Origin of the sequence: Virgibacillus byunsanensis, assembly GCF_042675965.1 — a bacterium.
In the GTDB taxonomy this organism is placed as follows: Bacteria; Bacillota; Bacilli; order Bacillales; family Amphibacillaceae; genus Virgibacillus_R; species Virgibacillus_R byunsanensis.
On sequence record NZ_JBHTKJ010000007.1, the window covers coordinates 230,685 to 288,355 of the forward strand.

The following is a 57,671-nucleotide window of genomic DNA, read 5'->3' on the forward strand; positions in this document are numbered from 1 at the left end:
CAATAGCTTTAATGCCGGCGATGGTACAAAGCTGACTGTCGAACCTCTTCCTCCACCAGATGAGCGTGTGTCTGGGGAATATATAACCATAACGTTAACATACCCCTATCAACCTCTAACACCACTTTTTACAGATCCAATTGAACTTAGTGTTGATTCAACTATTCGTGTAGAGTGAGGGGATTCGCATGAAAAAGTTAAAAGAAATTTTTTTAAAACAAAGTGGCAGTGTACTTGTCCTTGTGGCATTTGCATTTACGGGTCTAATGGGAATGACAGGTCTTGCTATTGATGGTGGCACCATTTATATGAATAAAGCAGAGTTGCAAAAGATAGCAAATGCAGCCGTCTTATCTGGGGCACAGGAGTTAACTTCTGAGGATGAACAAGATGTTAGAGACATCGTGGATGATATTACCATACAACACAATGAGCAAGACACACTTGGTCCAGTAGATATTACAATGAAAGATAGTGTAAAAGTTAACTTGAATAAAACAGTTCCTCTTTCATTTCTAAAGCTATTTGGTATTGATACATTAGATGTACGTGTTGATGCAACAGCTGGTCTTGGTGTCATGGGACGTGCTGTAGGTGCCGTCCCGTTAGGTGTTGAAGAAGATTATAATTTTGAATACGGTGAGACACATTTCTTAAAAGTTGGTTCAGGAGACTCTGACTATGGTGAGTTTGGTATTTTGGGATTAGATGGCCCAGGAGCGAAAACATATGAAGAGACATTTCGAAATGGATTCGATGAAGAATTGGCAATTGGTGACATTGTTAATACAGAATCAGGGAATATTTCAGGTAAAACTAGTGAGGTAGTAGAAGAAAAAATAAATCAATGTGATGACATGAATGATCGAAATTGTGCTAGAATTTTATTAGTTCCAGTATATAAACCATATAATGATGATGGCGGTAAGGTTAAGCAAGTTGAAATTACTGGCTTTGCTTATTTTTATCTTTTGGATCCGACTACTATTGAAGCGGACGATGATACGGTTCCAGGTATTTTTATCGAAAGAACAGGTACAGGCTTTACGGAAACGGGCGCAGTGAATCGTGGAGCTTATAGCATCAAATTAACGGAGTAGGTGACAGACATGCGTTCAAGAATAATATTCCTTTTAGCTTTAATCATGGGAATCATAACAACAATTCTATTTTTTAATTATACCAAACAGTATGAAACAGAAGAGGTTGTCCAACAGCAAGAGACCGTTCAAGTTGTCCAAACGAAAGAAAAGATAGCGGAAAACCAGGTTATTACCGCTGAAGTACTTAAAGTGGTTAATGTGATTAAGGAAAATATTCACCCACAATCGGTTTCGGAAATTTCTGAAGTTGAAGGTAAAATTTCAACTGCAGTAATGGAACAAGGTGAAATTGTCGTAGCACATCGAGTGAAAGATCAGCAAGATGAGAATTTGTTGCTGTCACTTAAAATACAGGATGGATATAGAGCGGTTTCCATCGGAGTTAATCATGTTCAATCCGTTACAAACATGATTGAACCTGAGGATCGTGTGGATGTTTTCTTAACTGAAACTAACGATGATGATGAAATCATTTCTGAGGAGATCTTTTCAGATATTCGTGTCCTTGCTGTAGGTAGGAAAATGAATCCACCACAAAATGAATCAACTTATTCAGAGTACAGTGCCGTAACGTTAGAACTAGAGCCTAATGATGCAAATATGTTAATCAATGCGTCCGCAACAGGGAACATTCACTTTACATTGCATCCCAGTACTATCTCCTCAGGTTCTCAGGATTAGGCGTTTGTCGTATCAAGGAGGAAAGCTTAATGGCAGAAATAAAACAACAAGTGGATAATGGTAAAACAATAGCGGTTTGTGGTGCAAAAGGAGGAATAGGCAGAACGCTAATTTCAGTTAATTTAGCTATTGCCTTAAGCAAAAAAAATCTAAATGTAAACCTGTTAGATGCTGATTTTCAATTTGGAGATGTAAGTGTAGCTATGGATCTGCAACCGTCTTTTACCATGAAAGATGTTGTGGGTGAATTGAAAAGCATAGACGAAAGCTCTATTAATAACTATTTAACTGCCCACTCATCAGGTGTCAGTGTTTTACCGTCCCCAGAAAGACCAGAATTTGCCGAACTCGTTACCACCGATGCATTGTTGCAAGTAGTTGATATGCTACGGAAACAATCTGATTATCTAGTTGTTGATACAGGTATGGGTATCCAGGAACAGACCTTGGATGTGCTGGAACAAGCTGACCAAATACTGGTCGTCACTAATTTGGAAATGACAGCTTTAAAAAGCACAAGGCTAATGCTGGAAACACTAGAGAAGCTAGGGATCCGTGAAAAGGTTATTCTAGTTGTTAATCGATATGATATGGACAGTCTAATTAAAGCAGAAGACGTCCCAGATATGCTAGGATCTAAAGACACGATATTTATCCCCAATGATTTTAAATCAGCCTCCCAATCCTTAAATCTAGGAATTCCTTTAGTTATTAGTCGGTCAAAATCAAATTTATCAAAAGCGTTCTTTAGAATAGCTGAGAAATTAATTTCTAATCATGGTGTTTCGAATGAAGTTAGAAAAAGTAAAAAACGGTCAAAATTATTTTCCAGAAAAAAGTAAAGGAGGGACTGGTGTATGAGTAGTCTTCTTAATCGAATTCAACAAAGAGGTAATGAGGGATCAACGGTTCCAACAAAAGTGAAAGCTACTGACAGTCCTGTTCAACAATCCTCCGTTAGTCAAGAGGTGACTAAAACAGAGAAGCCTCCAAAGAAGCAGGCCTCAAAGAAACCTGTTGAATCAAAACAAAGTGAAAAGCACAAACAGCTGAAAAGTTTATTACATAAGCAAATATTGCAAGAAATGAAGGACAAAGATGATATTGATGCCATCATTCCAAAAATTGACGAAATGGCAATTGAAATTATGAAGGAAGATGAATCATTCCGCGGATCGGTTGATCGAAAAAAGATCGTGGAAGAGCTTAGTAATGATTTAACTGGATTCGGACCGATCAATCCACTTCTTTTAGATGAAGAAGTCTCAGAAGTAATGGTTAATGGGCCAAACCAAGTCTATTGTGAAAGAAATGGAAAACTCGTTCACACAGATGTAACGTTTAGGGACAATGAACATGTCATGCATGTGATTGAACGAATTGTTGCCCCTTTAGGACGTCGTATTGATGAGAGCAGTCCTATGGTTGATGCTCGTTTGCCTGATGGCTCTCGTGTAAACGCGATTATTCCGCCTTTAGCATTAAATGGACCAACCATAACGATTCGGAAATTTTCTGAAGACCCATTTATCATTGATGACCTTGTACATTTTGGTACATTATCAAATGAAATGGCCACTTTTTTAGACGTTTGTGTAAAAGCTAGATTAAATATGTTTGTTAGTGGTGGGACTGGGTCAGGTAAAACAACTACGTTAAACGTTCTATCCAATTTCATCCCAAGTGATGAACGAATTGTAACCATTGAGGATGCAGCAGAGCTTCAGTTAGGCCAGGATCACGTTGTTTCCTTAGAATCCAGACCTCCCAATATTGAAGGAAAAGGTGCGATTATGATTCGCGACTTAGTACGGAACTCACTAAGAATGCGTCCAGATCGGGTTGTTATTGGTGAGGTACGTGGTGCTGAGGCATTAGATATGCTTCAGGCCATGAATACAGGTCATGACGGCTCACTTGCGACAGGTCACTCGAATAGCCCGCGGGACATGATTTCACGACTGGAAACCATGGTACTTATGGCGGGAGTAGATCTTCCCATTAAGGCAATCCGGGAACAAATAGCTGGTGCCATTGATGTGATTATTCAGCAATCTAGACTGAAAGATGGGTCACGGAAAATCACCAAAATAACGGAGGTTCAAGGAATGGAAGGCGATATTATTGTCTTACAGGATATTTTCTCCTTCGATCAAAAAGGCTTGGACGAGAACGGAAAAGTGATTGGGAAATTAGTGCCGACTGGAGTCCGTCCGAAATTTTATGAACGAATGGAGAATTCAGGTATGTTCATTTCGCCGGATGTCTTTATTGAAAAAGAGGAGACTATATGAAAGGCTTGATGCTCGTATTATTTTTTCTGTCCATTTTCTTGTTATTCCAGGCTATTTTGCAACGTTTAGTTCCAGCTAAACAAAACGTAATGGAAAAGAGAATTAATTATTATTTTACCGATCCAGAAAACGTGGAAAAGGAAGACAAAAAGCCTAAGAAAAAGTTGCGTCTTCAATTTAACTTGGATTTTACCAAGCAAAGTGTCCGTAAAAAGTTGTTGACGAAAGATAGAAACAAGAAATTAGAGCTATTATTATACCAAGCTGGAGTACCACTAAAGCCGGAGGAATACGTCATCTTTCAGTGGATCTCAGTTTGTTTAAGTACGGGTATTCTTTATATAATCGTTGACCACATCGTTATCGTACCTTTTGGCGTAATAATCGGTTACCTAATCCCTAAGATAATTATCAAAAGGAAAAAGCATAATCGTGCTAAGTCATTTAATGATGCCTTACCTGAAATGATCGCTTCTGTAGTCGGGGCCTTAAAAGCAGGTTTTAGTTTTCCACAAGCACTCAAATCAGTAGCAGCAGAAGCGCAATCTCCTATGAAAGAAGAAATAGAAACCGTTTTGCGGGAAATGCAATATGGCACAACCATGGATGAAGCGTTGAATAATCTGTATGAACGTATGCCTAGCGAGGATTTGTATTTAATGATTCAAGCCATTCTTATTCAACGACAAGTAGGTGGAAATCTCGCCACTGTTTTGGAAAAGATTGTACAAACGATTAGAGATCGAATTAAGATTCAAGGGCAAATCAGCACGTTAACGGCACAAGGAAAGTTGTCCGGAGCAGTTATTGGTCTGTTACCAGTAGGCATTGGTTTTCTCCTTTATCTGATGCAGCCAGAATATATTGGAAAATTATTCACCCATCCACTAGGAATTGGACTCATGATAGGTGCGGTAGTGTCCTGTTCTGTTGGTTTCTTCCTAATTCAAAAAATAACGACAATAGAGGTGTAATGTCATGCTGTATGTGACCTATTTACTAACACTTTTCTTACTTGTTTTTGGTATAGTTGCTTGGCGAAAAGAGAAGAAGCAGCGGATTAAAAGGAGAATTGCGTCCACATTTCAAACCGATGTAGAGGTGAAAACAAGCAAGCCAACCGATGAAATCAAAAAGCGGTCATTTTCAAGCAGAATAATATCTCCTATTTGGAAACAATTAAAACAGATTTTTAAACGAAATTTATCCAGTGAAAAAAGAGATAAAATTGATATCAAACTACTCAGAGCAGGTAATCCATTTGGCATGACACCAGTTGAGTTTCGCATCATTCAATTGGCAATGTTTGTTTTGCTTCCATTGATATTTGGATTGTATGGCTTTTTGTTGCAATTATCTTTTGGCGTTATCGTATTTTTTTGTATGTTTGGATTGTTTATTGCTACTTTTTTACCGTCGTTCTACTTGAAACAAAAAACACAAGCAAGGAACAAGTTAGCTCTTAGAGAACTGCCTGACTTTTTGGATTTGTTGACCGTTAGTATTGAAGCAGGTTTAGGTTTTGATTCTGCGTTAAGTAAAGTGGTTTCTAAAAAAGATGGCGTGCTATCAATGGAGTTCCAGCGGTGCTTAGAAGAAATGCGTTTAGGTAAAACAAGACGAGAAGCGCTCACGGGTGTGAGAGAACGTGTCACTATTGATGATGTAAAATCATTAATAGGTAGCATTATTCAAGCCGAGCAACTGGGGATTGGGATGGTACAAGTCCTAAATGTTCAGTCTCTAGAAATCAGGGAAAGTAGGAAGCAACGAGCAGAAGAACAAGCAATGAAAGCACCAATCAAAATGCTTTTCCCACTCGTGTTGTTTATCTTCCCTTGTATATTTATCGTTATATTAGGGCCAGTAGTGATTGATCTGATTGAGACATTGTTGTAGTTTTGGGGGGTGCCTGTCACTTCCTGGTTTATGTTGAAATATGTCGAAAGCAGATCATTAGTTTTATAGAAGGTGTAGGCGTTTGTGTGTGGGAGAAAGAAGTACAAGAAAATTCGGGACAAAGATATGTTATATTATTACTAATACATACGACGACATAAATGAAAGAAAAAGAGAATAACATGATTGTACCTGTACAACTATTATATGTGACCGCTTGTGAATCAGATCAACGACGTCATCCTGGAAGGGAATGAACAAGCTTTAGCCATGCAAGTATGCTAGTACGATATAAGGATATTGTTCCTGGTACTGATGCTATTTGAGTTCGCAAAACTGAGAAATATAATGCTAGTAAAACTAACGTTGACTGATTGAGTCATTTGAAATACTGTTAATCTGAGAGTAAAGGATTAACAGTATTTTTATATCATTATCTGCGCTATCAGTTGAGAGGTGGAAAAAGTGATTTGGTTTTTATTGTTTTTGTTAGGAATTATTGGGGGGACATTTGGTAGCCTTGTAGGACTTGGAGGAGGAATTATTATCGTTCCGACTCTCTTATTCCTGGATAATAGTTTTGATATACTTAATGAAATGGGTCCTCAAAAAATTGTAGGAACAACTATTTTAGTATTGTTGACTACTGGATTATCATCAACATTATCATATTTCAAACAAAAAAAAGTTGATTTCATGAGTGGTATGATATTTTTTATCGGTAGTGGTCCAGGTGCTTATGTTGGTGCTGTGGTAAACAAACATGTTGATGTTAGCCTATTTTCTCTATTATTTGGTGTTTTAATGATCATTATTTCGATTATAATGACGTTTAAGAAATCGATGAGACCAATTGGCATCATGAATCAAGGAATACCACACTATTATATAGAAGGTTCTGGTAACGTATTGATTTATAGATATTCTCCTATTGTGGCAATTATATGTTGTTTTTTCATAGGTATGTTATCTGGACTCTTCGGGATAGGTGGAGGAGCATTAATGGTGCCGTTAATGTTATTAGTATTTGGTTTCCCAGTTTCGATTGCAGTAGCAACTTCTATGTTTATGGTTTTCTTATCCGCAATTTCCGGTTCAATAGCACATATTACGTTAGGGAATGTGGAATGGTTTTATGCGATAGCATTAGTTCCCGGAGCATGGTTTGGTGGAAAATGCGGTGCATGGCTAAACAACAAGTTGAAAACCAGGACAGTTATGGTCGTGTTTCGGATCCTTGTCGTAGTAGCGGGTATTCGATTGATTTTAGGTTCAAATTGATAGGGGTGTCAAAAAGATTATTAACGCGTATGAGCAGGTAGATGCATAGAAAGGGAGGTAGGATTAACTGAATTTCTTACTAAGATTTAAAAGGAGTGAATACTAATGAAAGTGTCTTTATTTGTCACTTGCCTTGGGGAAATATTTTATCAGGATGTTGCTAAAGACGTGGTGGAAGTACTAGAGAGACTTGGTTGTGAAATTGATTTACCAGGAGGACAGATATGTTGTGGTCAACCTGCATATAACAGTGGTTATCGAAAAGACGCTCAAAAGGCGGCAAAACAGATGATTACCAGTTTTGAAGACTCTGAATACATTGTAGCCCCTTCTGGTTCCTGTGCAGCAATGGTCAAAGAGTATCCAAGTCTGTTTAAAGAGGACAGCGAATGGCAGGAAAGGGCTAGAGCTGTTGCAGAGAAAACCTATGAGTTTACGCAATTCATTGTACATGTTCTCGGCGTTGAGGATGTGGGAGCTGTTTATCGAGCACGTGCTACATATCATACTTCTTGTCACATGCTCAGATTGCTAAAGGAGACAGAGGCTCCATTTAAACTTTTGAAAAATATAAGAGGTCTTGAATTACTACCACTTAAAAACAGCTATGATTGCTGTGGTTTTGGGGGTACTTTTGCGGTGAAGATGGTACCTATTTCGGAACAAATGGTTGATGAAAAGGTTAGGCATGTTGAAGAATCTTCAGCAGATGTTCTGATTGCTGCTGATAGCGGTTGCCTTATGAACATAAAAGGACGGATTGATCGTAAAGGACTACCAATTGAAGTGAAGCACATTGCTCAACTATTAAATACACTTGCCTAAGGGAGGTAGTATATATGCCAATGAAAATTGGAGAAAAGTCATTTTTTGATCGGGTAGATGATGGGTTGCAGGATGATTTCATGCGTAATGCTATGGCATCTGCGCAGGACAGGTTACGTGATAAAAAACTTGATGCTACCGAAAGAGATGAACAAATTGGTGATTGGGAGCAATGGCGGAGTGCGGGTGAAGAAATTCGCAGTCATACGTTAGAAAACCTTGACTATTACCTGGATCAGTTAAGTGAAAATTTTGCTGAACTTGGTGGACATGTATATTTTGCTAAAACAGCAGAAGACGCTAACCACTATATTCAAGAAGTTGCAAAGAAAAAAAACGCCAAAAATGTGACCAAATCAAAATCAATGGTTACCGAAGAAATTGGTCTAAATGAAGCGTTGGAAGAAGTTGGATGTCGTGTACATGAAACCGATCTTGCTGAATATATTTTGCAGGTGGACGATAAAGATCGACCTTCTCATATTGTTGTTCCATCACTTCATAAAAATAAAGAGCAAATTCGCGACACCTTCCAAACAAAAGTAGGGTACACCGGTACGGAAGAACCCCGTGAACTAACAGCTTTCGCCCGAAGTCAGCTTCGCGAGGTATTTATGGAGGCCGATATTGGGGTTACCGGTTGCAACTTTGCTGTCGCGGAGTCTGGTTCTATCTCGCTTGCAACCAACGAGGGGAACGCTAATATGGTCACAACTTACCCGGATACGCAGATAACGGTAATGGGTATGGAACGGTTGGTACCAACATGGGAGGAACTGGATGTTTTAATAAATCTATTAAGCAGAAGTGCGGTGGGGCAAAAGATAACCACGTATGTGACGAATTTGACTCCTAGAGTGGAGGAAGAATGTGTTGACGCACCAAAGGAATTTCACCTTGTCATTTTGGATGCAGGACGTTCGAATGCGTTAGGTACAGAGTTTCAATCGGCTCTTCATTGTATACGATGCGCGGCCTGTGTAAATGTTTGTCCTGTTTACCGGCACATTGGTGGGCATGCATACGGTTCGATTTACCAAGGGCCAATCGGTGCAGTACTATCCCCAATTCTTGGCGGTTATGAGGAATATGGAGAACTTCCTTTTGCATCCAGTCTTTGTGCTGCATGTACGGAAGCTTGTCCTGTTAAAATCCCACTCCACGAACAATTAATCAAACATCGGGAAAATTATGTGAATCAATCGATGGCAAAAACAAGTGAAAAGGTAGCGATGAAAGCATTTGGAATTGGTGCAAGTACACCATCTCTATTTCAAATAGCTGTTAAAGGTGCACCAACATTCCTGAAGCCGTTCGTAAAAGATGGAAAAGTCACAAAAGGACCAGGGCCAATGAAACCGTGGACAGCTATTCGTGAATTTCCGGCACCAGGAAAAGATAATTTTAGAAGCTGGTTTAAGAAACACCAAAAAGGGAGGCGCTAGCCAATGGCCAAAGGTACCATTTACAATAAAGAACCTTTTTTAAATCAAGTTGCCGATAAGCTTGGTCGGGAGCGAAAAGACCATGTTTCCCTTCCGAAGTGGAAGCACCTACCACAATGGGAGGTTTACAAACATGATTCCACAGAGAAATTATTGGCTACTCTTCAAAAAAACAGTAAAGCCAAGAATGTTGATGTGGTGGAAACAGACCAATCGATGTTAGCTGAAACGATACAAAAGGTTATCAAGGATTATGGTGGGGGGTCTATTGTCACAACAAAGGATGCTCGATTTGCAGAATACGGGCTTACATCTGCATTTGATAATAGCCAAACGCATATATGGGACACGGCAGTAGGTAAAGAAAATATTGAAAAAGCTAAAGAAGCTAACTTGGGAATATTTTTTAGTGATATAAGCTTGGCCGAGTCAGGTACGATTGTTCAATTCAATGATAAAGATGTTGCTCGTTCCGTAAGTCTGTTGCCGACTACCTACATTGCTATTGTTCCAAAGTCTTCAATCGTACCACGAATGACCCAAGCTACTCATGAGATTCATAGACTTGTTAAGGCAGGCAAGGAAATTGCAACGTGTATCAATTTTATTTCTGGTCCCAGCAATAGTGCTGATATTGAGATGGACATTGTTGTTGGGGTGCATGGACCGGTTAAGGCAGTATATCTATTGGTGGAGGACCGGTAATTATCACTGTGTTTAAAGACTAAACGATTCGGACATCGCGATAAATTTACGTACAGCATGTGGCACGTATTTGTCCTTTTTCCAGATCATGCCTAATTCCAAATTTACAACAGGTCTGGTAAAAGGAATCGTTGTAATTGTATCATTGTTAATCTGGCCGCAAATTTTACTTGGTAATAAAGCAACACCTAATTTTGCTTCAACCATTTCAATCATGAAGTCTTTTTGTGAGCTCTCACAGACGATATTTGGATAAAATCCATGATTTTTACACGCTTCAATAATCCCATCATGGAGGGAGAAATCATGCCGGTACATAATAAAGGGTTCTTTTTCGATATGGGAGAAATCAATTGTTTTTCGTTCGGCTAAAGGATTGTCTTTTTGTACAATAAGCATTAATGGATCTTTTAATAGTTTAATTGTTTCAAAGTTTTCTTTTTGAATCGGCAGATTGCAAATTAAACCAATATCAAGTTCTCCCTCACGAACGCCATGTTTAATTTTTTTACTGCCAACCTCATTTAAGGTCATATCAATGGATGGATAGGCCTCTTTGTATTTGCTTATTAGTTTTGAGAAAAATGCAGTCCCAATAATTGGAGGTATCCCAATTTTGATTTCCCCCTTTTTTAAATCAATGACGTCGTTTAGTTCCGATGTTAAATTCTCAAAAGCGTCAAGAACATTTTTAGCGTTGACCAGGAACGCTTGTCCTGCATCCGTTAGATCCAATTGTTTAGCCCCTCGGTAAAAAAGTGCAGCACCAATCTCGGTCTCAAGGTTTTTAATGGTTTTACTTAATGAAGGTTGGGATATATGAAGATTGGAAGCTGCTCTTGTAAAGTTGAGCTGTTTCGCAACTTCTGCAAAGTATTCTACTTGCCTAATGTCCATGATAGCACCCTTTCCTAATTTATTAATTGTACCCTATTATACGGTAAGGTATAGCCAAAAGGAATGACGTTCATGCAAAACATATATTTTTGTTTCTGACCTGTACCGATTAGAATAGAATATAGAGTAAAAGGAATGGGAGGAATTATAATTGGCTAACTATATAAAAGTAGGTAACCTACAAGTTGCAAAGGAGCTTTATGATTTCGTGAATTTGGAAGCGCTTCCAGAAACAAATCTTGTTGTTGAGACGTTTTGGATGGATTTAGGTAACCTTGTTTCCGATTTGGCACCTAAAAATAAAGCGTTATTAGTTGAACGTAACGAATTTCAAAAACAAATCGATGCATGGCACAAAGAAAACAATGCATTTGATTCGGAAAAATATTTAGCATTTTTAGAAGAGATCGGTTACCTAGAGCCTCAGGTAGATGATTTTAATATTACGACTGAGAATATCGACGATGTCATTACCCTGCAAGTAGGACCGCAGCTTGTTGTTCCAATAGACAATTCACGCTATGCCATCAATGCCGCTAATGCTCGTTGGGGATCACTTTATGATGCATTATACGGAACAGATGCCATAAGTGAAGAAGACGGAGCCGAGAAAACTGTATCCTATAACCCTGTCCGAGGCGAAAAAGTAATTGCATTTGCTAAAAACTTCCTTGATGAAAATATACCACTTATGGACTCTTCACATCTAGATGCAACAAAATACGAAATCGTTAGCGGAAATTTAGTGGTAACACTTAAAAACGGTGGAACGACTGGACTTAAGGATGCATCTAAACTTACTGGTTACCAGGGGCACGCGCAAGACCCTAAAGCTGTTTTATTTAAAAACAACGGTTTGCATTTTGAAATTCAAATCGACCGCAATCACGCTATTGGTAAGACGGACGAAGCTGGCGTTAAAGACGTTTACTTAGAGTCCGCAACCTCAAGTATTATGGACTGTGAAGATTCTGTTGCAGCTGTAGATGCAGAAGACAAAACGCTCGTATACCGGAACTGGCTCGGGCTCAACAGAGGAGATTTAACGTCTGTATTCACTAAAGGTGGAGAAAAAATCACACGTACATTAAACCCTGATCGCACCTATACAGACCCAAACGGTGGGGAAGTCACACTATCTGGTCGTGTACTTATGTTTGTCCGTAACGTTGGTCACTTAATGACGAACAACGCGATTCTAGATGAAAACTCTCAAGAAATACCTGAAGGAATTATGGACGGAGTATTTACCAGCTTAATGGCTAAACATAGTCTCTTAGGCAATGGTCCATACCAAAATTCCCAAAAAGGATCCGTTTATATTGTGAAGCCGAAAATGCACGGTTCAAAAGAAGTCGCCTTTGCAAATGAATTATTTAACCGTGTAGAAGATATGCTTGATATGGAGCGCAATACGCTTAAAATTGGTGTCATGGATGAAGAGCGCCGCACAAGCTTGAACTTGAAAAATAGTATTAACGAAGTAAAAGAAAGAATTGTTTTCATTAACACAGGTTTCTTAGACCGTACAGGTGATGAGATTCATACATCCATGGAAGCGGGGCCAATGATCCGAAAAGGTGAAATGAAATCATCGACTTGGCTGAATGGCTATGAGAAAAATAATGTACAAATTGGCTTAAATACTGGTTTGAAAGGCAAAGCGCAAATTGGAAAAGGAATGTGGGCAATGCCAGATTTGATGGCTGATATGCTGGAGCAAAAAGTTGGCCATTTAAAAGCAGGTGGAAACACAGCTTGGGTTCCATCACCAACAGCGGCAACATTACACGCGCTTCATTACCATGAAATTGATGTACGAAGAATTCAAGAGGAAATTCAAAAAGAAGAAAAAGATTACCGAGAGGATATCTTAGAAATTCCCGTTGCAGAAAATAGTAACTGGTCGGCTGAAGAAATTCAAGAAGAACTTGATAACAGCGCGCAAACGTTGCTTGGCTACGTAGTCCGTTGGGTAGAGCAGGGTGTCGGTTGTTCAAAAGTTCCTGACATTAACAATGTAGCACTTATGGAAGACCGTGCAACATTACGTATTTCCAGCCAAATGTTGTCAAACTGGCTTCACCATGGTATTTGTACCCAAGAGCAAACATTGGATTCACTGAAGCGTATGGCAAAAATCGTTGACGAGCAAAATGCAGGAGATGCATCATATCGTCCAATGGCGCCTAAATTCGATGATTCCGTTGCTTTCCAAGCTGCATGCGATCTTGTTTTCAAAGGAAAAGAACAGCCAAGTGGCTATACAGAACCAATTCTTCACCGTCGTCGTCTCCAAGCAAAAGAAAAGTACCATGTAAATAGTGGAGATAGTGTGCGTTCATAAGAAATACGAAGAGGGTGACTAAGATCAAAAGTCCCCCTTTTCGTTCTGTTGTATTGTGAAAATGTAAATCCGTGACTTGGATTATTATAATCCTACATACCTGAATCAACTACATGTCGGTTTATCACGGATATAAATTATTTAGCAGTATAAGTATAATATAAATATTTTGATTATTTCAAAGATACAGAACAAACAAGCAATATTTTACTAACGCTTAGGAATTATCTAATTGTCATTTACTGGATTTTACTATAGATGAAAGGGGGACTACTACATGATTTATTCAGAGATAGAAGGTGTTTTACCACAAGAACAAATGAAAATGAACGATGAACAAGAGCATCCGCTTGGTAATGGCGGAATTCATATAATTAAAGCCTATTCCGAAGAAGACATTTCGAGCGTTCTCGCTTATGCGAATAAACACGGTAAAACGGTTAATGTTGTTTCGGGTGGAACGAAGCGGGGCTATGGGGGGCTAAGTGAACAAGCGGATATAGTATTATCGCTCGCCAACTACAAAGGTATTGTGGAACATTCAGTTGGTGACCTTACATTGACGGTGAGACCTGGAACGACGCTAAAAGAAATTTCAGACGAATTAGCTAAGAGTGGACAGTGTGTAGCACTGGACACTTCTTGGCCGGAACTAGCAACAATCGGTGGAATTGTCGCGGCGAATGATAGTGGGGCGAAAAGATTGCTTTACGGTTCTGCCAGAGATTTGGTTATCGGTACCAGAATCGTATATTCAGACGGAAGAGTTATCCGTACAGGCGGTAAAGTTGTCAAAAACGTTGCAGGATATGACATGAATAAGCTTTTCATCGGCTCTATGGGAACACTTGGTGTTATCAGTGAAATCACGATTAAATTACGCCCACTCCCGAAATATGAGGGGTTATCTCTACTGCATTTCCCTAAAGGCAATGAACAGGTGATTCGTGATTTTTCGGTATTAATTCTCGATTCCATGATGGAACCAGTCTCTCTGGAAATTTTAACCCCTACAATTGCTGAAAAAGTGACTGGAAAACGTCTCTATACACTTGCAATTGCATTTGAAGACAGGGAAAATGCCGTCCTTGAACAGGAAAAATGGGTAAAGATACATTTGCCGAATGGAGCCCGCCATACCGTTCTTCATGAGGAAAAAGCAAGACAATGGTGGAATAATTTCCGTCAATTCGGACCTAATGGCTACAATGATGATAAAAATGATGCAGACACACAAGCAGCATTGAAAATTGGAAGTAATAATTTAGATGTCCTAGTTAATCTGGAGATGGTTGATCAACTTGCTGAGGCGTCTACTGTTTCAGTTGAAGCGCATGGTGGCTTAGGTCATGGAATTTCGAGGGTATTTGTAAAAGGGTTTTCCGAAGATATCGTTTCTTACATTAAAGCACTACGGACAAAGGTTGAAGAAAGGCATGGGTATGTCGTTTGTACACATTTACCATTTAGATTAAGAGAGGCGATAGACGTTTGGGGAGAAAAACCGGGTTACTTTGCTTTATTGGAAGGTATTAAACGAACAAACGACCCTAAGAATATTCTAAACCGCCAACGTTTTGTAGGGGGTATATAAAATGAGTGCAGACGAGAAGGGTGCAGTTAATTTAGTGGACACTTTGAAAAACGGGGCGGCTTGCCAAACTAAGACATTGGGAAACTATCTTTGGGATGATCTTCCTGATGAAAATAAATGGGCAGATTGTGTCCACTGTGGCATGTGCCTGGAAGCTTGTCCAACTTATCAGGAAACTGGTGAAGAACAACATTCACCAAGAGGGCGAGTTTATTTAGTCAAAGCTGTTGCGGAAGGCAAAATTGACGTTAATGAAGCATTTTCCAAACCTGTCTTTGACTGTCTTGATTGTCGTGCTTGTGAAACAGCGTGTCCAGCAGACGTCCAAGTGGGTGGACTAATTGAAGAAGCTCGTGGACAAATTCGTCAAGCGATGCCTTTAACTGGTTTTTCAGGTGCGCTTAGCAGGACTGCTTTAAAAGGCTTTTTCCCATATCATAATCGCATGAATATGCTTGGTGGTTTCATGCGATTTTATCAAAAAAGTGGTATACAACGTGTTGTAAGAAAAACAGGCTTGCTTAATGTAATGCCAGCACACCTGAAAGATATGGAATCCGTTCTTCCAAAAGTTGGAAAACCCGTGCTTGGCAGATATCCGGAAATCGTTCCTGCTGAGGGCGAGACAAAACAACGGGTTGGAATATTAACAGGCTGTGTGATGGATGTCATGTTCAGTGATGTTAATGAGGCGACCATTCGTGTTCTGACGCACAACGGATTTGAGGTTGGTATGCCGAAAAACCAAGGATGCTGTGGGGCTCTTCATATTCACGCCGGTGAAAGAGATACAGGGAAAATGCTTGCAAAACAAAATATAGAGGCCTTCAAAGATTACGATAAAGTACTTGTAAATGCTGCAGGCTGCGGATGTGCGCTCCAGGAATACCATGAATTATTCAGAAATGATCCGGAGATGCTCCCGTTAGCAGAAGCATTTTCAGCAAAAATTGAAGATGTTTCGAAGTTCTTGTATGACACTAATTTTAAGCGGCCAAAAGCAGAAATTAAAACAAAAATCACGTACCACGACGCATGTCATCTAGCTCATGGCCAGGGCATACGCTTCGAACCTCGTCAACTTTTAAACGAAATTCCAGGCGTGGAAATGGTTGAATTACCGGATGCAGATAGATGTTGTGGGAGTGCAGGAATCTACAATATCACACATCCCGAGATGGCAGGGAAACTTCTTGAACGTAAGGTTGATGACGTTCCTGAGAACATTGAAATGATTTCGATGGGCAATCCTGGTTGTATGCTCCAAATCGCAATGGGGGTTAAAAAACATGGCAGAAGTGAAAAAGTTGTCCATACTGTCCAAGTGCTTGATTGGGCCTATCAAAAAGATAAAGAAGAAGCAAGCGAACTAGTAAAATCGTAATTTAAAAGGATGTGAAAGGTTTGTTCGGAAAAAAGCGTCAAAGACAAAAGCCGGATGCTGTTGTTCAAGAATTAATGCTTATTGTCGGCGAAAGTGATGTTCTTTATTTGAAAGAAGATCTCATTTCCTATGAGTGTGATGGTTATACGATGGCTAAAGGCATGCCAAAAGCGGTTGTTTTTGTGAAAAACACACAACAGGTTTCTGATGTTGTGAAATGTTTAAACAAAGAAGAAATCCCATACATCGCACGCGGTGCAGGTACGGGATTGAGCGGTGGAGCAACACCGTTGGGAGGAGAAGTGCTAATTAGTCTGGTTCGGATGAAAAGAATGCTTCATCTTGACTTGGAAAACAGAAAAGCAGTGGTTGAGCCAGGCTATATTAACCTAAAGCTGACACAATCCATTTCAGACAAAGGCTATTATTATGCACCAGACCCTTCAAGTCAATATGCATGTACAATTGGCGGTAATGTCGCTGAGAATTCGGGAGGCGCTCACTGTTTAAAATATGGTGTGACAACCAATCATATTTTAGGACTTGAGGTTGTTCTTCCTAATGGTGAAATCGTTGAAATTGGAGAAGAAGGGGTTCCAGATCGTCCTGGATACGATTTACTAGGACTCTTGACTGGTTCAGAAGGAACACTTGGTATTGTGACCAAAATTACAGTAAAAGTATTAAAAAATCCTGAAGGGAAGAAAACCGTTCTTGCCTATTACGATGATATTGATGATGCAAGCCAAGCCGTTTCAGAGATTATTGCTGCAGGGATCATTCCAGCAGCACTTGAAATGATGGATTCAATAGCCATTGAAGGTGTGGAATCAGCTGCTTATCCAGTTGGGCATCCAAGAGACATTGCAGCGTTTTTGCTTATTGAAGTTGATGGAATCGCCGCTGGAATTGAAGACCAAATCGATGAAATTCTTGCTGTTTGTAAACATAACAATGTCCGTGAAGTGAAAGTGGCAAAAGATGAGGCAGAGCGTGGCCTTTGGTGGGCAAACCGCAAAATGGGCTTTGGAGCAATGGGGGCAATTTCCCCTGACTACCTCGTTCAGGATGGTGTTATTCCTAGAACACGCTTGCCTGAAGTCCTTTCAAAAATTACCGAGATCAGTAAAAAGTATGAGCTTCGTATTGCGAATATTTTCCATGCAGGTGATGGCAATCTACATCCGCTTATATTGTTCGATGCAAGTATTCCCGGCCAAAGTGAGCGCGCTTCCAAAGCGGGTTCCGAATGCTTGAAGGCTTGTGCGGATGTTGGTGGTTCGATTACTGGTGAACATGGTGTAGGAATTGAAAAGTCGGCTGAAATGCGCTTTATTTTCAGTGATGAGGAAATGGCAGCGCAAACGGATATACGTGCTGTATTTAACCCAGAAGATTTATTAAACCCAGGGAAACTATTCCCGCAACCTGGCCGTTGTGCCGAGGTCAAACAGGAATTAAAAAAAGCAGAAGTACACTAGTTTACTAGTATTTAAAAGAGAGGGTGGGTCTTATAAACTCACCTCGACATTTGGAAATGAGGAGTGAAAACACAATGAAATTCACTAGATTTAAAAAACAAAATGAAGCATTAGTTTTGCAAGGAATCGTAACAGACGACGGAATCCAACAAATCGAGGGGGACATATTTTCCGATTGGGAACATACCAATCTAGTCCATAATGTAGAAGAGATTGAGCTTTTGGCGCCGATTTTACCAAGACATGTGATCGGGATCGGTGCAAACTATGTCGGTAAACCAGATGATTTACCATCTGAACTCCCTGATATTCCCGTGTTTTTTTATAAACCGATTTCCTCGGTTATTGGGAGCGGCAAGCCAATTATTATCCCAGCTAAAATAGAGGAAGTGAAATTCGAGTCTGAGCTAGCAGTTGTGATTGGAAAACGTACATGCAACATTTCTGAAGAAGAGGTAACAGACTCTATTTTCGGTTATACGATAGCGAATGATGTAACAGCTCCACAATTTTTCCATGAAGCTGGACATTGGATGATAGGAAAGTCATTTGACACGTTTACACCGCTTGGCCCATATATCGAAACAGAACTCAATCCTGACAAAATCAAGGTTGAAGCATATTTAAATGGCGATAAGAAGCAGGATAGTGAAACGGCGCTTATGATCTTTTCTATGAGAAAGATGATTGCCTACTTATCCAGTGTAATGACACTAGAAGCGGGCGACGTGATTCTTACGGGTAGTCCACTTGGGGCTGAAATGATGAAAGACGGGGATGAAATCATCTGTGAAATTGCTGGAATTGGTGAGCTTCGCAACTCGGTAAAACAAGGTTGATTTGAAATGCAATAAAGGATTGGAAAAGCCATTGGATTCATTCGTTATATAACAATATTAATTTTCTGTACTTGTCATGGAAAATATATGGAAGGGATATTGTTATTTAATATAATAAAACCTTTATAAGGGGGAATTGAAATGGGTAATGGAACATTAGCTGTACTGGCCTTACTTCCGATTATCGTTGTTGCAGTTTTTCTAGTCGGACTTAAATGGCCAGCAAGTAAAGCAATGCCGCTTTCCTACATCGTGGCTGTTCTACTAGCTCTATTCGTTTGGGACGTAGCATTTCCACAGGTTGCTGCTGCCTCTGTTCATGGTCTTATCGTAGCTGTTACGCTTTTATTCATTATTTTCGGAGCGATATTACTATTGAACACACTACAGGAAAGTGGGGGTCTTCACACCATTCGTCGAGGCTTTACAGATATTACACCAGACCGCCGTATTCAAGTAATTATTATCGCATGGCTTTTCGGTTCATTTATTGAAGGTTCAGCAGGGTTTGGTACGCCTGCAGCTGTTGCAGTACCATTATTGGTTGGACTTGGATTTCCTGCGATGGCCGCTGTTGTCTCGGGCATGGTTATTCAAAGTACACCAGTATCATTCGGGGCAGTCGGAACACCAATGATTGTGGGTGTAGGTACAGGTATTGAGCCGCTCGCACAAATCACGGATGTTTCAACATTTGTATTTGGTGTTGCCGGGAAAGTAGCCTTGCTTCACGCTATTGCAGGACTATTAATCCCATTATTTTTAGTCGCAATCTTAACACGATTTTTTGGGAAGAACAAATCATTCAGTGAAGGCCTAAAGGTTTGGAAGTTCGCAATTTTTGCGTCTCTAGCAATGACCATACCATATGTTATCGTCGCAAATTTATTAGGGCCTGAATTCCCTGCAATGATTGGTGGCTTAATTGGATTATCAATCGTCATTCCTGCTGCCAAAAGAGGCTTCCTTATGCCAAAAGAAGACGATATTTGGGACTTCGAAGCAAAAGACCGCTGGGATCCAACATGGACTGGGCGTGTTGAACTGAAAAATAGTGAGATTTATGCAGGTAAAATAAGTATGTGGCGCGCATGGGCTCCATACGTTCTAATTGCTGTTCTTTTACTAGTTTCAAGGCTGACAGTAGTTGGAGATTGGCTTAAGTCTGTCAAACTGTCGCTTCCAAACATTTTTGGAACGGAAATTTCCTCCAGCTGGGAGATCCTATTTTCGCCAGGTTTTATTTTCATTGTCGTTGCCGTATTTACCTACTATATGCATGGAATGAAAGGCAGTGATTTTGCTCGGGCTTGGAAAGACTCCGGTAAAACAATGATTCTCGCAGGTTCGGCACTTGTCTTTACTGTTCCAATGGTGCAAGTATTTCTTAATTCAGGTGGCGGGGCTGCTGGTTATCAGGAAATGCCACTCGCTCTAGCAGAAGGAGTTGCAGGTCTTGCGGGTACTGTGTATCCAATCTTTGCAACGTTCATTGGAGGACTCGGTGCATTTGTAGCTGGTAGTAATACCGTGAGTAATATGATGTTCTCACTCTTTCAGTTTGGAGTAGGTGATCGCATCGGTGGTGACGCGACTTGGATGGTTGCACTCCAAGCAGTTGGTGGCGCAGCTGGAAACATGATCTGTGTGCATAACGTTGTCGCAGCATCAGCAGTTGTTGGACTCGTAGGAAAGGAAGGGCATGTTATTCGTAAGACGCTTATTCCATTCTTCTATTACGCACTGTTGATCGGTTCCATCGGTTATTCGATTATGTGGACAGCTGATAAGGGAATCTTTAACATCGGATCAATTATCGCGGTTCTTATTTGGGGGACTGTCATTTACATTATTGCAACGAACAACAAACGTTTAGATGCGATTCAGCGTAAAAGTAAAGTTGCATAGGAAATTTGTTCTCCATTCTCAATTCTTATGTAAATTTATTAAAAACACATGAGCTATTTTGCTCATGTGTTTTAGTATGCATATATTCATTAGCTTCTTAACATAATGTCATGCCATATTAGCAGTTTTTTTGGAAAATAACTCGTTAGTCTATCCAAGACGATTTTCTTGTCTTACACCTAAATAATCTCTCAACAATTCAACTGCTTTATCAACAGTACTAGCTTTAATGGTGATTTTTTTATCTTCAGGAATTTGTTCGATCGAATGATCATATAAGGGATCATAGTAGTGTTCGAGTAAAAGTCTTACAGCAGAATCATAGTTTCCGGCTTTCAAGTCTGCATCAATTTGATTGGAGATTGGTGTATGAATTCTTCTTCTAATTCGTCTAAATGCTTCGAAACACGCTTGCTCGTGATTCCATGGCTGGTATTCATCGAGGATTTGGGTAACTCTTTCTTCAATTGGTATATCAATGAATAGTTGAGTCCCATTTTCTTTTTTATCCAGAATAAAATCAGGAATGATTACTTTTCCTATCCGCCGACTTTCTCCTTCCATCAGCACGTATGGTGAATGCTTTAGGTGTTGCATGTTTTCGATGAGCAATGCATCAAACGTTTTTTGATTATGAGGTTCGAGCCCAATTTGACCAAAAATCGATCCTCTATGATTGGCCATTCCTTCAAAGTCTAGAACTGGATAGTTCTCTTCACGAAGGCGGTGCAGGATTGCTGTTTTCCCTGATCCTGTATAGCCGTTTAATACAAAAGCATCTGGTTTTAGTTCAGTTGTTTCCAGTGTGTCCACTACCCAATTTCGGTAGCTTCGAAAACCTCCATCCAAACGAAAAACTTTTATCCCCATTAACGCAAGCACGGTAGCCGAAGTTCTGCTGCGCATGCCTCCTCGCCAACAGAAGACAGCCTTTTTTCCGTCTAAATTGGCAAACTCTCTCACGAAGTTAGGTAGTTTTGCTGACACAATTTCAAGCCCACGGTCTTTTGCTGCCTGCTTGCTTACTTGCTTATAAATGGTTCCGACTTCCGCTCTTTCCTCGTCACTAAAAAACGGGATATTTATACTACCAGGAATGGTGGAATTTTTAAACTCAGAAGGGGAACGTACATCAACTACGGTAAGTTCACCTGTATCTTTTAACGAGCGTAATTCATCTATAGTGATATCCTCGAACACGATGTTAACCCCTTTCTGCTACGATACGTCAATATGATCTGGATTATCTTCGGTTACTTCACCAATTACTGCTGCTTCGACACCTGCTTTTTGCAGGTTGGATAGCAGATCTTCCGCCTCATCATCTGCAATTGAAATTAAAAGACCGCCAGATGTAACCGCGTCACACAAAATGTATTGATCAATTTGGTCTATCGCATTATGGAACGTTACATCACCTTGAAGGTGGGCGAAGTTATTTTTTGTTCCACCAGGAATGGCACCTGCTTCAGCTAGTTCTCTAACTCGAGGTAATACGGGTACTTTTTCTTTATAAATATGTAGACCTACGTTACTACCTTTTGCCATTTCAAATGCATGTCCAAGTAAGCCAAAACCAGTTACATCTGTACATGCATGCACATGATAGTTTTCCATTACCTCAGCAGTTGTTTTATTTAGCGTTGACATAACATTTGTAACGCGTGTAATTTCTTCTTCAGTTAATAAATCCCTTTTAATCGATGTTGTCGAAATCCCAACACCAATTGGCTTCGTTAGAATAATCTTATCACCTGGTTTTGCTCCAGCATTCGTGCGAACCTTATCAGGATGTACCATACCTGTTACAGATAGACCGAATTTTGGTTCATTATCATCAATCGAGTGTCCACCAATAAGTGTTACCCCAGCTTCACTCAGTTTATCCCCTGCACCTCGTAAAATATCGGTTAAGATTTGCTTGTCTAATGTAGAAATTGGGAAAGCGACAATATTCAGGGCTGTTAGTGGTTTTCCGCCCATTGCATAAATATCACTGATAGCATTTGCTGCAGCAACTTGTCCAAATGAATACGGATCATCAACAATTGGTGTGAAAAAATCAACAGACTGAACGAGTGCCATGTTATCATTTAACCGATAAACTCCAGCATCATCACTAGTATCTAAACCAACTAGTAAATTTGAATTGGGAGTAGCTGCTGGTAGATCCCGTAAAACTTCTGCCAAATCAGCAGGACCTATTTTACATCCACACCCACCTTTGGATGAGAGTGAAGTGAGTTTTATATTCTTTGAATCTGTCATTGGAAAACAACCTTTCTACCCATGGAATATTGTTATTTATTATAACACTTTTGATGGGGTGCCTGTCACTTCCTGATTTTTGTTGAAATGTGTCGAGGGAAATGTATCGGTTATTCATTCGTGGAAATTATTTTTGAAAATATAAAAAAATCTATTAATGTGTAAAGTATTTAACAGACTATTTAGTTAACACCATACATAATGGTAGTTAGTAAGTTGTGTTAATCAATTTTGATAGTTCTGGGATGTGATAAAGTTTACCTTTTTTTACTAGAATTTGCTGTCTCAACAAATCATTAACTGTGTTGGCAACAGTCACTCTGCTGGTTCCAATTAAGTTGGCAAGTTCCTGATGTGTAAATTGAATTTGGATTGTTATTCCATCGTTCTTTTTAATACCATAGTTCATGGCTAGATGATAGAAAGCATCAGATATACGTTTGATGGAGCTTCCATACGATAAATGAAGGTTGTAAACAGTTGCTAGCCGTAATTTAGTATTTAGTAGATCAATGTATTGTGCCATAAGTTTTGTATGTTTATAGATAACCGATTCGAATGTTGCGTAGGGTACACTTGCAATTTTAACAGTTGAAGCAGTAACTGCATTTTCGAAGTAGGTCTTATCATTTTGTACGCGGTTTTCGCCCATTAGACAGTTTTTACCGGCTATTGAAATGGCTTTTTCTCTACCATCACTTGATAACATAAATAGCCTAACACGTCCGGATAGAACTAGAAAAACAGTTTCCGCTCGATCGCCTTGGTCGTAGATGTGGATATCTGAAGTGAGTTCCTTAATAGTGGAATGTTCTATAAAGGGACCCCAGTCATAGTCTAAGTTCTCTAACCATGGGGATATTGTTTCCGTTAATAATCTCATTAGGCAATGACCTCCTATAATACACGTAGTTTTGAAAGGAATGATTGTAATGATAAATAATATCAATAAAATAAGAGAATCTTTTCCAATTTTAAAGAATAAAATCCAACTTTCAAGTTGCTCTCAAAGTGCCATGCATTTAGATGTAAAGGATTCTATTAATAAATACATGTCCTCCTGGGAAGAGAATGGAATGGATTGGGGAGGATGGATGCAAGCCTGCGAGAATGCTCGTCTTGAATTTGCAAAAATGATAAATGCTGATCGTAGTGAAATAGCTATTGTATCTAGTGTATCACACGGTGTTTCTAGTATAGCAACAAGTTTAACTGATCAAAAGAGAAAAAAAGTTTTAATCGCTGATTTTGATTTTCCAACAGTTGGTCACGTTTGGTTGTCCCACCAAGATCAATATGATGTAAGTTTCATAGGTAGAAATGAAGGCGATTTCATTGATGCTAAAGCGTATCATGATCATATTGATGAGGAAACATTAATTGTCAATACATCACATGTCTCCTTTTATGATGGATTTAAACAGGATTTAAAGGAAGTTGCAAGAGTGGTCCATGAAAAGGGAGCCTATTTATCTGTAGATGCTTATCAATCTTTAGGTCAATGTCCTATTGATGTGAAGGAAATGGATATAGACATACTTACAGCTGGTCTGCAAAAATATGCTTTGGGTATTCCTGGCATTGCATTTTTGTATATTAAAAAAGAACTCGCAGATACATTAACACCCAAAATTACGGGATGGTTTGGTCAAAGCAATCCGTTTGCATTTGACATTAAACATGTTGAATACGGAGAGGGTACCAAACGATTTGATTCCGGAACATTTCCGATGATAAATGGATTTGCTGCTGAAGCTGCTTTAAAGGTGTTAAATCAATATGATATAGCTGACATTGAGGATCATTTAAAACACTTATCCCAGGTTACAATTGAGGAAGCAGAAGGAAGGGGGTTAACGATTAAAAGTCCTAAAACACTTCATAACAAGGCTTCGAACACAGCCATTTATGTAGAAAATGCATCAGAAGTAGAAGGTCAATTAAAGGATCAAGGTATTATTGTTTCTGCTCGAAATGATGTGATTAGAATTGCTCCACATTTTTATAACACCAAAGATGACATTAAGTTAGCAGTAAAAGAGCTTGCTAGATTGATTAATTAAATTTTTGGAGGAGGAGTAAGAAATGTCACAACAAAAACAGAATGTAACCAACAAAAAATTGGAATTTTATGGTGGCGTACCGATCTTACTAGTACCATTTGGCGTTATGTTTATTGGGATTTTATGGCTTGGATTTACAGGAGCTGCTTTACCGGAAGCCTTTTGGCCGATGATTTTACTAGCATTACTAGTAGGGTTAATGCTTGCAAAGAATAAGAAGGTATATATAGATTCACTGATACAAGGTATTACATCTCGTATGCTCGCAATCATGTTATTAGCCTGGTTTTTAGCTGGGGTTATGGCTAAGTTACTGCAATCTACTGGTCTAGTTGAAGGGTTAGTATGGTCCTTATTGGAAATAGGTCTTTCCGTTGCTTGGTTTCCATTAATTGCTTTTCTGATTACTGCTCTTATTTCTATGGCAACCGGAACAGCAGTTGGATCGTTAATTGCTGCAAGTCCTATTTTATTCCCTGTTGGTTATGCTTTAGGCGGAGATCCGTTACTCATAATTGGTGCCATTATTGGTGGTGCCTATGTGGGTGATAATTTGGCCCCTATCTCGGATACTACGATTGTTTCTGCGTATTCACAAGGGACAGAAATTGATAAAGTTGTTAAAAGTCGTATTAAATACGCCATTGCTGCAGGAACCATAACTGTAGGACTCTATATAATATTTGCTCTTCTGTCCAATAATTCAGGGGCAGTACAACCACCTGAAGACATGGCGCCTCTAGGTTTAATCATGTTATTAGTCCCTGCACTACTGCTGTTTTTAATGATAAAAGGACGCGATCTTGTAGAAGGATTGTTATATTCCAATGCTTTTGGGTTAGTTTTAGGACTTGTAACTGGTCTGATAGGTTTTAATAATATTTTATCTATAAATCGGGAGGAGTTCACGGCAGGAGGAATAATTTTAGATGGTATTTTTGGTATGGTAGGCGTTGCTGTTTTTACCATATTCCTAATGGCATTAATCGGAACCCTTCAACGTGGTGGTTTTTTAGATTGGCTAATTGAAAAAGCAGAAATTGTAGCTACAACGCCAAAGCGTGCTGAAATTGTAATTGTATTTGCTACGCTCATACTGAATGCGTTAACGACAGCTGGTACTCCTTCCATGGTTATGTTAGGTGATTTCGTTAGAAGACTAGGACATAAGTTTCGGATTCAACCTTGGAGACGAGGCAACTTATTGGATGCCGGGTCTACCTCCATTATTGGTTTTTTACCGTATAGTGTAGGATTATTAATTCCATTTGCGTTTGTTGGTGGAACAGTCGATTTAGTAGCGTATCCGAACTTTAATCCAGTTGGTGTGGTACCTTACGTGTTCTATTGTATAGCGATGGTTATTGTCATTGTATATGCAGCATTCAGTAGCTGGGGTATTGAATACATGAGTGAAGATGAATATCAACGAGAGTCGGTAGAGATTTATGGAAATGAAAGTAGTAATAACGATCTGAATAAAGCTGCGAAGTGAGGATAACTAAATGGTATATTTTAATTACGGGTCACTGGGTATACCAGATAAGGAAGCTTTAAAAGATGTAGAGGATTTTTTAGCTCAATTACCATTAAGGATTCTGGAAAGTCAGGGAGATTATACATTGGAAATGGTTTCAATGGCAGAACAAACAAGGAAACAGATTGCCGATATTTATAATGTTTCTGCTGACAATATAGCATTTATATCCAATACAACAGAGGGGCTTGGTATCCTTGCATCTGCTCTAAGGAATTCTGAAATTGATATTCAAGTTGCGGTACCTGATATTGAATTTATATCCAGTGCATTAGTATGGAAAAATGATTCTGATCGTATAAATTTTTGTCAAACGAAGAATGGCATCGTTTCGGTGGAAGCAGTTAGTAATCTATTGAAAAAAGACTGCAATATTCTCTGCATGAGTTCTGTTCAGGAGGTAAGTGGATACCGTTTTTCATTCCAGGATCTATTGGAATTACGTGATAAAGGTACTAACGAATACTGGATAATTGATGGTATACAAGAAGCGGGCATATTTATGCGAGGTTTAGAGGCTGAGAAGATTGATGCATATATTGTTGGTGGGCATAAATTACTAAACAGCCCGTTTGGATTAGGTTTTATGTATATAAGTGATCGCTTGCTTGAACACATTCGACCAACATATTATGGTTACTTTAATTTAAATGAGCCAGTAGATGGTTGGGTTCATTATCTTGAATCTCGATCGAGGAAGTTAGTAGATTTAAAAAATATGTCTACTCGTAAAAGTGCGAGTATATTTGAGTCAGGTGGTATGGTTAATGCATTTGGGGCTCTGATGCTTGGGAAGAGTATTACGAATTGGCAGGAATTTGGTGTAGAGAATGCCAGTCAACATATCATGCAGTTACAAAAATTATTTAGAAGTAAGTTACAGCTGACGGAAGGCTTTGAAATCCTAGGGGGAAAGAATCCTGATACATGGTCCTCTATTCTTACATTAACGAATATCAATGGAATAGAGAAAGAGAGGCAGTTGTATAACATGCTATCTGCAAATGGGATGAAAGTAAGTTTACGATCAATTGAAGGCATTGGGGGAATCCGAATTGGCTTTCATTACCGGACAACCGAGGAGGAAGTGAAGCAGTTGATTAGGGTGATTAACGAATTTTGTTGGTAGGAGATGGTGCCACTTCCTGGTTTTTGTTGAATCGTGTCGAGGGAATTTTAGGTAATGTTCTTGTTGTGTTGTAGACAATTACTTTTCTATGTGTAATAATAAAATTGTTGAAATATGCAACAAGCGAGGGATGGAAAATGATAAAAGCACTTCTAATTGCACCTTACAAGGGGTTAGCAGAAACAGCTAAGAAAGTGGATACCCAACAAGATTTACAGGTGGATGTTACGATAGCTAACCTTGAAGAAGGGGTAAGGGCTGCTAAATTAGCAGAACAACAGGGATATGAGTTAATCATAAGTCGTGGTGGAACGGCTACTATGATTCAGGATGAAGTTTCTATACCTGTTGTTCACATAGACATAACTGGGTATGATATGCTTCGTGTTTTCACCCTCATTCGTGGAATCAAAAAAGGGGTGGCTCTCGTTGGATATTCGAATATTTCTCAGGGTGCTGCCACAATATGTAACATATTAGAATTTGATGTGAAGATGATTACGATTGAATCCAGAAGTGAAGTGAGAGGTCATCTGGAGATGCTTAAAGAACAAGGCTTCACGGTTGTAATTGGTGATGTTATTACGGTTCAAGTTGCTGAACAAGTTGGATTGCGTGGGGTATTAATTACCTCGGGGAAAGAAGCGGTTACAGATGCTTTTGAAGAAGGAAAAAGAGTGCATAAATTCTTTCATAGGGTAAATAGCCAATCCTATTATTTCCAGGAGGCATTTCGTTCGATGCCTGTTCCTGCTATTTTGGTCAATAAACAAGGCAAACTAATTGAAAAAAATGGACGATATGAGCAAGATATTCAAGGTCATGACATTTTGAATTCCTCTACTTCCTCTAAGTTAGTTAAGCGGGTTTTGGAAAATGAAACAAATCAATGGGCTGAATTAGAGGGAGAAAATTATATATACGAAATACAAGGATTTTTGGTGAGTAAATCGGAGTCCATCGTGGGAATGATCATACATGTTTCATCGCTTCAAGCACGCACCAAAGCTATTAAAATAATAGGTGATCCTGTGCATACTCCTATTATTGGAGAAAGTGATCAGGCTGAGAGTCTGAGAAGAAATATACGTCAATTTGCAGATTCGGAAGAAACAGTATCTATTATCGGGGAAGCTGGAACGGGTAAATTTACAGTAGCACAACAAATACATTTTGAAAGGTATGGTCAAGAATCGCCTATTGTTGTTATTGAGGGTAGCTACTTGACAAACGATGCTTCGGAAATTGAAAAATTACAAACAAAACTTTTATCTATCCAACGAGGTACTGTTTTGATCAAAGACATAGAATCCGTACCTGTTGAGATACAACACGACATTCGAAGTTTATTAAGTGACATGCCACGTAGCTCGAAAGTTTTGGTTCTTAGTAAAGCCCCACTTGGTCAACGCCTTATTTCCAACACATTTGATGAAAAACTTTATCAAGAAATCTCTAAGTATTCCCTTCATCTTTTACCATTACGCGACAGAAAAGAAGATATTGGAACGTTTGTAGATTATTTTTTAACTGAATTTCATGCTGAAAATGGTAATGAAACCGTTGGGATGAAACAAGATGCCATTGAATATCTATTGCAGTTTGAGTGGTTAGGCAACCTACCTCAATTAAAACGAGTAATCAGGGAATTAAGTGTGATGACCAAAGCAAATTATATAGAACTTTTTCATGTCAAAGAGTTAATGGATAACTATCAACAAATGTTAGTAGAGAATGAGAAGAGATTACCAATTGAAGGCACGTTAAAAGAAATAGAGCAAAACGTGATTAAACAGGTTTTACAAGAAGAAGGCAACAACCAATCAAAAGCAGCGAAACGGTTGGATATTAATCGTTCTACATTATGGAGAAAGTTGAAACAGTCATAGAGTCGAATGTTAGGGGATCCGTAATGGGTTCTCTTTTTGTTTGTGAAGAAAATATATAACCTTGAACGTTATGTATATTTTCTACAGAATCAGCCATGTCCAGCTACAACTCCTAGGCTTTCGAGACATAAGCAGTTCAATTCCGTGTGGTAAAGGTATCCACACGGAATCGAACTGCTTATACCTGTCATGTCATTCTAGGTGTTTTTATTTTTGTTTATTGTTTTAAAATGCAACACTATAAAGTATTTTGTGAAAAATTATAAAAATATGTTGCATTTTATGACAACATATTTTATCATTACTAATGAAAACGCTTTACTATTATTTTTGTTTCATAATAAAACGATTACAAAACGAGGGGGATATAAAATGAAGATCAAAGCTACATTAGAAAGAATTCCAGGAGGTATGATGGTAGTTCCGTTGTTGCTTGCTGCAACACTAAATACGGTTGCACCTGATTTACTAAGGATCGGAAACTTCACACAGGCATTATTTGTCGACGGGGCAGGTGCGCTTATCGCACTATTTCTATTATGTACAGGGGCACAAATTAATTTTCGTAATGTTGGAGTTAGTTTAGGAAAAGGGGCAACATTGTTAACTACCAAATGGGTAGTTGGTGCAGCATTTGGTTTGCTTGCATACATGTTCGCTGGATCTGATGGTCTTTGGCTAGGTCTAGCACCAATTGCCATTATTGCCGCTATGACAAATAGTAATGGTGGCTTGTATGTAGCGCTAGTTGGTCAATATGGTGATAAAACAGACCGTGCAGCATATTCTTTACTAGCTTTAAATGATGGTCCTTTCTTTACGATGGTAGCACTATCTATTTTCGGAGCTATGGGATTTGTTGACGGATTGTTCTCATTCGTTTCATTTATTGCGGTATTATTACCAATTATTGTTGGTATGGTGTTAGGTAACTTAGATGAGGAAATGAGAGAGTTCTTTGATAAAGGTAGTTCCATGTTAATTCCATTCTTCGCATTTGCTTTAGGTATGGGAATTGACTTTGGAGCAATTATTGAAGGTGGATTATCTGGAATTATTCTTGGATTAGCAACAGTATTTATTACTGGTACAGCCGGTTATTTCGTATTTAAATCGCTTAAATGGAATCCGATTGCAGGGGCTGCAGAAGGTTCAACAGCAGGTAACGCCGTAGCAACTCCAGCAGCAATTGCAGCTGCTAGTGCAAGTTTTGCAGCGCATGTTGACTTGGCTACTGTACAAGTTGCTGCATCGACTGTAACAACAGCAATTCTACTTCCGTTATATATCGGGTTTTTAGTAAAACGTTTAGACAAAAAAGGTATTAAAGCACCAGATGACTTTATAGTTAATTAAAATAAATCTGTTATAAATGAGGAATCAACATGAAGGAACTAATAGGAATTATTGCAGACGATTTAACTGGGGCAAATGATAGTGGCGTTCAGCTTACCGAAAAAGGTATAAATACTTCCGTTCTTTTTGATATCCCAAAAAATAAGGATCATCTGGATAACGGAGTAGTAATCGATACGAATTCACGTGCATTGTCAAGAGAAGATGCAGCATCTAAGACGAGAGAGGCTGGCCAATTTTTAAAACAAGCAGGCTATCCAACTATTTATAAAAAAATGGATTCAACCTTAAGAGGGCATATTGGAACAGAATTGCATATTCTTTATGATGTATTTAAGCCGGAGTTTGTATGTATTGCTCCGGCATTCCCTCCGCTTGGTAGAACGACTAAAGATGGCATTCATTATGTTAATGGAGAAAAAATTGCAGATACAGAAATTTCAAAAGACCCGAAGCATCCGGTTACGGAATCGTCTATCCCAAAGATTTTAGAAAAAGAAATCGGGGAGCCAGTTGGTTTGTTGAAGATTGCTGATATTGAAGCAGATTCATCTGTTTTTTGGGAAAAAGTAAATAAATTTAAACATAATAATATAAACTATATTGTTTGTGATGCAGAGACTCAAGATCATTTACAACAAGCTGCACAAAAGATGGCTGATGTTTCAGAACGGATTATTTGGGCCGGTTCTGCTGGACTTGCTGAAGTGTTGCCAGAAGTACTGGGAATCAATCAACATACAGACCAACGGACTTTTTCCGAATCTGGCCGTGTCATGACGGTTTGTGGGAGTTTATCACAAGTTACCCAGGATCAAGTAAAGTTTGCGGCAAGTCAGCCAAATGTAACTGCTGTGGAATTAAACACGTTGCAAGTTTTTGAGAATGATTGGACAACACTAAGAGAAAGTATTATTGCTGATTCTCTTAAAGCATTAGAAGAAGGAAATGATATCGTTCTGTATGTTCCTTCCAATCAGGAAATAAGAGAAAACGTAAAGAAAGTCGGTAAAAAACGAAAGCTAACAGATAACCAAATCGGAGAAAAGATCTCTGGAGCTATTGGTGAAATTGTAGCAATTATCACCGAAGCAAATAAAGATCTTACGGGTCTCGTGCTGACAGGCGGAGATACAGCGAAAGACACCTCACGTCACTTAGGTGGGATTGGTTTCCGTTTGATAAAGCAAATCGAAGCAGGTATTCCTTTAGGTACGTTAATCGGTATGGATTTGGAATATAAAGTCGTAACAAAAGCAGGAGCATTTGGAAAAAAAGATTCCATTTATCATGCGATGCAGGAATTGAAGGGAGTTCATAAAAAATGAGTAAAAAACCAATAGTAGGAATTACTATGGGGGATGCATCAGGAGTAGGTCCAGAGATTATTGTGAAAAGTCTACAAAGCAATCACGTATATGAGCAGTCACATCCGATTGTGATTGGGGATGCAAAAATGCTAACGCGTGCTGCAGAGATTTTAAAGACGGATATTACTATTACAAAAGTAGATGGTAATTCGGATTTCACAACAACTAATGCGGGTGAAATTGCATGTTATGATTTAGATTTACTTCCTGAAGATCTACCTTTTGGACAGGTCTCCTCTGAAGCTGGAAATGCTGCATTTGAATATTTAAGAACTGCCATTGAACTCGCAAATAGTGAGCAAATTGACGCTATTTGTACCGCACCTTTAAACAAAGAAGCATTGCATAAAGGTGGACATATTTATCCGGGACACACAGAAATCTTGGCGGAGTTAACAGATACGAAAGATTTCTCTATGATGTTGTCTTCACCTAAGTTAAAAGTAATTCATGTAACCACACATGTGGGTATTATCGATGCTATCAATATGATTAATCCAGAACGTGTTTATAAAGTTATTCGGTTAGCCCATGAAACGCTAACTAACTCCGGTGTCAAACAGCCTAAAATAGGGGTATGTGGGATTAATCCTCATGCCGGAGAAAATGGATTGTTTGGTTATGGTGAAGAAGAGGAGAAAATTATTCCCGCGGTTGAACGTGCTACGGAAGAAGGACTAGATGTAGAAGGGCCACTACCGGCTGATACGTTATTCTTCCGAGCGCAACGTGGTGACTTTGATATCGTACTTGCCATGTATCACGACCAGGGTCATGGTCCAATCAAGGTATTAGGACTAGAAGCTGGAGTGAATATAACAGTTGGGTTACCAATTATTAGAACCAGTGTTGACCATGGAACCGCTTTTGATATCGCCGGTACAGGGATAGTAGATGAAAGAAGCATGTTAGAAGCGTTAAGACAAGCAATTGAGCTAGCACCGGAGAAGTAGGTGGGAGGGTGCACTGTCACTTCCCAATTTTGTTGAAAGGTGCCGAATAACGAAATAGGTATATAAAGACTGTTAGTAGTTAACTGCTAACAGTTTTTATATTGAGTTTATCATTGGATAAGAAATAGCTGTGGCTGTATAGTTGAAAGTAATAAAGTATGAAAGAAAGGATGATCGGTTTGCAACAACAAATTAAACTTGTGAAAAGGCCAGTGGGTACACCCGTGAAAGAGGACTTTGAATTTGTTCAAGCACCAATCGGTGAACCGGCAGAAGGTGAAGTGCTGATTCGAACCATCTATATCTCGGTTGACCCATATTTGAGAGGCAGAATGAATGATGTGAAATCTTACATTCCGCCATTTGAGTTGGATTCCGTAATTACGAGCGGTGTAATCGGTCAAGTCGTCAAGTCAAAATCTGCTAAGTTTGCAGAAAAGGATGTTGTAACTGGTTCACTCGGATGGCAGGAATATTCAGTTGCGAAAGACTCTTCTATTCGAAAAATTGATACAAATCTTGCGCCTGCCTCTGCCTATTTAAGTGTGCTAGGTATGACAGGGTTAACCGCTTATTTTGGATTGTTGGATATAGGACAGCCTAAAGAAGGTGAAACGGTTGTTGTGTCAGGAGCGGCTGGTGCTGTTGGGTCAGTTGTTGGTCAGATCGCAAAAATTAAAGGCGCGCGTGTTGTCGGGATCGCTGGTTCTGATGAAAAAATAAAATACCTTAAGAATGAACTTGGGTTGGATGCAACGGTTAATTATAAAACAGATGATGTGAAGACTGCTTTAGCTGAAAAGTGCCCTGATGGAATTGATGTGTATTATGAAAATGTTGGTGGGGAAATAGGTGATGCCGTACTTCCATTACTTAATAAATTTGCGCGTATCCCAGTTTGCGGAGCGATCTCGGCTTATAATAATGAGGAAGCTGATATTGGTTTACGCGTTCAGAGCTACTTGATCAAAACAAGTTCAGTGATGAAAGGCTTTACTGTTGGTGATTATGCTTCCCGTTTCAAAGAAGGATCACAAGCATTAGCAAAATGGCTGCAAGAAGGGAAATTGCAATATGAAGAAACCATTACAGATGGGTTCGATCAGACAATTGATGCATTTCTTGACTTGTTTAAAGGTGCAAACCTTGGGAAAGCAATTGTAAAAGTATCTGAATTGGAGTAAAAGGTTGGTGCGTTTCCGTTAACGGGACGTACCTTATTTTTTGATTAGATGAAAAAATTCCTTCTACGCATTGAATATTTTATTTATTGCTATTAGTGTGAAAATATAGGAAAATAGAGTAAGAATCTACTCTGTACGGTAGTAGGTTTACATATTGATTCAAGGAGGAATGGGATGCTAGTCAAAAATGATTACTTAGATAAGAATCATGTTGTGTTTGTGAATGAAAATGACAGCATACAAAGTGTAATGATAAAACTGGAGGAAACGGGATATAGATGTATTCCAGTTTTAGACCAGGCAGAAAAGAAATATGTAGGAAATATTTATAAAGTGGATTTGTTGGAATATGAAAAGGAAAATTTATTAGACGGTCCAGTAACTGAACTCATTTCTGATCGGGAAAATAGTTATGTTAAGAGTGATGACGCATTTTTTAAAGTGTTCTCATCTATTAAAAGATTGCCATTTCTTGCAGTTGTTGACGAGGACAAAGAGTTTCTAGGAATATTAACTAATGGTAATGTCATTCAAGTGCTGGAAAACGCTTGGGGTGTTCACAACGGTAGTTATTCCTTTACAATTGGAACCATTGAGTATTCTGGAGTGTTACGGAAAATGCTGAAGATCATTAATAAGTATTGTAATGTACAGAGTGTTATTTCACTCAATAATAATTCAAAATACGTAAGAAGAGTCTGTATCGTGCTACCAAAAGAAGTAGACGAGGCAATGGCCAAAGAAATTGAAAAAGACTTGGATAAGAATAATTTTACTGTTACAGATATTGAGAAGTTGAATTAGGTGCCTGTCACTTCCTGGTTTATGTGGGCTGTGTCAAATAAAGATTAATATAATTACTTAACTTTGCAGGCTGAAATAGACAGGTATGCCTTGATGTGGTTGGGTAAAAATGCAATCCATTGTTTTAGTTGACTTTGAGGGAGTCTTTTCATTTTCTTGTTACTCTTTTTCAGGGTATCTTCAAGAAGCTCGATTAATTGCTAAAAGTGCGATAGCCCAACCGAGATCATTTATTTTATCACAAAATTCATAAAACATGCCGCCTAGTGTCCGTTGGTCGGTACTACACCGATTTTACCAAGAAAATACAATGTATCTGGCAAAAACGATTGTCGTATTTGCTACACTTCAACTGATACTAGCCTTACAGGCATCTTAATGAACTACGTTTTTCTAGATGCGAAAGTTGAGTAATTAAAAAACTGCTAAAAATAATGGTTCTATAGTAAACCATTATTTTTAGCAGTTTTTTAATATTGCCAGATTTATTTTTAATACTGCTTGGAAGTGAGTGTAAATATTTTTTAAAATTTACAAAATTTATAATATTGGTATTGACAGAATATTGTGGATTGTATACAATGTTCAATATAATTAAAAATACTAATAAGGTAGGTGTGTGTATGGAAAATAATTTTGAAAAAGGTTTAAAAGTGAGACGTAGTGTACTCGGTGAAGACTATGTTAATAAATCACTGAACAATGCTACTGATTTTAACAGACCAATGCAACAATTGGTGACAGAATATTGTTGGGGAGAGATTTGGACTCGACCAGGACTAGAGAAAAAAACTCGTAGTCTGCTAAACTTAGCCATTTTAACTGCTCTTAACAGACCTCATGAATTTAAAACTCATACAACTGGAGCTCTAAGAAATGGTTGTACTCCTGAGGAAATTCAAGAGGTTTTGCTCCAGTGCGCAATATATGTAGGTGTTCCTGCTGCGGTAGATAGTTTTAGAACAGCTAATGAAATAATTTCGGAACATTTACAAGAAAATAACACTTGATTGGTGGGATTCTGTGGCAGAATTTGATTTACTAACTTTATCTCAAAAAATAGCAGAAGACATTGCTACTAAAATTGTTGAAGGGACTTTCAAACCTGAAGATCGTTTAATTGAAAATGAATTAACAGAAATCTATGGTACTAGTCGTTCACCAATTAGAGAAGCACTTTATTCACTAGAAAACCAAGGTATTGTTGAACGCATCCCGAGAAAAGGCGTAATCGTAAAAAAGCATACCAAAAAAGAAATATTTGATTTGTATGATGCGGTTTATATTATACAAGTAAATATTCTAAAGCAATCAGTGGAAACTTTACAGACTGAACAAGTTAATGATCTTTATAGTGTATTAGAACAAATGGAGAAAGCTATTGAGAAAGCTAATTTTGAGGAGTGTTTTTTACTAATCGAGGATTTACAACTCAAAATTTTTGAATTACCCGGTAACACTGTAATTATTGATTTATACCAGAAATTGAATAAACGTTGGACTACGTTTCGTTACCTAACGCTATCCCATCCTGAGAGTTTAATCAGATCAATGCAGGAATATAAGGAACTAGTGAAGGGATTAGAAGAGAAAGATTATAAGTGTATTGAAGTAATTTTAGAGAAGAAAAAAAATAGGGGATTATCTATATTAGAGAAAATTGTAACAGAATAGGTCATACTATTGAGCTCCCAACTTTTTAAATATAAGGAGGACGATACATGGATAACTTAACTGAGATAGGAATTATAGGTGTTGGTAATATGGGTCATCATTTTGCTAGACGTTTTCTAAATAATGGCTATAAATTGGTAATTTATGATAAAAATCAAGAAGCTTTGAGTTATTTTGAAAATGAAAACGCATACATTGCTGATTCACCAAAAGAAGTGGCAGACAGGGTAGAAATAGTATTTGTTAGTCTCCCAACTCCTGCAATTGTTAAACAGGTTGCCATGGGGGAAAATGGAATTATTTTTGGTAATAAAATTAATACCTATGTTGACCTATCTACGACTGGACAAAAAGTAGGGATAGAAGTTGCAAAAGGCTTAGAGGAAAAAGGAATAAGAACTTTAGATGCACCTGTGAGTGGAGGGGTGCAAGGTGCTGTAAAGGGTACTTTAGCTGTTATGGCATCTGGTGAAAAAATTGTTTTTGAAAAGATTAGCCCCATGTTAAATATAATTGGAAAAAACGTGTTTTACGTTGGTAATAAGATTGGTCAGGCACAAATAGTAAAAGTTGCTAACAATTTATTGTCTGGTGCAGCCTTAGCCATAACTTCTGAAGCAGTTGTTTTAGGGAAAAAGGCAGAAATAGATCCAGAAGTATTAATTTCAATTTTTAATGCGGGTAGCGGTAGAAATACGGCAACTACTGATAAATTTCCTAAATCTATCTTAACAGGTAAGTTTGATTACGGATTTACTACAGATTTAATGTATAAGGATTTAAAACTTTGTATGGAGTTAGCGGAGGAACTAGATGTACCGATGTGGTTAGGAAGTGGTGTTACTCAATTATGGAAATACGCTGTTACTCAAGGCGGTGGTAATCGTGACTTTACTACCATTGTGAATTATTTAGAAGAAATGGTCGGTATTGCAGAGGACCAGCCAGCTAATACGTAAATATAAAAAATTTACTGATGAAGAGGAGTGAATAAATGAGTACAATCACTAGTATTAAGCAAAATTGGTACAAGAAGGTACAAAATGACATTGAATTACAAAATATGATTAACTCCCATTCTTTCTCATTTCTATTAAAAATTGGAGAGGGAAGTTTTATCTGGACGGTAGAAAATAAGTCTATTTTTTACGAAGATACAGTTACAATTGACAATGTTTGGGATTTTACAATAAATATACCTGAAGAAGCATGGAACAACTTCCTAGCACCAGTTGCCCCAGCCTTTCATAACACGTTGCAGGCGATGATTGCAAAGGTAGAAGGAGTAACAATTGATGGAAACCGATTAAGATGGGCACAGTCAATTAATATTATTGAGAGAATTTTGTATTTAGCACGTGAGAGTAATCCACATCCAGTTAACGGGGAAAGTGGTTATGATCCGCAATCAATAAATGGCCACTATGTATCCATGGGTGTAAATGGAGAAGATTATGTAACCTACTATGAAGAGGCTGGTCAGGGTCAACCTGTTATTTTCCTACATACTGCAGGTTCTGATTCAAGGCAATATAAGCATTTACTAGGCAACAAAGAATTACAAAAAAAATGGCACATGTTTGCGTTTGATTTACCTTATCATGGAAAATCGGAACCGCCTCAAGGATGGTGGAAAAAACCATATAGATTAACAACTGAATTATATACAGAATGGATATTCAACTTCATGAAGGCTACTAATTTATTCGATAAGAAACCAATTATATCCGGTTCATCTATGGGAGGAGCAATTGTTTTATATCTAGCAGATAAATATGGAGATTTATTTAAAGGAGTAATCTCATTAGAAGGTGGTTTTGGATCTGCGGGAAGAAAAGTAAAATGGACGAATCATCCGCAAGTACATGCAGGACAATTCTTGTCTTCGTGGGTTGCAGGCCTAATGTCACCTGAAAGCCCAGAGAATTATCGCAGATTAGTACTTTGGGAGTACTCTCAAGGAGGACCTGGAGTTTATCAAGGTGATACTTACTTTTATAGTCATGACTTTCCAGATTTATCTAAACATATTGGTAAAGCAAAGTGTCCTTTGTGGATCTTATGTGGTGAGTATGATTATTCTTGTACTCCGGAAATGAGTGAAGAGGCAGCCAAAAGAATGAATGGAACCTTTGTCAAAATGGAACGAATGGGTCATTTCCCTATGTCTGAAAATCCAATTGGATTTCTGGAATATTTTAAACCAATTCTAGAAGAAGCTTCAAAATAGGAGGAGAAAGGGGGGGTAGAATGGGTGAAGATATTTATGAAGTCTATGCAATTAAGTATGCAACCAGAGATGCAATAGCACATGAACATTTTCATGGGAGTACAGACCCCCATGAAAACTACTCTATGCCAATGGATTACTATATATGGATTGCAAAATCCAAAAAACATACCATTGTTATTGATGTTGGTTTTAATGAATCTGTTGCAAAAAAGAGAAACCGTACTTTTTTGCGATGTCCTATTAAGTCCTTGGAACAACTAGGAATTAAAGTAGAGGATATTCCTTATGTAATAGTTACACATATGCATTATGATCATATAGGGAATTTAGAGAAGTTTCCAAATTCTAAATTTGTACTGCAGGAAACTGAAATGGCATTTTGGACAGGAAAATATGTTTCCCGAAAAGAGTATAGGCAATTAGTGGAGGTAGAAGATGTACTTCATCTAGTAAAAGAAAATTTTGACGGGAAGGTTAATTTTATTTCTGGAGATAAGGAGATTGTTCCTGGTATTACAGTATATAACGCTGGTGGTCACTCTCCAGGATTACAATTTGTAAAGGTTAAAACTAATCAGGGGAATGTAATCTTAACTTCTGATGTGAGCCATTATTATAAAAATCTTGAAGAAGATCGCCCATTTAATGTTGTTCATGATCTAGCAAAAATGTATGATGCTTTCGATTTGATTCGTTCAGTGAGTGACCCTTCATCAATCATTGTTCCTGGACATGATCCTTTGGTGATGGAAAGATTTCAAGCAGCTAGTCCTGAACTGGAAAATATTATTGTGAAAATAAGTTGATAAAAATACGTAATACACTTTGAGTGAGGTGTTCACTATTATAATAGTTAAAGATTTGAGTGTTAGTTTTGGAGCAATTAAAGCCTTAAGCAATGTGACTTTATCTATCAATGATGACTCGGATATATGTGGAATAATTGGTCCAAATGGTGCTGGGAAATCTACATTATTATCGGTAATAGCTGGGGAAGTTAGTCCAAGTGGTGGAACAGTCGAATTGTTCGGTGATTCAAACAAAAAAAAATTAAATCCTGAGACAGTAAATAGAAAAGGGATTTCCCGTACATTTCAGATACCACGTCCTTTCTTTGGCTTAACTGTAGAAAGAAATATAGTTACTTGTGGTTTAGGTGTTAATAACTTAAATGATTCACAAGAAAAAGCAAAACGATTACTGAAAATTCTTGAATTAGATAAGCATGCTCATTCAACTGCTGGTCAATTGAATTTAGCAGGGCGGAAAAGATTAGAACTTGCAAAAGCTTTAATGACTGAACCAAAGGTTTTATTATTGGATGAATTATTTGAAGGACTTAACGAACAAGAAGTTGATAGTCTAGTAAATATTGTGAAAAATGAAATTGCTTCTTCCTCTATTAAAGTAGTATTGGTTGAACACGTTATCAGTGCACTTCGGAAATTAGCTAACAAAGTATATGTGCTTAACCAGGGAGAATTAATTGCTGAAGGTGAAACAGAGGAAGTTTTATCAGATGAAGTTGTAATTGAAGCATACCTAGGTAAGCAGAAGGTCTAGCAAACTATTTACTCAGTTGTAAGTGATATTATATGCGCTTTATAACTTACTAATTTTATCTGGTTCTAATATAACAGAAAGGAGAGAAGGAATACTTCTTTAGGCAAGGTATATGAGATTAACCGATAAGAGGAGGAAAGTGGATTATGGAAAAAAATATAAGGAAGATTGTTACATTTATTGATAAGACACTAGTTGAAGGTGAAAAAGAAGTAGAAAACCCATGGATTATAGCAACAGCTGCAGCAGTAATTCATGATGAATATGCTTCAGAATTTCAGGAAGATCTATCTCCTTTAATTGACACTTATAGTAACTACTTATCTGAAGTTTTAAGTAGTGAAATAGAGAAAGCTACCGGATGGGATTTAAAAGATACAGAAGGTGTTGGAAAAGCAGCAGTCGTAGGATTAAATGTTGAGGTTGAGCATGGATGTGCTATTGCTCATAACCTTAAGTTTGGAACACCTGTACGAAATAAAATGAAAGGATTGGAAGGTCTTGTTTCATCAGAATATCGAACTGGGCCTGGTGGATCCATCATAGTTCCCTTGAAGCATAAAGATGATCACAAGCTGAGAGCACATCATATGAGTGTAATGTTTAGCATTCCTGATGCTCCACGACAAGATGAAATTGTAATAGCTCTTTCAATCTCAAATACTGGGAGACCATTCGCTAGAATAGGGAGTCCAAGTACCGATAGTGTATAAAAAATGTAAATGAAAGGATGAAAATTTTGAAAAATAAAATTAATTTTTTATCAATATCAGTTTGTTTTATGTTTTTCCTTTTGTTTGTCGCAGGTTGTAGTAGTGCCTCAAATTCTGATGGTGAAGATTCCGGTTCAGATTCCGGTTCAGATTCCGGTGCCGATGTAGATACGGTTAAAGTTGCAGTTATTGCACCTTTAACCGGACCATTTGCCCAAAATGGAGAGAATGTTGTCAAAGGTACTGAGTTAGCAATTGAAGAAATTAATAATAATGGAGGGATTAAATCTCTAGATGGTGCACACCTTGAATTAATAACTGCAGATGCAGGTAGTGCCGATCCAAGTCATGCAGCTTCAGTAACGCGTAGGGTAATTCAAGAAAACCCAGATTTGACAGCGGTAATAGGATTATGGGCTAGTGCCTATACTGTTGCAGCTAGTACAGTTACAGAACAGGAAAAGATACCAATGCTATCACAGTCGTTTACAGATGAAATAACTGATAGAGGATATGAATATGTCTTTCAATTCCCAGAGAAAGCTAGTGTGATGGGAGAATTGGCAGTTGATGCTTTGATGGATTTAAGCCAAACACATAATCAGGAAATAAAGACAGTTGCGATAGTAGCAGATAATCAATCTTCTAATAAAACTGTAGGGCAGGCGACTGCAAAACAATTTAAGGAACTAGGGGTGGATGTTCCGGTAGAAGAATATTATCAACCAGGGATAACTGATGCGACTAGTATGAGTACAAAAATTTTAAATCCAGATCCAGATCTTGTATATGTTGGAGGAGCAATTGCTGATGTAAGTATGATCATGAAAACACTTCGTGGGATGGGTTATGAAGGAACGTTCCTCGGTAATGGTGGTGCATACGTAATCAAAGAATTTAAAGAAGCTACAGGCGATGCTGGAAATGGCTCTTTTGCAACAGTCGGATGGAACTGGGATTTCCCTTATGATGGTGCAGAGGAATTTAACCAAAAGTATATGGATGAGTTCGATGAACCTTTTGCACCACAAGAAGCCGGGGAGGACTATGCGATGGTGTACGCACTTAAAGAAGCTCTTGAAACAGCTGGAACTTCCAATCCAGAGGAGGTACGGGATGCAGTAGCTAACTTAGATATTCCTTCGATTATGACAGGAGGAAATATTAGTTTTGATGAAACAGGTATGAACGCAGACGTTATTCCGGCTCTAGTTGAATGGATTGATGGTGTACCAAGAACTGTTTATCCAAAGGAAATATCTAGTACAGAACCAATATTCAAAGTTAATTAAAATTATCATATTTAATTACATCATTTTGAAGGATAGTATCCTTCAAAATGATGTAATAAAAAATAAAGTAGGTGAAAATATTTGAAAGCAATACTGGAGACGCATGATTTAAAGGTTCAATATGGAGAGGTAGTCGCTGTAGACAATTTGAGTATTACTGTACCAATTGGTGAATCTGTTGGCCTCATTGGACCGAATGGAGCAGGTAAAACAACATTATTAAAAGCATTATCAGGAGTGTTACCAGTATCAAAAGGCAATGTAAAATATATGGACAAAGATGTGACATCTAAGAAGTCGTATGAAATGTCCAGAATGGGAGTAAGTTTAATTCCTGAAGGACGATTACCATTTGCTTCCTTAACTGTTAAAGAGAATTTATTACTTCCTGCATATTCAATAAAATTAAATAAAAACGAAATAAAGGAACATTTGGAATTTGTGTATGATCTATTTCCTAGACTAAAAGAAAGAAGTAACCAAAAAGCAGGTAACTTGAGCGGTGGAGAACAGCAAATGATGGTTATCTCTAGAGCCTTGATGATGAGACCTAAAGTTTTATTGATTGACGAGCCTTCACTAGGATTGGCTCCAATTATAATTGAGCAAATTTACGAAGTAATTCCAAAGTTACTTAAAACAGATTTGTCAATTTTATTGGTTGAACAATCCTCTGAATTAGCATTATCTGTTTGTTCAAATATTTATGTGATGAGAGAAGGAAAAATGGTGCACTCTGGAAACGCTGATAGGCTTAATAAGTCAGAATTAGCGGAATACTATTTAAGGTAGGTGATATTGTGGATATGTTGTTGCAAGTCATAACTAATTCTATAATGCTAGGGTTCGTTCTTGTAATAGTTGCATTAGGTTTATCATTAATATTTGGTATCTTAGACATAGTCAACTTTGCACATGGTGGACTATTAATTTCAGGGGGCTACTTAACCTATGTTTCATGGTCTATAATAGGCGGTCATCCCTTTTTCTCCATTATCCCTGCAATGTTAATGCTAACTGTTATTGGCATTTTACTATATTATTGCTATCTACGATTTATCCCTGCTGATGATTCTGTTCGACAGATACTTGGCTTAATTGGTTTTAATATTGTTATGGAAAATTTGATATTAATGATATTTGGGTCAGAGTCAATTAGCATGAACAATGAGTCAGTATATATCCATGTAGGGTCACTAGTAATCTATAAATCGTATTTAATTGCTGCAGTGTTATCTTTAATAATGGTAGCAATAACATTTTTTATATTATATAGAACAACATTAGGCACAAAAATTAGAGCAGTTGCAGATAATCCAATTGCATCAGGCATGGTGGGAATTAATAGGTCATTCATTTATTTAGTTGCACTTTGTATCGGGTTTGCACTTACTGGAGCAGCGGGTGGTATAATTTCTACTTACTATACACTTACTCCTGCCGGCGGTCTTCCTTTTGTAATATTAGCGTTTACCGCAGTAGTATTAGGTGGATTAGGTAACTTATTTGGTACAATAGTTGGTGCTTTTATAGTATCATTCGTACAAAACTTTACAGCAGTTTATTTAGCACCGGAATTAGAATTTGTAATGTTATTTCTAGTATTTATGACCGTTGTAGTACTTAGGCCACAAGGTTTGATGGGAGGGAGAGCATGATATTCAAGAAATTAAGCTATTTAATGATAATTATAGGGTTTGTAGTATCTATTATTTTACCTTTTGTATTTCAATCAAATGGATATCTGCTTGACATATTTATTTCCATTATGATCTGGTCTGCTGTTGCTCAAAGCTGGATTTTGTTAGCCGGTAATGGAGGAATGTATTCACTAGGACATATAGCGTTCTTTGGACTTGGGGCATATACTACAGCATATTTTGCATCATGGGGAATTCCCACAATATTTAGCTTTCCAGTAGCTATGTTAGTTTCCGGAATAGTTGCACTAATGTTAGGATTTTTCGTTTGTCGGCTTTCTGGTCATTATTTTTCATTAGTTACTTTTGTTTTTACAATAGGAATGGGAGTGCTATTTAGATATTATGATAAATATACTGGTGGAGATTACGGCATAACCATTCCATTAAAGATAAGCCCTTCTGGATTCCTAAATATGTCTTGGGATAGTCAGTTACCATATTACTTTTTAGCTTTATCCGTTACGATTTTCAGTACGTTTATTATTTGGATGTTGACTAAATCTAGTTTTGGTTATAAATTATCAGCTATTCGTGAAGATATGAGGGCAGCAAGGGCTGTAGGTATAAGAGTCTTTAGAATACGGTTAATAACCTTTTGCGTTAGTGCGAGCTTAGCAGCATCTGCTGGAACAGTATATGTTTCTTATTTTAGGCTAATTGAACCTAATACAGCATTCAGTTTTCATACCGCTTTAAATCCTATTATTTATTCTATCGCCGGTGGAATCGGAAACTTATTTGGGGGAATAATTGGTGCGGTAATATTAGTCCCATTATCATCTTATTTAAATAAATTTGCTGCAGATTTTCCTGGAATTGACCGAGTTGTTTACGGATTAATTCTAATGTTAATTATATTATTTCTTCCAAAAGGAATTCTAGGTTTGCTAGACAGGTGGAAAAATAAAAAAGAAAGTAAAAAGGAAAAAGAAATACAATCTCTTAAAAAAGGTGCTTGATTTTTTCACAAGAGAAATGGAGGGAAATAGAAATGACAAATAAGGGTACTCATTATTTTGGATCCTTTATTAATGGTATCGAGAAATCTAAAGAAGGCAGGGATGAAATAGAGGTCTTAAATCCCTATAATAACGAACTAATTGGTGAAATATCTTGTGCCACTATAGATGATGTTAATGAAGCTGTCGAAAATGCTGATGATGTATTTCACGAATCAATGAAGAAGGTGCCAGCTTATAAACGTTCAGAAATATTACGAAAAACTGCTGATCTATTAGAATCAAGAAGTGAGGAATTTACCAAATTGCTTTCATTAGAGGCTGGTAAACCTATTGGAGAAAGTCGAGGAGAGGTGGCTCGAGCTATCCAGGTTCTGAGATTTTCCTCTGAAGGAGCTAAGTCAATTTATGGAGAACAAATTCCAATGGACAGTGCAGTGGGTGGTGAAAACCAAATTGGGATTACTAAACGTGTGCCTTTAGGCGTAGTTGCTGCAATAACACCATTTAATTTCCCATTAAACCTCGTGCTTCATAAGGTAGCTCCTGCCATTGCAGCGGGTAACACAATCGTATTGAAACCAGCTGAAAAAACCCCACTTTCTCCAGTATTGCTTTATAAATTATTTGAAGAAGCTGGATTGCCTAAAGGAGCGTTTAATATTGTAATGGGCACTGGTCAAGAGCTGGTTAAACCACTCGTTACACATTCTAAAGTTAAAAAAGTTACATTTACAGGTAGTGGTGTAGTAGGCTGGAAAATAAATGAAATGGCCAAAAAGAAAAAAGTTACATTAGAATTAGGTGCAAATGCACCAAACATTATTTTTGAAGATGGGGATCTTGATGTAGCAGTAAATGCTATTGTTATGGGAGGTTTTACATATGCTGGTCAAACATGTGTTTCAGCACAACGAATTTATGTGCATCAGGAAGTTCATGATCAGTTTAAGGAAAAACTCGTTAAAAAAATTAAAGCATTAAAAACAGGAGACCCTTTAGATGAATCCACAAATGTTGGTCCAATGATTACTGAAGATGCTGCGGTAAGAGCTGAATCATGGATAAAAGAAGCGGTTGATCAAGGAGCAAACGTCTTAACAGGAGGTAAAAGAGATGGAGGAATACTAGAGCCAACTGTAATAGATGATGCCAATCCAGAAATGAAAGTTGTATGTGCTGAAGTGTTTGCGCCAATCGTAAGTATATTACCATTTAAATCAGAAGAAGAAGTAATAGAGTATGCAAATGATACTGATTTAGGGATACATGCAGCAGTTTTTACTTGTGATATTAACCGTGCTATGCGTTTAGCAGATTCTCTAGAAGCTAGCGGTGTATGGATCAACGATGTATCAACTCGCCGTTATGACCACATTCCTTACGGTGGAATTAAGAACAGTGGAATAGGAAAAGAAGGGGTCAAATATGCTATCGAAGAGATGACAGATATCAAGTTTATTGGAATTAAACTATATTAAGAGATGCCACTGTCACTTCCTGATTTATGTTGAAAATTGCCGAATTGAATGCTAGTTGTATGAATACAATACTGAAACGAAGTGATCACTTTCATTTCGGGGAAAAGTATGGTTAATAAAGTTATCTATCTTGTTATCTATCTTAATATAGAATAAAACTGGTGCTACCTAATTTAGGTTAGCAGTAGCATCAATTTTTCTATCTATTTCTTAAAAGGAAAGACAATTGGTTGAATTAGTGCTCCTGTTGCTCCTTTAATTGGCATCACTTTTCCAATAAATCCAACTTGATAGATTTTTTCTTTTGCAAGCTCATTGAGAAAAACAAGTTCTATAATTGGAATGCCGGCCTTTGCAAGCAAATACGTGTGAACTGGAAATTCATGCACTCCTTTTGGTGGGTCTTGCTCAAGTGCAACGTTATCTGCGCCGATAACCATTGCACCGAGTCCAGCAAGAAATTCTGCACCTTCTAAATTTAAACCCGGAGAATTGGATAAGTACTTTAATATGCTTCAACAGAAGCAATAAATACTACGTTATTAATTGCTTTCAGCAGGTTTGAAAGGTAACGTGATTCGTTTCCTAGCACCGCTAGTTATTAGTGATGAAGAATTATCAAAAGGAATGAAGATTTTAGAAAAGGTATTTGATTAAAGAGGTTTAGTGTGTAGAGCAATATTATCTAACTTAAAAGGAGTGTAAAGCAAATGTCAAATACGTTTAGCGTGTATAACCCTGCCACTGGTGATTTAGTTAAGGATGTCAAAGTCAATTCAGAAGATGAGATCAAACAGGCAATTAAAAGTGGTCATGAAAGTTTTAAAAAATGGTCAGCCATTAATGCACACGAGCGTTCAAGATTATTACGAAGATGGTCTCAAAAGATACAAGAAAATAAAGAATCAATAGCAGAAATAATGACTATGGAGAACGGTAAGCCACTAAAGGAATCGTTGGGAGAAGTTGATTATGCAACCAGTTATATTGATTGGTATGCTGAGGAAGCAAAAAGAATCTATGGCCGTACAATCCCAGCATCCAGTGAATCTAAACGAATTATTGTTAATAGACAACCAATTGGACTAGTCGCAGCGATTACACCTTGGAATTTCCCAGCTGCAATGATGACTCGAAAAGCCGCACCTGCTTTAGCAGCCGGGTGCACGTTTATTGTTAAACCAGCGATGGAGACTCCTCTAACAACTATTCGATTAATTGAACTTGCTCATGAAGCTGGTATTCCAACTGATGCAGTTCAATGTGTGAATGGAAAAGGTAGTGTGGTTGGTGAATTGTTTACCAGTAGTGAGTTCGTGCGAAAAATTACCTTTACTGGTTCCACACCTGTTGGCAAACAGCTGATTAAAAACAGCGCCGATACTGTGAAACATGTCACTATGGAATTAGGAGGACACGCGCCACTAATTGTATCTGAGGATGCTGATCTTGATTTTGCAGTTACACAGACAGTTGCTTCTAAGTTCAGGAATGCAGGACAGACTTGTGTCTGCGCCAATCGTATTATCGTACATGAAAGTATCGTGGATGTTTTCGCAGAGAAGTTAGCAAAAGAAGTTCAAAAATTAACAATAGGTAATGGTACCGAAGAAGGAATTGATATAGGACCAATTATTAATAAGAAAGGCTATGAAAAGATTGTATCTCAAGTAAATGATGCAATTGAAAAAGGTGCTCAAGTTTTAACTGGGAACGAGTACAATATAGATGATGAAAAAGGTTTTTACTTTGTACATCCAACCGTTTTAAAAAATGTAGATTCTAGCATGACTATTATGGATGAAGAAACATTCGGTCCAGTAGCACCTATTACAAGTTTCAAGGACATGGAAGAGGCAGTTGAAGTTGCCAATAGTACACCAAATGGCCTTGCTGCTTACTTCTTTACGAATAATTATAAAACCGGTACTTACCTACATGAGCACTTGAACTTTGGTATTATCGGTTGGAATGATGGAGGCCCTTCAGCTGCCCATGCACCATTTGGAGGCATGAAAGAAAGTGGACTCGGGCGAGAAGGTGGAACAGAAGGAATAGAACCATACCTAGAAACCAAGTACCTATCTATCGGTAACTTGTAGGAGGGAGGGTGTATAGAGAGGTGCCTGTCACTTCCCGTTTTATGTTGAATGTTATCGAATGGATGAGTAGTTAAGAAAAGCTGTTAGGATATCCTAGTAGCTTTTTAAATTTTGGGGTTTATCCTGTTTAGTATATAATCGTAGTTGAGTAATACATCAAACACCTTGGAGGATAAAGATGACAAAAGATAAAAACTACAAAAAAGTACTAGAAAACTTGAATCCTATTGAAGCGGTAAAGGGTAAAGAAAAGCACTTTTCTGAGAAAAAATACCTTACCAAATTACTTAAATATGCAAAAAAAATGGGAGTGAAGGTTTCTTATTATAGCCTACTTTTATTTTATTCATTTAAAAGTCCTACTACACCAAAGTCTGCTAAATTGACGATTGCTGGAGCTCTTGGGTATTTAATCTTTCCGGTAGATCTTATTCCGGATTTTGTACCTGTAGTAGGTTTCACGGATGATATTACCGTTATTGTTTATGCGTTATATAGTGTAATATCCCATATTGACGCCCCGGTAAAACAGCAAGCACATGAGAGAATGATTATGATTTTCGGTGATAACTATGATGAGCACGGAGAAATAGAAGAAAAGTTTAAATCAAAATAGGTGCCTGTCACTTCCTGGTTTATGTTGAATGGTGTCGAATAGATAATTTTAGTTTAGAGATGCTAGAGCCCGTATGCATATTATTGATGCATGTGGTTCTAGCATTTTTTTATAAAACATTCAAAATATGAAGCTTTTAATATAGTTAACTTACAAGGGAATAGAAATCTATCTATTAGAAGTTTTTTACCAACCACAAATGATATTATAACCGGGCGCTTAGCAGGGGCAGAAGCACTCTTACGTTGGGAATGTGATCTAGGTAAAATCAAGCCTGATGAGTTTATACCAGTTGCTGAAGATAGTGGTTTAATCATTCCGATAGGCGAGTGGGTATTGCGGGAAACTTGCAGACACACAAAGTTTTTTAAGGAAAAGGGACTCACAACTTTCCCGATTTCGGTTAATATATCAACCAAGCAACTAATGAATCCACATATAGTTGAGCGGATAGAAAGGATTCTTTTCGAGGAAAAGGTTGATCCCAAACTGATAACACTTGAAATAACTGAATCTGCGCTTTTATTTTATGAAGATGCTAAGGAAAGTATCTTTGAATTACGTAAACTGGGAGTAGGGATTTCTTTGGACGATTTTGGTGTAGGATACTCATCCCTTAGTATGATTAGAAATATTAGAATTGATGAATTAAAGATTGATAAATCATTTCTAAATGATGCATTAGTTGACAGCAGAGTCCGTTCGTTACTAAAAACTATCATTTCAATTGGGAAAAGACTAGAGGCAAAGGTAATTATAGAAGGAATTGAAACAGCGGAAGAGCTGGATATCTTAATGGAGCAGGACGTCTATGGACAAGGATACTTTTATAGTCACCCCTTACCCGTTCACGAATTTGCAGAATGGTATCTTAAAGGTGCCTGTCACTTCCCAGTTTTTAGCGATTAATGTCGAATGAAATTATGTAAAAAGCCACTCAAACTTGGGTGGCTTTTTACATAGCGAGATTGTATTCAGTTTCCTACAAGATAATATGCAATAAAATCAGAAAAAACATCATTAATCCTAGTCGTAAATGTGTTATGCGTTTCCTCCAGGAGGGTTTGATTCGTCGCATCCATCCACTTATAACAACTCCAACTCCAACTAAAACACTGCCTGTCAAAAGTCCACTTACTATTTTCATGTTTTTCCAGTCAAATCCGAATTGATTAATGACAAGAGTCGCGTGTATAACGATTAGGAGTAATGCAGTCGTACCGATCCACCTGTGAAACGGTAGAATTCTTTTGGATAAATTCGCATATTTGATTTTTTTGCTTCTAGTTGTAGAGGAACGGATGGTGGAAAAAACCGCGTGACGGGTCCAATTGAATAGTATTAATATCAATGCCACCATACCAAACAGAATATGTATGTGAAGTTGTGGGAATGCATAGTTGGTGGAAATTTTCCATGCAGCCACAATCAGTAGTAAGAAATTAAAATAAAACCACTTGTTCATAAGTTCCTCCATAGAGAGAGTATACTATTTATTTCCTTCTCACAGGGTGATTGTATCATATAATCGGTCTACAAGATCCGATTATCATAGATAACTGGGTGAATCAGTTTGTTCAGTTTTCAAAATGGATGGTTTTAAAGATATTTTGGGGGGACAAAAAGCCTAAGGATCTAAATTTTTTACTACATGAAAAGGGTATTGCAATCTATTCAATTCAATTTGAGGGCTATGATTTATGGGAACTAACTGTTTTTATAGCATTCATTTTTAGAATTAACAGGGTTTAATGGGTGTGTTGAAATCTAAGAATATCCAATTAATGATATAAAAAATTAAAATTATTTTAATAATTATCAAAAATAGGTTGTAATTGGTTAAGTAATGATTTAAAATTACTTTATTATCTAAAAATTAAAAAAAGGAGTGAATTGATGGAATCTAGTAATCTAGTTAATGTTCAAAGGGGAAACCACATAGAAAGTAGCCATCAAGTACATATAGCTGTCGTTGATTCTAATGGTACCCTACTACATCATGCTGGAAATCCAAAAGGGAAAGTGTATGCACGTTCTTCTATGAAACCACTTCAAGCAATTCCAATTGTGGAAACAGGGGCGGCTGATCATTACAGATTTAGTGATGCAGACTTATCACTTTGTACAGCATCTCATAATGGTGAGGCCATGCATACAGAGCGGGTTTTGTCGATTTTAGAACGAGTCGGGCTTGAAGACAACAAGTTACAATGTGGAACCCATATTCCTCGGTGGCAGGATACTTACAAAAATCTCATTCTAAACAATAAAGATGTAACTCCCTTATACAATAACTGTTCTGGTAAGCATACAGGGATGTTAGCAACCGCTAAATTTATGGGTGAGCCAATTGAAACATACTACTCAGAGAACCATCCAGTTCAACAACGAATTATTCAGGTCATTAGCGAAATGTGTGATTATTCAAAAGAAGAAATTGAAATTGGAATCGATGGGTGTGGAGTCCCTGTACATGGTTTACCATTAGATCGCCTTGCTTATGGTTTTTCACGAATGGCTAATCCTAAAACACTTGGAGATCAAAGGCAAAATACAGTTCGTCGAATAACAAAAGCAATGACAGAAGCACCTGAGATGGTTGGAGGAACAAATCGTTTTTGTTCGGACTTTATGACTGTCGGTGAGGGGAGGTTTTTTGGAAAAGCTGGCGCAGAAGGTGTCTATTGTATTGGAGATACCGAAACTGGCATCGGTATTGCCGCGAAAGTTGCAGATGGGAATGGCAGAGCAGTATATCCTGCCGTAATGGAAGTACTCGTACAACTTGAATTACTAACGAATGATCAGATTGAACAATTAGAAGAATATTATCATCCAAAATTACGCAACGCAAGAAATGAAATCATTGGGGAACTAATTCCAACTTTCCAATTAAAAAGTCCCAAAAGCATTTTAAATGGTTAAATTTATGAGGAGGAATAATAGTGAAAAACAATTATTGGTTTAAATCAATTGCATTATTAGTCGTATTAATTATTGTATTGGTAGGGTGTTCTAACAATACGGCATCCGAAGATGATGAAACAGAAGTAGATGATGCTGAACCACAAGAAACAGCGGAAAAAGAAGGAAAGGATTTAACCATTGCAGTTGCTGCTAACTTTGTCAGTTTAGATCCGCATGATACGAATGACACACTTTCATATTCTGCCGAAAAAACGATGCTAGAAGGTCTTGTCGGCTTTGATAAGGATATGAACGTAGTTCCTGTCCTTGCAGAAGACTACTCGGTTAATGACGATGCTACAGAATTTACGTTTGAGCTACAACAAGGTGTAACGTTTCATGATGGTGCACCATTTAATGCAGAAGCTGTAAAAATTAATCTTGACCGTCTTACAGATCCAGACAGTACACTTATCCGTTCTAGTTTGTTTGAACTTATTGATAAAACAGAGGTAATTGATGAACATACCGTAAAAGTAACTCTTTCCGAGCCTTTTGGTGCGATGATTAATACATTTGCACATCCAGCGGGAATGTTAATAAGTCCACAAGCTTTAGAAACATATGGAGATGATGTTTCACAAAATCCAGTAGGGACTGGCCCGTATGTATTTGAAGAATGGCAACCAGGTGATCATTTAACAGTGACAAAAAATGAGGACTATTGGAATGCCACTGGAAATGAAGCTGATTCTATTTCATTTAAACCAACACCAGAAAATGGAACACGTGTTGCAATGCTTCAGACAGGTGAAGCTGATTTTATCTATCCCGTTCCGACAGAACAAGCGGAAAGCGTTAATGGAACAGATGGTATCGTAGTTGAAAATGCACCATCTATTATTGTTCGCTACTTAGCAATGAACAATCTAAAGGAACCATTTAATGATGTGCGTGTTCGTCAAGCGGTAAACCATGCAATTAATAAAGAAGCTTTTATAGAAGTTGTAATGAATGGATTTGCTAGCCCAATGGATTCCATTATCGCTCCAAATACCCAATTCTATTCTGGTCAAACGCCTTATGAGTTTGATGTAGAAAAGGCCAAAGACTTGTTAGCAGAAGCTGGGTATGAAGATGGATTTAAAACAACAGTGTGGGGATCTAATAGTTCTTCTGTCACCAAGGCGATGGAATTTATACAGCAACAACTTGCACAAATAAATATTGAACTCGAAGTGGTTCCAATGGAATCCGGTACACTTTCAGATAGTATCTGGTCTGTGGAAAACCCAGAAGATGCAGAAATCGAAATGTATTATGGTGGTTGGTCACCATCTACTGGAGATGCTGACTGGGGAATACGGCCGCTTGTAGGTGGAGAAAATGCATACCCACCTAGTTCATACAATACAGCTTACTATAACAATGATGAAGTAAATAGTTTAATTGCAGACGGATTGGCAACAGGCGATGAAGCGGAAAGGGAACAGGCATATGCTGATGTTCAGGAAGTCATCTGGGAAGAAGCGCCATGGGCTTTCCTATCTGTTGATGATACGATTGCTGGGAAGAAAAACTATTTAGAAGGTATCTATTTATTACCTGATGGATCTTTAAGTCTAGAGAATTTAGAAATCCTGGAATAAGTTATAAATTTGAGCGCTGTAGTAAGTTGTTGCGGCGCTCAACTATTTTTTAGCAAGGGGTGATTAAATGCTAAAGTATATAATCAAAAGATTAATTGGAATTATTCCAATTTTGTTTTTAGTATCCATATTTATCTTTTTGTTCGTTCATCTTATACCTGGTGACCCAGCAAGATTAGTTGCAGGTCAGGATGCTACATTGCAAGATGTTGAGACTGTTCGTAAAGATCTAGGTTTAGATCAACCTATACATATACAATATTTCACTTTTGTTTCAGGTATATTTCAAGGAGACCTTGGAACCTCTTTAAAGACGAGTAGACCAGTATTTGATGAGATAGCTATGCGATTTATGCCAACATTTTGGTTAACGTTTTGGAGTATGGCATGGGCAGTTATTGTTGGTTTGTTGATCGGTGTTATTTCTGCTACTAAACGAAATAAGTGGCAGGATTACTTAGGGATGATTGGTGCCGTGTCAGGTATTTCCATGCCCTCTTTCTGGTTGGGACTACTACTTATTCAATTGTTTGCCGTTACACTTGGTTGGCTTCCAACAGGAGGACTCGATTCATGGAAAAGTTATATTCTTCCATCCATTACATTGGGATCAGCAGTTGCAGCTGTAGTAGCTAGATTTTCACGTTCATCACTAATGGATATTTTAAAAGATGATTACATTAGAACAGGTAGAGCAAAAGGGTTAAATGAGCACAAAGTTGTTTGGGGTCACGGATTAAAGAATGCAATGATACCGGTTGTTACCATGACTGGGTTGCAATTTGGATTTCTATTAGGTGGTTCTGTTGTTATTGAGACGGTATTTAGTTGGCCTGGTCTGGGTAGATTGTTGATTGATTCTGTTGCATTTCGTGATTATCCGGTTATTCAGGCTGAAATGCTATTGTTTGCACTAGAATTTATCCTTATTAACCTAATAGTAGATTTGATTTATGGCTTCCTTAATCCGCAAATTCGATATGACTAAGTAAAGGAGGGTTCCCTAATATGGCTAATCCAGAAACGGCAGAATTTGCAACTGAACTGCCGATGAAATCAGATAACGTAGAAAAAAGTTCACCAATTAAGGAGTTTTGGAGGAAATTTAAAAAGCAACGTCTTGCAATGGTGGCAGGGGGCTTTGTCCTTCTTTTAGTTATTATTGCGATTTTAGGACCTATCATTACACCATATTCTTCCGTAGAGCCTGATTATGCTAATGTGTTACAAGGAGCATCACTAGATCATTTAGCAGGAACCGATGCTTATGGAAGAGATATTTTTAGTAGAATCTTAGAAGGAACTAGAATCTCATTGACTGTAGGTGCTACATCCGTATTATTGGGTGCTGTAATAGGTACAATTCTTGGATTAATAAGCGCCTTTTATGGAAAGTGGTTGGACAGTATTATTATGCGAACATGTGATGTATTATTTGCTTTTCCAGGAATATTATTAGCTATTGGTATCATTGCGATCTTGGGACCAGGCCTTGTGAATGTTGTTATTGCCATTTCCATATTTAGTATTCCAAATTTCGCGAGGATTGTACGTAGTAGTGCTCTCTCGACTAAATCATCTGTTTATGTTGAAGCAACGCGGTCAATTGGTGCAAGGAATAGGAGAATTATTTGGAAACATATCTTTCCGGGAACAGTCTCGAGTATTATCGTTAATTTTACAATGAGATTAGGGACAGCAATATTAACCGCTGCCAGTTTAAGTTTTCTTGGCTTAGGAGCACAACCACCATCTCCAGAATGGGGAGCAATGTTGAGTAGTGGAAGAGATTATTTAAGCACAGCACCACATGTTACTTTTTATCCTGGACTTGCCATCTTTTTAACGGTATTAGCTTTTAATCTTCTTGGTGATGGATTAAGAGATACGCTAGATCCGAAAATTACGGATTAGTTTTTAAGGAAAGGAGATTTTATATGAGCGAAAAGATGTTGGAAATAGAAGACTTAAAAACGTATTTTCATGGAGATGACGGAATTGTAAAAGCTGTTGATGGTGTAACAATCACTGTTAATAAAGGTGAAACAGTTGGTGTTGTTGGTGAGTCAGGTTGCGGAAAGAGTGTAACCTCTTTATCTGCCATGCGACTTTTACACGACACACCAGGTGAAATAGCAGGTGGTTCCATTAAGTTTGAAGGGAAAAGTTTATTAGATCTCAGTGAAAAAGAAATGCGTCAGCTCCGTGGGAATGATATGGCAATGATTTTTCAGGAACCAATGACATCTTTAAATCCGGTTTATAAGATTGGAAAACAGTTGGAAGAGGCAATTAGGTTACATCTGAAGTATGATAAGAAAAAAGCCCGGCAACATGCAGTTAAGATGTTAGAAATGGTAGGGCTGCCTCGCGCAGGGGAAATTATTAATGAGTACCCTTATCAACTATCCGGAGGCATGCGGCAACGTGTTATGATCGCAATGGCTATGGCTTGTAATCCTAAACTATTAATCGCAGATGAACCAACTACTGCTTTAGATGTAACCATACAAGCACAAATACTTGATCTTATGCGAGACCTACGAGATAAAAGTGATACAGCAATTATGCTTATTACGCATGATCTCGGAGTTGTCGCTGAGATGTGTGATCGTGTAGTTGTTATGTATGCAGGTAAGGTTGTGGAGGAAACCGATGTAAATACATTATATGAGAATCCTCAGCATCCTTATACAAAGGGATTAATTGGATCAGTACCAAAGTTAGGGCAAGATGTTGAAAAATTAGATTCCATTCGAGGAAATGTACCCACTCCTGCTAATATGCCAAAAGGATGTAAATTTGCTCCACGTTGTGATTTTGCTATGGATGTTTGCTGGAAGCGTGATCCAGATCTGTTAAAAACCGATGATAACCATACATGTAGATGCTGGTTGTATCAGGACCAAGAAAAAGCTCTGGAGGTGTAGAGATGACAACGCCATTAGTTGAAGTGAAAAATGTGAAAAAGTACTTTCCAGTAAAAAAAGGAATACTTGGAAGAAAGAAAACGTTTGTTAAAGCCGTTGATGATGTGTCTTTTATGATTAATAAGGGAGAGACACTTGGTCTTGTAGGTGAAAGTGGTTGTGGAAAGTCTACTACTGGTCGACTGCTTATGAGTTTACTAAACGTTACGGAAGGGCAAATTTATTTTGAAGGAAATGAAATTACCAGTCTAAATGATAATCAAATTCGAAAGGCTCGTAAAGATTTTCAAATGATCTTCCAGGATCCTTATGCATCATTGAATCCAAGAATGATGGTAAAAGACATTATAAACGAACCTTTAATTGTTCATGGCTACAATCAGAAAGATAGAATGAATCGTGTTAAAGAATTATTAGAAGTTGTAGGCTTAAATGCCTTTCATGCTGACCGTTATCCACATCAATTCAGTGGTGGACAACGCCAACGAATTGGTATCGCGCGAGCATTAGCGGTTAACCCTAAGTTGATAATTGCAGATGAGCCTGTTTCTGCCTTGGACGTATCAATTCAATCGCAAATTTTAAATTTATTAAAAGATCTTCAGAAGAAATT

53 protein-coding genes and 1 pseudogene (2 of these 54 cut by a window edge) are annotated in these 57,671 nt (G+C 37.9%); 47 read left to right on the top strand and 7 right to left on the bottom strand.

The window, feature by feature from the left end:
• The 11 genes from ACFQ3N_RS02785 to ACFQ3N_RS02835 form a co-directional block, all read left to right on the top strand.
• On the top strand, nucleotides 1-178 hold the 3' end of the coding sequence (locus ACFQ3N_RS02785; protein ID WP_390359327.1) for a TadE/TadG family type IV pilus assembly protein. Its footprint begins 194 nt before the window's first position; the window shows 178 of its 372 coding nt (coding positions 195-372); its start codon lies beyond the left edge, outside the window; the stop codon is at nucleotides 176-178.
• Nucleotides 179-188: 10 nt separating this feature from the next.
• Nucleotides 189-1,100 carry a pilus assembly protein TadG-related protein gene (locus tag ACFQ3N_RS02790; RefSeq protein WP_390359329.1) on the top strand — a complete coding sequence of 304 codons (912 nt, stop codon included), beginning with the start codon at nucleotides 189-191 and terminating at the stop codon, nucleotides 1,098-1,100.
• Between the two features lie 9 nt (nucleotides 1,101-1,109).
• Complete coding sequence (gene cpaB / locus ACFQ3N_RS02795) at nucleotides 1,110-1,784, top strand: Flp pilus assembly protein CpaB (RefSeq protein ID WP_390359331.1); 675 nt, start codon at nucleotides 1,110-1,112, stop codon at nucleotides 1,782-1,784.
• 29 nt (nucleotides 1,785-1,813) lie between these two features.
• On the top strand, nucleotides 1,814-2,626 hold the full coding sequence (locus ACFQ3N_RS02800) for an AAA family ATPase (RefSeq protein ID WP_390359332.1): 813 nt from the start codon (nucleotides 1,814-1,816) through the stop codon (nucleotides 2,624-2,626).
• Nucleotides 2,627-2,641: 15 nt separating this feature from the next.
• Nucleotides 2,642-4,078 (top strand): CpaF family protein, encoded by a 1,437-nt coding sequence (locus tag ACFQ3N_RS02805; protein ID WP_390359334.1) that lies wholly within the window; start codon nucleotides 2,642-2,644, stop codon nucleotides 4,076-4,078.
• Nucleotides 4,075-5,052 carry a type II secretion system F family protein gene (locus ACFQ3N_RS02810; RefSeq protein ID WP_390359336.1) on the top strand — a complete coding sequence of 326 codons (978 nt, stop codon included), beginning with the start codon at nucleotides 4,075-4,077 and terminating at the stop codon, nucleotides 5,050-5,052. The genes ACFQ3N_RS02805 and ACFQ3N_RS02810 overlap by 4 nt, the downstream gene beginning before the upstream one ends.
• 4 nt (nucleotides 5,053-5,056) lie before the next feature.
• Nucleotides 5,057-5,977 carry a type II secretion system F family protein gene (locus ACFQ3N_RS02815; protein ID WP_390359338.1) on the top strand — a complete coding sequence of 307 codons (921 nt, stop codon included), beginning with the start codon at nucleotides 5,057-5,059 and terminating at the stop codon, nucleotides 5,975-5,977.
• A gap of 465 nt (nucleotides 5,978-6,442) precedes the next feature.
• Entirely contained in the window at nucleotides 6,443-7,258 is an 816-nt protein-coding gene (locus ACFQ3N_RS02820; RefSeq protein ID WP_390359340.1) for a sulfite exporter TauE/SafE family protein, read from the top strand.
• A 105-nt stretch (nucleotides 7,259-7,363) separates the two neighbouring features.
• Nucleotides 7,364-8,083, top strand: a complete 720-nt coding sequence (locus tag ACFQ3N_RS02825; RefSeq protein WP_390359342.1) for a (Fe-S)-binding protein — start codon at nucleotides 7,364-7,366, stop codon at nucleotides 8,081-8,083.
• 14 nt (nucleotides 8,084-8,097) lie between these two features.
• Nucleotides 8,098-9,528, top strand: a complete 1,431-nt coding sequence (locus ACFQ3N_RS02830) for a LutB/LldF family L-lactate oxidation iron-sulfur protein (protein ID WP_390359344.1) — start codon at nucleotides 8,098-8,100, stop codon at nucleotides 9,526-9,528.
• A 3-nt stretch (nucleotides 9,529-9,531) separates the two neighbouring features.
• Nucleotides 9,532-10,233: a LutC/YkgG family protein gene (locus tag ACFQ3N_RS02835; RefSeq protein ID WP_390359346.1), complete on the top strand. Its 702-nt coding sequence runs from the start codon at nucleotides 9,532-9,534 to the stop codon at nucleotides 10,231-10,233.
• Nucleotides 10,234-10,245: 12 nt separating this feature from the next.
• On the opposite strand, the gene ACFQ3N_RS02840 is transcribed toward ACFQ3N_RS02835, so the two are convergent.
• Nucleotides 10,246-11,130 (bottom strand): LysR family transcriptional regulator, encoded by an 885-nt coding sequence (locus tag ACFQ3N_RS02840; RefSeq protein WP_390359348.1) that lies wholly within the window; start codon nucleotides 11,128-11,130, stop codon nucleotides 10,246-10,248.
• Nucleotides 11,131-11,281: 151 nt separating this feature from the next.
• Between ACFQ3N_RS02840 and ACFQ3N_RS02845 the strand changes: the two genes are divergently transcribed.
• From ACFQ3N_RS02845 to ACFQ3N_RS02870, 6 genes are all read left to right on the top strand, one after another.
• Nucleotides 11,282-13,477 carry a malate synthase G gene (locus tag ACFQ3N_RS02845; protein WP_390359350.1) on the top strand — a complete coding sequence of 732 codons (2,196 nt, stop codon included), beginning with the start codon at nucleotides 11,282-11,284 and terminating at the stop codon, nucleotides 13,475-13,477.
• Nucleotides 13,478-13,754: 277 nt separating this feature from the next.
• Nucleotides 13,755-15,071, top strand: a complete 1,317-nt coding sequence (locus tag ACFQ3N_RS02850; RefSeq protein WP_390359351.1) for an FAD-binding oxidoreductase — start codon at nucleotides 13,755-13,757, stop codon at nucleotides 15,069-15,071.
• Nucleotide 15,072: 1 nt separating this feature from the next.
• Nucleotides 15,073-16,455: a (Fe-S)-binding protein gene (locus tag ACFQ3N_RS02855; protein ID WP_390359352.1), complete on the top strand. Its 1,383-nt coding sequence runs from the start codon at nucleotides 15,073-15,075 to the stop codon at nucleotides 16,453-16,455.
• Nucleotides 16,456-16,529: 74 nt separating this feature from the next.
• Nucleotides 16,530-17,936: an FAD-linked oxidase C-terminal domain-containing protein gene (locus ACFQ3N_RS02860; protein WP_390359773.1), complete on the top strand. Its 1,407-nt coding sequence runs from the start codon at nucleotides 16,530-16,532 to the stop codon at nucleotides 17,934-17,936.
• Nucleotides 17,937-18,010: 74 nt separating this feature from the next.
• Nucleotides 18,011-18,775, top strand: coding sequence for a fumarylacetoacetate hydrolase family protein (locus ACFQ3N_RS02865; RefSeq protein WP_390359354.1), 765 nt, complete (start codon nucleotides 18,011-18,013; stop codon nucleotides 18,773-18,775).
• A 141-nt stretch (nucleotides 18,776-18,916) separates the two neighbouring features.
• Complete coding sequence (locus ACFQ3N_RS02870) at nucleotides 18,917-20,683, top strand: L-lactate permease (RefSeq protein WP_390359356.1); 1,767 nt, start codon at nucleotides 18,917-18,919, stop codon at nucleotides 20,681-20,683.
• 150 nt (nucleotides 20,684-20,833) lie between these two features.
• Here ACFQ3N_RS02870 and mnmH read toward each other — a convergent pair whose 3' ends face one another.
• From mnmH to ACFQ3N_RS02885, 3 genes are all read right to left on the bottom strand, one after another.
• Nucleotides 20,834-21,883, bottom strand: a complete 1,050-nt coding sequence (gene mnmH, locus ACFQ3N_RS02875; RefSeq protein WP_390359358.1) for a tRNA 2-selenouridine(34) synthase MnmH — start codon at nucleotides 21,881-21,883, stop codon at nucleotides 20,834-20,836.
• Between the two features lie 18 nt (nucleotides 21,884-21,901).
• A complete protein-coding gene (gene selD / locus ACFQ3N_RS02880; RefSeq protein WP_390359360.1) occupies nucleotides 21,902-22,951 on the bottom strand; it encodes a selenide, water dikinase SelD in 1,050 nt (349 codons plus the stop codon).
• Nucleotides 22,952-23,159: 208 nt separating this feature from the next.
• Nucleotides 23,160-23,834 (bottom strand): Crp/Fnr family transcriptional regulator, encoded by a 675-nt coding sequence (locus tag ACFQ3N_RS02885; RefSeq protein WP_390359362.1) that lies wholly within the window; start codon nucleotides 23,832-23,834, stop codon nucleotides 23,160-23,162.
• A 49-nt stretch (nucleotides 23,835-23,883) separates the two neighbouring features.
• On the opposite strand from ACFQ3N_RS02885, the gene ACFQ3N_RS02890 reads away from it, so the two are divergent.
• The 9 genes from ACFQ3N_RS02890 to cbpA all read left to right on the top strand — a co-directional run bounded on the left by ACFQ3N_RS02890 (nucleotide 23,884) and on the right by cbpA (nucleotide 35,236).
• A complete protein-coding gene (locus ACFQ3N_RS02890) occupies nucleotides 23,884-25,014 on the top strand; it encodes an aminotransferase class V-fold PLP-dependent enzyme (protein ID WP_390359364.1) in 1,131 nt (376 codons plus the stop codon).
• A 22-nt stretch (nucleotides 25,015-25,036) separates the two neighbouring features.
• Nucleotides 25,037-26,509 carry a Na+/H+ antiporter NhaC family protein gene (locus ACFQ3N_RS02895; protein WP_390359366.1) on the top strand — a complete coding sequence of 491 codons (1,473 nt, stop codon included), beginning with the start codon at nucleotides 25,037-25,039 and terminating at the stop codon, nucleotides 26,507-26,509.
• A 10-nt stretch (nucleotides 26,510-26,519) separates the two neighbouring features.
• Complete coding sequence (locus tag ACFQ3N_RS02900; RefSeq protein ID WP_390359368.1) at nucleotides 26,520-27,680, top strand: aminotransferase class V-fold PLP-dependent enzyme; 1,161 nt, start codon at nucleotides 26,520-26,522, stop codon at nucleotides 27,678-27,680.
• A 137-nt stretch (nucleotides 27,681-27,817) separates the two neighbouring features.
• Nucleotides 27,818-29,569, top strand: a complete 1,752-nt coding sequence (locus ACFQ3N_RS02905; protein ID WP_390359370.1) for a PrpR N-terminal domain-containing protein — start codon at nucleotides 27,818-27,820, stop codon at nucleotides 29,567-29,569.
• 372 nt (nucleotides 29,570-29,941) lie between these two features.
• Complete coding sequence (locus ACFQ3N_RS02910; RefSeq protein ID WP_390359372.1) at nucleotides 29,942-30,925, top strand: 2-keto-3-deoxygluconate permease; 984 nt, start codon at nucleotides 29,942-29,944, stop codon at nucleotides 30,923-30,925.
• A gap of 29 nt (nucleotides 30,926-30,954) precedes the next feature.
• The gene (locus tag ACFQ3N_RS02915) at nucleotides 30,955-32,253 is read left to right on the top strand and encodes a four-carbon acid sugar kinase family protein (protein WP_390359374.1); all 1,299 of its coding nucleotides are present in this window, start codon (nucleotides 30,955-30,957) and stop codon (nucleotides 32,251-32,253) included.
• On the top strand, nucleotides 32,250-33,248 hold the full coding sequence (gene pdxA, locus ACFQ3N_RS02920) for a 4-hydroxythreonine-4-phosphate dehydrogenase PdxA (protein ID WP_390359376.1): 999 nt from the start codon (nucleotides 32,250-32,252) through the stop codon (nucleotides 33,246-33,248). Before ACFQ3N_RS02915 ends, pdxA begins: the two co-directional genes overlap by 4 nt.
• 170 nt (nucleotides 33,249-33,418) lie before the next feature.
• A complete protein-coding gene (locus ACFQ3N_RS02925; protein WP_390359775.1) occupies nucleotides 33,419-34,432 on the top strand; it encodes an NADP-dependent oxidoreductase in 1,014 nt (337 codons plus the stop codon).
• Nucleotides 34,433-34,606: 174 nt separating this feature from the next.
• On the top strand, nucleotides 34,607-35,236 hold the full coding sequence (gene cbpA / locus ACFQ3N_RS02930; RefSeq protein WP_390359378.1) for a cyclic di-AMP binding protein CbpA: 630 nt from the start codon (nucleotides 34,607-34,609) through the stop codon (nucleotides 35,234-35,236).
• Between the two features lie 53 nt (nucleotides 35,237-35,289).
• Here cbpA and ACFQ3N_RS20440 read toward each other — a convergent pair.
• Nucleotides 35,290-35,581: pseudogene (locus ACFQ3N_RS20440) on the bottom strand (IS4 family transposase); the annotation flags it as partial.
• 131 nt (nucleotides 35,582-35,712) lie between these two features.
• Here ACFQ3N_RS20440 and ACFQ3N_RS02935 point away from each other — a divergent pair.
• The 12 genes from ACFQ3N_RS02935 to ACFQ3N_RS02990 all read left to right on the top strand — a co-directional run bounded on the left by ACFQ3N_RS02935 (nucleotide 35,713) and on the right by ACFQ3N_RS02990 (nucleotide 46,854).
• The gene (locus ACFQ3N_RS02935) at nucleotides 35,713-36,246 is read left to right on the top strand and encodes a carboxymuconolactone decarboxylase family protein (protein WP_390359380.1); all 534 of its coding nucleotides are present in this window, start codon (nucleotides 35,713-35,715) and stop codon (nucleotides 36,244-36,246) included.
• A 13-nt stretch (nucleotides 36,247-36,259) separates the two neighbouring features.
• Nucleotides 36,260-36,910, top strand: a complete 651-nt coding sequence (locus ACFQ3N_RS02940; RefSeq protein WP_390359382.1) for a GntR family transcriptional regulator — start codon at nucleotides 36,260-36,262, stop codon at nucleotides 36,908-36,910.
• 47 nt (nucleotides 36,911-36,957) lie between these two features.
• Nucleotides 36,958-37,869 (top strand): NAD(P)-dependent oxidoreductase, encoded by a 912-nt coding sequence (locus ACFQ3N_RS02945; RefSeq protein WP_390359384.1) that lies wholly within the window; start codon nucleotides 36,958-36,960, stop codon nucleotides 37,867-37,869.
• Nucleotides 37,870-37,904: 35 nt separating this feature from the next.
• Nucleotides 37,905-39,140, top strand: coding sequence for an alpha/beta fold hydrolase (locus ACFQ3N_RS02950; protein WP_390359386.1), 1,236 nt, complete (start codon nucleotides 37,905-37,907; stop codon nucleotides 39,138-39,140).
• 20 nt (nucleotides 39,141-39,160) lie between these two features.
• Complete coding sequence (locus ACFQ3N_RS02955) at nucleotides 39,161-39,949, top strand: N-acyl homoserine lactonase family protein (RefSeq protein WP_390359388.1); 789 nt, start codon at nucleotides 39,161-39,163, stop codon at nucleotides 39,947-39,949.
• A 55-nt stretch (nucleotides 39,950-40,004) separates the two neighbouring features.
• Entirely contained in the window at nucleotides 40,005-40,706 is a 702-nt protein-coding gene (locus ACFQ3N_RS02960) for an ABC transporter ATP-binding protein (RefSeq protein WP_390359390.1), read from the top strand.
• Between the two features lie 146 nt (nucleotides 40,707-40,852).
• Nucleotides 40,853-41,419: an amino acid synthesis family protein gene (locus ACFQ3N_RS02965; protein ID WP_390359392.1), complete on the top strand. Its 567-nt coding sequence runs from the start codon at nucleotides 40,853-40,855 to the stop codon at nucleotides 41,417-41,419.
• A 26-nt stretch (nucleotides 41,420-41,445) separates the two neighbouring features.
• On the top strand, nucleotides 41,446-42,711 hold the full coding sequence (locus ACFQ3N_RS02970; RefSeq protein ID WP_390359394.1) for an ABC transporter substrate-binding protein: 1,266 nt from the start codon (nucleotides 41,446-41,448) through the stop codon (nucleotides 42,709-42,711).
• Between the two features lie 81 nt (nucleotides 42,712-42,792).
• Nucleotides 42,793-43,503 carry an ABC transporter ATP-binding protein gene (locus tag ACFQ3N_RS02975; protein WP_390359396.1) on the top strand — a complete coding sequence of 237 codons (711 nt, stop codon included), beginning with the start codon at nucleotides 42,793-42,795 and terminating at the stop codon, nucleotides 43,501-43,503.
• A 14-nt stretch (nucleotides 43,504-43,517) separates the two neighbouring features.
• Nucleotides 43,518-44,369 (top strand): branched-chain amino acid ABC transporter permease, encoded by an 852-nt coding sequence (locus ACFQ3N_RS02980; protein ID WP_390359777.1) that lies wholly within the window; start codon nucleotides 43,518-43,520, stop codon nucleotides 44,367-44,369.
• The gene (locus ACFQ3N_RS02985) at nucleotides 44,366-45,373 is read left to right on the top strand and encodes a branched-chain amino acid ABC transporter permease (RefSeq protein WP_390359398.1); all 1,008 of its coding nucleotides are present in this window, start codon (nucleotides 44,366-44,368) and stop codon (nucleotides 45,371-45,373) included. The genes ACFQ3N_RS02980 and ACFQ3N_RS02985 overlap by 4 nt, the downstream gene beginning before the upstream one ends.
• 32 nt (nucleotides 45,374-45,405) lie before the next feature.
• Entirely contained in the window at nucleotides 45,406-46,854 is a 1,449-nt protein-coding gene (locus ACFQ3N_RS02990) for an aldehyde dehydrogenase family protein (protein WP_390359400.1), read from the top strand.
• 203 nt (nucleotides 46,855-47,057) lie between these two features.
• Here ACFQ3N_RS02990 and ACFQ3N_RS02995 read toward each other — a convergent pair whose 3' ends face one another.
• A complete protein-coding gene (locus ACFQ3N_RS02995; RefSeq protein WP_390359401.1) occupies nucleotides 47,058-47,294 on the bottom strand; it encodes a hypothetical protein in 237 nt (78 codons plus the stop codon).
• 270 nt (nucleotides 47,295-47,564) lie between these two features.
• Here ACFQ3N_RS02995 and ACFQ3N_RS03000 point away from each other — a divergent pair, with 270 nt between their 5' ends.
• From ACFQ3N_RS03000 to ACFQ3N_RS03010, 3 genes are all read left to right on the top strand, one after another.
• Complete coding sequence (locus tag ACFQ3N_RS03000; RefSeq protein ID WP_390359403.1) at nucleotides 47,565-48,956, top strand: NAD-dependent succinate-semialdehyde dehydrogenase; 1,392 nt, start codon at nucleotides 47,565-47,567, stop codon at nucleotides 48,954-48,956.
• Between the two features lie 178 nt (nucleotides 48,957-49,134).
• Nucleotides 49,135-49,572, top strand: coding sequence for a YkvA family protein (locus ACFQ3N_RS03005; protein WP_390359405.1), 438 nt, complete (start codon nucleotides 49,135-49,137; stop codon nucleotides 49,570-49,572).
• Between the two features lie 207 nt (nucleotides 49,573-49,779).
• Nucleotides 49,780-50,481 carry an EAL domain-containing protein gene (locus tag ACFQ3N_RS03010; protein WP_390359779.1) on the top strand — a complete coding sequence of 234 codons (702 nt, stop codon included), beginning with the start codon at nucleotides 49,780-49,782 and terminating at the stop codon, nucleotides 50,479-50,481.
• Between the two features lie 73 nt (nucleotides 50,482-50,554).
• Here ACFQ3N_RS03010 and ACFQ3N_RS03015 read toward each other — a convergent pair whose 3' ends face one another.
• Entirely contained in the window at nucleotides 50,555-51,037 is a 483-nt protein-coding gene (locus ACFQ3N_RS03015) for a hypothetical protein (protein WP_390359407.1), read from the bottom strand.
• A gap of 431 nt (nucleotides 51,038-51,468) precedes the next feature.
• Between ACFQ3N_RS03015 and ACFQ3N_RS03020 the strand changes: the two genes are divergently transcribed.
• The 6 genes from ACFQ3N_RS03020 to ACFQ3N_RS03045 all read left to right on the top strand — a co-directional run.
• The gene (locus ACFQ3N_RS03020; protein ID WP_390359409.1) at nucleotides 51,469-52,497 is read left to right on the top strand and encodes an asparaginase; all 1,029 of its coding nucleotides are present in this window, start codon (nucleotides 51,469-51,471) and stop codon (nucleotides 52,495-52,497) included.
• Nucleotides 52,498-52,517: 20 nt separating this feature from the next.
• On the top strand, nucleotides 52,518-54,128 hold the full coding sequence (locus tag ACFQ3N_RS03025; protein WP_390359411.1) for a glutathione ABC transporter substrate-binding protein: 1,611 nt from the start codon (nucleotides 52,518-52,520) through the stop codon (nucleotides 54,126-54,128).
• Between the two features lie 67 nt (nucleotides 54,129-54,195).
• Nucleotides 54,196-55,116 (top strand): glutathione ABC transporter permease GsiC, encoded by a 921-nt coding sequence (gene gsiC, locus ACFQ3N_RS03030; protein ID WP_390359413.1) that lies wholly within the window; start codon nucleotides 54,196-54,198, stop codon nucleotides 55,114-55,116.
• Between the two features lie 62 nt (nucleotides 55,117-55,178).
• Complete coding sequence (locus ACFQ3N_RS03035; protein ID WP_390359781.1) at nucleotides 55,179-56,042, top strand: ABC transporter permease subunit; 864 nt, start codon at nucleotides 55,179-55,181, stop codon at nucleotides 56,040-56,042.
• A gap of 23 nt (nucleotides 56,043-56,065) precedes the next feature.
• Nucleotides 56,066-57,058, top strand: coding sequence for an ABC transporter ATP-binding protein (locus tag ACFQ3N_RS03040; protein WP_390359414.1), 993 nt, complete (start codon nucleotides 56,066-56,068; stop codon nucleotides 57,056-57,058).
• A gap of 2 nt (nucleotides 57,059-57,060) precedes the next feature.
• On the top strand, nucleotides 57,061-57,671 hold the 5' portion of the coding sequence (locus ACFQ3N_RS03045; protein ID WP_390359417.1) for an ABC transporter ATP-binding protein. Its footprint extends 352 nt past the window's final position; 611 of the gene's 963 nt are visible here — the first part of the coding sequence; it begins with the start codon at nucleotides 57,061-57,063; its stop codon lies beyond the right edge, outside the window.

What these genes read in the sequence shown, in the direction of transcription:
- ACFQ3N_RS02790 (WP_390359329.1), top strand. Translation starts at nt 189, where the DNA reads ATGAAAAAGTTAAAAGAAATTTTTTTAAAACAAAGTGGCAGTGTACTT.
- cpaB (WP_390359331.1), top strand. Translation starts at nt 1,110, where the DNA reads ATGCGTTCAAGAATAATATTCCTTTTAGCTTTAATCATGGGAATCATA.
- ACFQ3N_RS02800 (WP_390359332.1), top strand. Translation starts at nt 1,814, where the DNA reads ATGGCAGAAATAAAACAACAAGTGGATAATGGTAAAACAATAGCGGTT.
- ACFQ3N_RS02805 (WP_390359334.1), top strand. Translation starts at nt 2,642, where the DNA reads ATGAGTAGTCTTCTTAATCGAATTCAACAAAGAGGTAATGAGGGATCA.
- ACFQ3N_RS02810 (WP_390359336.1), top strand. Translation starts at nt 4,075, where the DNA reads ATGAAAGGCTTGATGCTCGTATTATTTTTTCTGTCCATTTTCTTGTTA.
- ACFQ3N_RS02815 (WP_390359338.1), top strand. Translation starts at nt 5,057, where the DNA reads ATGCTGTATGTGACCTATTTACTAACACTTTTCTTACTTGTTTTTGGT.
- ACFQ3N_RS02825 (WP_390359342.1), top strand. Translation starts at nt 7,364, where the DNA reads ATGAAAGTGTCTTTATTTGTCACTTGCCTTGGGGAAATATTTTATCAG.
- ACFQ3N_RS02830 (WP_390359344.1), top strand. Translation starts at nt 8,098, where the DNA reads ATGCCAATGAAAATTGGAGAAAAGTCATTTTTTGATCGGGTAGATGAT.
- ACFQ3N_RS02835 (WP_390359346.1), top strand. Translation starts at nt 9,532, where the DNA reads ATGGCCAAAGGTACCATTTACAATAAAGAACCTTTTTTAAATCAAGTT.
- ACFQ3N_RS02840 (WP_390359348.1), bottom strand. Translation starts at nt 11,130, where the DNA reads ATGGACATTAGGCAAGTAGAATACTTTGCAGAAGTTGCGAAACAGCTC.
- ACFQ3N_RS02850 (WP_390359351.1), top strand. Translation starts at nt 13,755, where the DNA reads ATGATTTATTCAGAGATAGAAGGTGTTTTACCACAAGAACAAATGAAA.
- ACFQ3N_RS02855 (WP_390359352.1), top strand. Translation starts at nt 15,073, where the DNA reads ATGAGTGCAGACGAGAAGGGTGCAGTTAATTTAGTGGACACTTTGAAA.
- ACFQ3N_RS02860 (WP_390359773.1), top strand. Translation starts at nt 16,530, where the DNA reads ATGCTTATTGTCGGCGAAAGTGATGTTCTTTATTTGAAAGAAGATCTC.
- ACFQ3N_RS02865 (WP_390359354.1), top strand. Translation starts at nt 18,011, where the DNA reads ATGAAATTCACTAGATTTAAAAAACAAAATGAAGCATTAGTTTTGCAA.
- ACFQ3N_RS02870 (WP_390359356.1), top strand. Translation starts at nt 18,917, where the DNA reads ATGGGTAATGGAACATTAGCTGTACTGGCCTTACTTCCGATTATCGTT.
- selD (WP_390359360.1), bottom strand. Translation starts at nt 22,951, where the DNA reads ATGACAGATTCAAAGAATATAAAACTCACTTCACTCTCATCCAAAGGT.
- ACFQ3N_RS02885 (WP_390359362.1), bottom strand. Translation starts at nt 23,834, where the DNA reads ATGAGATTATTAACGGAAACAATATCCCCATGGTTAGAGAACTTAGAC.
- ACFQ3N_RS02890 (WP_390359364.1), top strand. Translation starts at nt 23,884, where the DNA reads ATGATAAATAATATCAATAAAATAAGAGAATCTTTTCCAATTTTAAAG.
- ACFQ3N_RS02895 (WP_390359366.1), top strand. Translation starts at nt 25,037, where the DNA reads ATGTCACAACAAAAACAGAATGTAACCAACAAAAAATTGGAATTTTAT.
- ACFQ3N_RS02900 (WP_390359368.1), top strand. Translation starts at nt 26,520, where the DNA reads ATGGTATATTTTAATTACGGGTCACTGGGTATACCAGATAAGGAAGCT.
- ACFQ3N_RS02905 (WP_390359370.1), top strand. Translation starts at nt 27,818, where the DNA reads ATGATAAAAGCACTTCTAATTGCACCTTACAAGGGGTTAGCAGAAACA.
- ACFQ3N_RS02910 (WP_390359372.1), top strand. Translation starts at nt 29,942, where the DNA reads ATGAAGATCAAAGCTACATTAGAAAGAATTCCAGGAGGTATGATGGTA.
- ACFQ3N_RS02915 (WP_390359374.1), top strand. Translation starts at nt 30,955, where the DNA reads ATGAAGGAACTAATAGGAATTATTGCAGACGATTTAACTGGGGCAAAT.
- pdxA (WP_390359376.1), top strand. Translation starts at nt 32,250, where the DNA reads ATGAGTAAAAAACCAATAGTAGGAATTACTATGGGGGATGCATCAGGA.
- ACFQ3N_RS02925 (WP_390359775.1), top strand. Translation starts at nt 33,419, where the DNA reads ATGATCGGTTTGCAACAACAAATTAAACTTGTGAAAAGGCCAGTGGGT.
- cbpA (WP_390359378.1), top strand. Translation starts at nt 34,607, where the DNA reads ATGCTAGTCAAAAATGATTACTTAGATAAGAATCATGTTGTGTTTGTG.
- ACFQ3N_RS02945 (WP_390359384.1), top strand. Translation starts at nt 36,958, where the DNA reads ATGGATAACTTAACTGAGATAGGAATTATAGGTGTTGGTAATATGGGT.
- ACFQ3N_RS02950 (WP_390359386.1), top strand. Translation starts at nt 37,905, where the DNA reads ATGAGTACAATCACTAGTATTAAGCAAAATTGGTACAAGAAGGTACAA.
- ACFQ3N_RS02955 (WP_390359388.1), top strand. Translation starts at nt 39,161, where the DNA reads ATGGGTGAAGATATTTATGAAGTCTATGCAATTAAGTATGCAACCAGA.
- ACFQ3N_RS02965 (WP_390359392.1), top strand. Translation starts at nt 40,853, where the DNA reads ATGGAAAAAAATATAAGGAAGATTGTTACATTTATTGATAAGACACTA.
- ACFQ3N_RS02980 (WP_390359777.1), top strand. Translation starts at nt 43,518, where the DNA reads ATGTTGTTGCAAGTCATAACTAATTCTATAATGCTAGGGTTCGTTCTT.
- ACFQ3N_RS02985 (WP_390359398.1), top strand. Translation starts at nt 44,366, where the DNA reads ATGATATTCAAGAAATTAAGCTATTTAATGATAATTATAGGGTTTGTA.
- ACFQ3N_RS02990 (WP_390359400.1), top strand. Translation starts at nt 45,406, where the DNA reads ATGACAAATAAGGGTACTCATTATTTTGGATCCTTTATTAATGGTATC.
- ACFQ3N_RS02995 (WP_390359401.1), bottom strand. Translation starts at nt 47,294, where the DNA reads ATGGTTATCGGCGCAGATAACGTTGCACTTGAGCAAGACCCACCAAAA.
- ACFQ3N_RS03000 (WP_390359403.1), top strand. Translation starts at nt 47,565, where the DNA reads ATGTCAAATACGTTTAGCGTGTATAACCCTGCCACTGGTGATTTAGTT.
- ACFQ3N_RS03005 (WP_390359405.1), top strand. Translation starts at nt 49,135, where the DNA reads ATGACAAAAGATAAAAACTACAAAAAAGTACTAGAAAACTTGAATCCT.
- ACFQ3N_RS03015 (WP_390359407.1), bottom strand. Translation starts at nt 51,037, where the DNA reads ATGAACAAGTGGTTTTATTTTAATTTCTTACTACTGATTGTGGCTGCA.
- ACFQ3N_RS03020 (WP_390359409.1), top strand. Translation starts at nt 51,469, where the DNA reads ATGGAATCTAGTAATCTAGTTAATGTTCAAAGGGGAAACCACATAGAA.
- gsiC (WP_390359413.1), top strand. Translation starts at nt 54,196, where the DNA reads ATGCTAAAGTATATAATCAAAAGATTAATTGGAATTATTCCAATTTTG.
- ACFQ3N_RS03035 (WP_390359781.1), top strand. Translation starts at nt 55,179, where the DNA reads ATGAAATCAGATAACGTAGAAAAAAGTTCACCAATTAAGGAGTTTTGG.
- ACFQ3N_RS03040 (WP_390359414.1), top strand. Translation starts at nt 56,066, where the DNA reads ATGAGCGAAAAGATGTTGGAAATAGAAGACTTAAAAACGTATTTTCAT.